General features: G+C 61.5%; 51 protein-coding genes (2 of these 51 running past the window's edge). 21 read left to right on the top strand and 30 right to left on the bottom strand.

The features are described from left to right. The 4 genes in view from HBR93_RS06105 to HBR93_RS06090 are tightly spaced (each overlapping or abutting the next) and all read left to right on the top strand, a layout consistent with a single transcriptional unit that may run on beyond the window. A protein-coding gene (locus tag HBR93_RS06105; RefSeq protein WP_169959987.1) for an amino acid ABC transporter permease crosses the window boundary here: on the top strand, positions 1 to 525 show its 3' portion. It extends 141 nt beyond the left edge of the window; only the last 525 of its 666 coding nucleotides appear in the window; its start codon lies off the left edge, out of view; it ends in the stop codon at positions 523 to 525. Next, the gene (locus HBR93_RS06100) at positions 506 to 1,165 is read left to right on the top strand and encodes an amino acid ABC transporter permease (protein WP_057437022.1); all 660 of its coding nucleotides are present in this window, start codon (positions 506 to 508) and stop codon (positions 1,163 to 1,165) included. The genes HBR93_RS06105 and HBR93_RS06100 overlap by 20 nt, the downstream gene beginning before the upstream one ends. Further along, positions 1,162 to 1,938, top strand: coding sequence for an amino acid ABC transporter ATP-binding protein (locus tag HBR93_RS06095; protein ID WP_169959986.1), 777 nt, complete (start codon positions 1,162 to 1,164; stop codon positions 1,936 to 1,938). The genes HBR93_RS06100 and HBR93_RS06095 overlap by 4 nt, the downstream gene beginning before the upstream one ends. Continuing rightward, positions 1,935 to 2,801 carry a transporter substrate-binding domain-containing protein gene (locus HBR93_RS06090; RefSeq protein WP_057437024.1) on the top strand — a complete coding sequence of 289 codons (867 nt, stop codon included), beginning with the start codon at positions 1,935 to 1,937 and terminating at the stop codon, positions 2,799 to 2,801. Before HBR93_RS06095 ends, HBR93_RS06090 begins: the two co-directional genes overlap by 4 nt. 123 nt (positions 2,802 to 2,924) lie before the next feature. On the opposite strand, the gene HBR93_RS06085 is transcribed toward HBR93_RS06090, so the two are convergent. Next, complete coding sequence (locus HBR93_RS06085) at positions 2,925 to 4,085, bottom strand: AAA family ATPase (protein ID WP_169959985.1); 1,161 nt, start codon at positions 4,083 to 4,085, stop codon at positions 2,925 to 2,927. Positions 4,086 to 4,237: 152 nt separating this feature from the next. Between HBR93_RS06085 and HBR93_RS06080 the strand changes: the two genes are divergently transcribed. The 4 genes from HBR93_RS06080 to HBR93_RS06065 all read left to right on the top strand — a co-directional run bounded on the left by HBR93_RS06080 (position 4,238) and on the right by HBR93_RS06065 (position 11,952). Next, the gene (locus HBR93_RS06080) at positions 4,238 to 5,341 is read left to right on the top strand and encodes an efflux RND transporter periplasmic adaptor subunit (RefSeq protein WP_169959984.1); all 1,104 of its coding nucleotides are present in this window, start codon (positions 4,238 to 4,240) and stop codon (positions 5,339 to 5,341) included. After that, positions 5,338 to 6,408 carry an efflux RND transporter periplasmic adaptor subunit gene (locus tag HBR93_RS06075; protein WP_169959983.1) on the top strand — a complete coding sequence of 357 codons (1,071 nt, stop codon included), beginning with the start codon at positions 5,338 to 5,340 and terminating at the stop codon, positions 6,406 to 6,408. The genes HBR93_RS06080 and HBR93_RS06075 overlap by 4 nt, the downstream gene beginning before the upstream one ends. Continuing rightward, positions 6,405 to 9,455: an efflux RND transporter permease subunit gene (locus HBR93_RS06070; RefSeq protein WP_120731218.1), complete on the top strand. Its 3,051-nt coding sequence runs from the start codon at positions 6,405 to 6,407 to the stop codon at positions 9,453 to 9,455. The genes HBR93_RS06075 and HBR93_RS06070 overlap by 4 nt, the downstream gene beginning before the upstream one ends. A gap of 259 nt (positions 9,456 to 9,714) precedes the next feature. Further along, positions 9,715 to 11,952, top strand: a complete 2,238-nt coding sequence (locus HBR93_RS06065; RefSeq protein WP_169959982.1) for a glycoside hydrolase — start codon at positions 9,715 to 9,717, stop codon at positions 11,950 to 11,952. A 532-nt stretch (positions 11,953 to 12,484) separates the two neighbouring features. Here HBR93_RS06065 and HBR93_RS06060 read toward each other — a convergent pair. The 12 genes from HBR93_RS06060 to HBR93_RS06005 all read right to left on the bottom strand — a co-directional run bounded on the left by HBR93_RS06060 (position 12,485) and on the right by HBR93_RS06005 (position 24,231). After that, positions 12,485 to 13,120, bottom strand: a complete 636-nt coding sequence (locus tag HBR93_RS06060; RefSeq protein WP_169959981.1) for a class I SAM-dependent methyltransferase — start codon at positions 13,118 to 13,120, stop codon at positions 12,485 to 12,487. 40 nt (positions 13,121 to 13,160) lie between these two features. Continuing rightward, positions 13,161 to 13,805 (bottom strand): methionine ABC transporter permease, encoded by a 645-nt coding sequence (locus HBR93_RS06055; RefSeq protein ID WP_057957985.1) that lies wholly within the window; start codon positions 13,803 to 13,805, stop codon positions 13,161 to 13,163. Next, on the bottom strand, positions 13,795 to 14,910 hold the full coding sequence (locus HBR93_RS06050; protein ID WP_057437032.1) for an ATP-binding cassette domain-containing protein: 1,116 nt from the start codon (positions 14,908 to 14,910) through the stop codon (positions 13,795 to 13,797). Before HBR93_RS06050 ends, HBR93_RS06055 begins: the two co-directional genes overlap by 11 nt. Positions 14,911 to 14,912: 2 nt before the next feature. Then, entirely contained in the window at positions 14,913 to 15,722 is an 810-nt protein-coding gene (locus HBR93_RS06045) for a MetQ/NlpA family ABC transporter substrate-binding protein (RefSeq protein ID WP_169959980.1), read from the bottom strand. Between the two features lie 43 nt (positions 15,723 to 15,765). Further along, positions 15,766 to 17,127 (bottom strand): LLM class flavin-dependent oxidoreductase, encoded by a 1,362-nt coding sequence (locus HBR93_RS06040; RefSeq protein WP_169959979.1) that lies wholly within the window; start codon positions 17,125 to 17,127, stop codon positions 15,766 to 15,768. Next, entirely contained in the window at positions 17,127 to 18,320 is a 1,194-nt protein-coding gene (locus HBR93_RS06035; protein WP_057957989.1) for an SfnB family sulfur acquisition oxidoreductase, read from the bottom strand. The genes HBR93_RS06040 and HBR93_RS06035 overlap by 1 nt, the downstream gene beginning before the upstream one ends. A 23-nt stretch (positions 18,321 to 18,343) precedes the next feature. Then, entirely contained in the window at positions 18,344 to 19,585 is a 1,242-nt protein-coding gene (locus tag HBR93_RS06030) for an SfnB family sulfur acquisition oxidoreductase (RefSeq protein ID WP_169959978.1), read from the bottom strand. A gap of 184 nt (positions 19,586 to 19,769) precedes the next feature. After that, a complete protein-coding gene (locus HBR93_RS06025) occupies positions 19,770 to 20,546 on the bottom strand; it encodes a hypothetical protein (RefSeq protein WP_169959977.1) in 777 nt (258 codons plus the stop codon). Positions 20,547 to 20,851: 305 nt separating this feature from the next. Further along, positions 20,852 to 21,598 (bottom strand): L-cystine ABC transporter ATP-binding protein TcyN, encoded by a 747-nt coding sequence (gene tcyN, locus HBR93_RS06020; protein WP_057437038.1) that lies wholly within the window; start codon positions 21,596 to 21,598, stop codon positions 20,852 to 20,854. A gap of 3 nt (positions 21,599 to 21,601) precedes the next feature. Beyond that, positions 21,602 to 22,267 carry a cystine ABC transporter permease gene (tcyL, locus tag HBR93_RS06015; RefSeq protein ID WP_032884921.1) on the bottom strand — a complete coding sequence of 222 codons (666 nt, stop codon included), beginning with the start codon at positions 22,265 to 22,267 and terminating at the stop codon, positions 21,602 to 21,604. After that, a complete protein-coding gene (gene tcyJ, locus HBR93_RS06010) occupies positions 22,267 to 23,061 on the bottom strand; it encodes a cystine ABC transporter substrate-binding protein (RefSeq protein ID WP_057437040.1) in 795 nt (264 codons plus the stop codon). The genes tcyL and tcyJ overlap by 1 nt, the downstream gene beginning before the upstream one ends. Positions 23,062 to 23,238: 177 nt before the next feature. Beyond that, positions 23,239 to 24,231, bottom strand: a complete 993-nt coding sequence (locus HBR93_RS06005) for a D-cysteine desulfhydrase (RefSeq protein ID WP_057437042.1) — start codon at positions 24,229 to 24,231, stop codon at positions 23,239 to 23,241. Between the two features lie 166 nt (positions 24,232 to 24,397). On the opposite strand from HBR93_RS06005, the gene epsC reads away from it, so the two are divergent. Then, positions 24,398 to 25,324 carry a serine O-acetyltransferase EpsC gene (gene epsC, locus HBR93_RS06000; RefSeq protein WP_057957992.1) on the top strand — a complete coding sequence of 309 codons (927 nt, stop codon included), beginning with the start codon at positions 24,398 to 24,400 and terminating at the stop codon, positions 25,322 to 25,324. A 408-nt stretch (positions 25,325 to 25,732) separates the two neighbouring features. Next, positions 25,733 to 27,697, top strand: coding sequence for a choline transporter BetT (betT, locus tag HBR93_RS05995; protein ID WP_162947780.1), 1,965 nt, complete (start codon positions 25,733 to 25,735; stop codon positions 27,695 to 27,697). Between the two features lie 49 nt (positions 27,698 to 27,746). On the opposite strand, the gene tauD is transcribed toward betT, so the two are convergent. The 7 genes from tauD to HBR93_RS05960 form a co-directional block, all read right to left on the bottom strand. After that, entirely contained in the window at positions 27,747 to 28,583 is an 837-nt protein-coding gene (tauD, locus tag HBR93_RS05990) for a taurine dioxygenase (protein WP_128593826.1), read from the bottom strand. 12 nt (positions 28,584 to 28,595) lie between these two features. Then, positions 28,596 to 29,423, bottom strand: a complete 828-nt coding sequence (gene tauC / locus HBR93_RS05985) for a taurine ABC transporter permease TauC (protein WP_057957994.1) — start codon at positions 29,421 to 29,423, stop codon at positions 28,596 to 28,598. Further along, a complete protein-coding gene (gene tauB, locus HBR93_RS05980) occupies positions 29,420 to 30,199 on the bottom strand; it encodes a taurine ABC transporter ATP-binding subunit (RefSeq protein WP_169959976.1) in 780 nt (259 codons plus the stop codon). The genes tauC and tauB overlap by 4 nt, the downstream gene beginning before the upstream one ends. A gap of 16 nt (positions 30,200 to 30,215) precedes the next feature. After that, positions 30,216 to 31,193, bottom strand: a complete 978-nt coding sequence (tauA, locus tag HBR93_RS05975; RefSeq protein WP_169959975.1) for a taurine ABC transporter substrate-binding protein — start codon at positions 31,191 to 31,193, stop codon at positions 30,216 to 30,218. A gap of 244 nt (positions 31,194 to 31,437) precedes the next feature. After that, positions 31,438 to 33,021: a glutamate--cysteine ligase gene (gshA, locus tag HBR93_RS05970; protein ID WP_057437054.1), complete on the bottom strand. Its 1,584-nt coding sequence runs from the start codon at positions 33,019 to 33,021 to the stop codon at positions 31,438 to 31,440. A 215-nt stretch (positions 33,022 to 33,236) separates the two neighbouring features. Next, positions 33,237 to 33,620, bottom strand: coding sequence for a PaaI family thioesterase (locus tag HBR93_RS05965; RefSeq protein WP_057437056.1), 384 nt, complete (start codon positions 33,618 to 33,620; stop codon positions 33,237 to 33,239). Beyond that, positions 33,620 to 35,956, bottom strand: coding sequence for a Tex family protein (locus HBR93_RS05960; RefSeq protein WP_169959974.1), 2,337 nt, complete (start codon positions 35,954 to 35,956; stop codon positions 33,620 to 33,622). The genes HBR93_RS05965 and HBR93_RS05960 overlap by 1 nt, the downstream gene beginning before the upstream one ends. A gap of 334 nt (positions 35,957 to 36,290) precedes the next feature. Between HBR93_RS05960 and ompR the strand changes: the two genes are divergently transcribed. Beyond that, entirely contained in the window at positions 36,291 to 37,031 is a 741-nt protein-coding gene (gene ompR / locus HBR93_RS05955) for a two-component system response regulator OmpR (RefSeq protein ID WP_032856582.1), read from the top strand. 116 nt (positions 37,032 to 37,147) lie between these two features. Further along, positions 37,148 to 38,461, top strand: coding sequence for an ATP-binding protein (locus tag HBR93_RS05950; RefSeq protein ID WP_057437058.1), 1,314 nt, complete (start codon positions 37,148 to 37,150; stop codon positions 38,459 to 38,461). Positions 38,462 to 38,590: 129 nt separating this feature from the next. Here the strand turns inward: HBR93_RS05950 and rimK are convergent, their stop codons facing one another. Both rimK and HBR93_RS05940 read right to left on the bottom strand, forming a co-directional pair. Continuing rightward, positions 38,591 to 39,496: a 30S ribosomal protein S6--L-glutamate ligase gene (rimK, locus tag HBR93_RS05945; protein ID WP_057957998.1), complete on the bottom strand. Its 906-nt coding sequence runs from the start codon at positions 39,494 to 39,496 to the stop codon at positions 38,591 to 38,593. Continuing rightward, the gene (locus tag HBR93_RS05940; RefSeq protein ID WP_169960036.1) at positions 39,493 to 39,942 is read right to left on the bottom strand and encodes an ATP-dependent zinc protease; all 450 of its coding nucleotides are present in this window, start codon (positions 39,940 to 39,942) and stop codon (positions 39,493 to 39,495) included. The genes rimK and HBR93_RS05940 overlap by 4 nt, the downstream gene beginning before the upstream one ends. A 315-nt stretch (positions 39,943 to 40,257) precedes the next feature. On the opposite strand from HBR93_RS05940, the gene HBR93_RS05935 reads away from it, so the two are divergent. Continuing rightward, positions 40,258 to 40,665 carry a S4 domain-containing protein gene (locus HBR93_RS05935; protein WP_057437060.1) on the top strand — a complete coding sequence of 136 codons (408 nt, stop codon included), beginning with the start codon at positions 40,258 to 40,260 and terminating at the stop codon, positions 40,663 to 40,665. A 41-nt stretch (positions 40,666 to 40,706) separates the two neighbouring features. Here the strand turns inward: HBR93_RS05935 and HBR93_RS05930 are convergent, their stop codons facing one another. Further along, entirely contained in the window at positions 40,707 to 41,507 is an 801-nt protein-coding gene (locus tag HBR93_RS05930) for a phosphatase PAP2 family protein (RefSeq protein WP_169959973.1), read from the bottom strand. 126 nt (positions 41,508 to 41,633) lie between these two features. Between HBR93_RS05930 and hslO the strand changes: the two genes are divergently transcribed. Together hslO and HBR93_RS05920 are read left to right on the top strand one after the other, a co-directional pair. After that, a complete protein-coding gene (gene hslO / locus HBR93_RS05925; RefSeq protein ID WP_057437064.1) occupies positions 41,634 to 42,536 on the top strand; it encodes an Hsp33 family molecular chaperone HslO in 903 nt (300 codons plus the stop codon). Between the two features lie 179 nt (positions 42,537 to 42,715). Continuing rightward, positions 42,716 to 44,257 (top strand): phosphoenolpyruvate carboxykinase, encoded by a 1,542-nt coding sequence (locus HBR93_RS05920; RefSeq protein WP_057437065.1) that lies wholly within the window; start codon positions 42,716 to 42,718, stop codon positions 44,255 to 44,257. Between the two features lie 115 nt (positions 44,258 to 44,372). On the opposite strand, the gene HBR93_RS26885 is transcribed toward HBR93_RS05920, so the two are convergent. Together HBR93_RS26885 and HBR93_RS05910 are read right to left on the bottom strand one after the other, a co-directional pair. Then, a complete protein-coding gene (locus tag HBR93_RS26885; protein ID WP_233092020.1) occupies positions 44,373 to 45,008 on the bottom strand; it encodes a DUF1493 family protein in 636 nt (211 codons plus the stop codon). 4 nt (positions 45,009 to 45,012) lie between these two features. Continuing rightward, entirely contained in the window at positions 45,013 to 45,495 is a 483-nt protein-coding gene (locus tag HBR93_RS05910) for a hypothetical protein (protein ID WP_169959972.1), read from the bottom strand. 292 nt (positions 45,496 to 45,787) lie between these two features. On the opposite strand from HBR93_RS05910, the gene HBR93_RS05905 reads away from it, so the two are divergent. The 3 genes from HBR93_RS05905 (at position 45,788) to HBR93_RS05895 (ending at position 49,629) form a co-directional block, all read left to right on the top strand. Next, the gene (locus HBR93_RS05905) at positions 45,788 to 46,963 is read left to right on the top strand and encodes a tetratricopeptide repeat protein (protein WP_057437068.1); all 1,176 of its coding nucleotides are present in this window, start codon (positions 45,788 to 45,790) and stop codon (positions 46,961 to 46,963) included. Positions 46,964 to 47,236: 273 nt separating this feature from the next. After that, positions 47,237 to 49,174 carry a RecQ family ATP-dependent DNA helicase gene (locus HBR93_RS05900; protein WP_169959971.1) on the top strand — a complete coding sequence of 646 codons (1,938 nt, stop codon included), beginning with the start codon at positions 47,237 to 47,239 and terminating at the stop codon, positions 49,172 to 49,174. Positions 49,175 to 49,197: 23 nt separating this feature from the next. Next, on the top strand, positions 49,198 to 49,629 hold the full coding sequence (locus HBR93_RS05895) for a thioesterase family protein (RefSeq protein WP_057437070.1): 432 nt from the start codon (positions 49,198 to 49,200) through the stop codon (positions 49,627 to 49,629). A 134-nt stretch (positions 49,630 to 49,763) separates the two neighbouring features. Here the strand turns inward: HBR93_RS05895 and HBR93_RS05890 are convergent, their stop codons facing one another. The 4 genes from HBR93_RS05890 to HBR93_RS05875 all read right to left on the bottom strand — a co-directional run bounded on the left by HBR93_RS05890 (position 49,764) and on the right by HBR93_RS05875 (position 54,636). Next, positions 49,764 to 50,243, bottom strand: a complete 480-nt coding sequence (locus tag HBR93_RS05890; protein ID WP_057437072.1) for a glycine zipper domain-containing protein — start codon at positions 50,241 to 50,243, stop codon at positions 49,764 to 49,766. 223 nt (positions 50,244 to 50,466) lie between these two features. Beyond that, positions 50,467 to 52,815 (bottom strand): FdhF/YdeP family oxidoreductase, encoded by a 2,349-nt coding sequence (locus HBR93_RS05885; RefSeq protein ID WP_120731248.1) that lies wholly within the window; start codon positions 52,813 to 52,815, stop codon positions 50,467 to 50,469. Continuing rightward, positions 52,812 to 53,651: a formate dehydrogenase accessory sulfurtransferase FdhD gene (fdhD, locus tag HBR93_RS05880; RefSeq protein ID WP_169959970.1), complete on the bottom strand. Its 840-nt coding sequence runs from the start codon at positions 53,649 to 53,651 to the stop codon at positions 52,812 to 52,814. Before fdhD ends, HBR93_RS05885 begins: the two co-directional genes overlap by 4 nt. 115 nt (positions 53,652 to 53,766) lie before the next feature. Then, complete coding sequence (locus HBR93_RS05875; protein WP_057444600.1) at positions 53,767 to 54,636, bottom strand: LysR family transcriptional regulator; 870 nt, start codon at positions 54,634 to 54,636, stop codon at positions 53,767 to 53,769. A 133-nt stretch (positions 54,637 to 54,769) separates the two neighbouring features. On the opposite strand from HBR93_RS05875, the gene lysM reads away from it, so the two are divergent. Beyond that, the gene (lysM, locus tag HBR93_RS05870; protein ID WP_057958004.1) at positions 54,770 to 55,210 is read left to right on the top strand and encodes a peptidoglycan-binding protein LysM; all 441 of its coding nucleotides are present in this window, start codon (positions 54,770 to 54,772) and stop codon (positions 55,208 to 55,210) included. Positions 55,211 to 55,337: 127 nt separating this feature from the next. On the opposite strand, the gene yrfG is transcribed toward lysM, so the two are convergent. Further along, on the bottom strand, positions 55,338 to 56,000 hold the full coding sequence (gene yrfG / locus HBR93_RS05865) for a GMP/IMP nucleotidase (RefSeq protein ID WP_057958005.1): 663 nt from the start codon (positions 55,998 to 56,000) through the stop codon (positions 55,338 to 55,340). A gap of 91 nt (positions 56,001 to 56,091) precedes the next feature. Here yrfG and nudE point away from each other — a divergent pair, with 91 nt between their 5' ends. Together nudE and cysQ are read left to right on the top strand one after the other, a co-directional pair. Further along, positions 56,092 to 56,658, top strand: coding sequence for an ADP compounds hydrolase NudE (gene nudE / locus HBR93_RS05860; RefSeq protein ID WP_057437078.1), 567 nt, complete (start codon positions 56,092 to 56,094; stop codon positions 56,656 to 56,658). Further along, on the top strand, positions 56,655 to 56,701 hold the beginning of the coding sequence (gene cysQ / locus HBR93_RS05855; RefSeq protein WP_057958007.1) for a 3'(2'),5'-bisphosphate nucleotidase CysQ. 790 nt of this gene lie beyond the right edge of the window; the window shows 47 of its 837 coding nt (coding positions 1-47); the start codon lies at positions 56,655 to 56,657; the stop codon falls past the right edge of the window. The genes nudE and cysQ overlap by 4 nt, the downstream gene beginning before the upstream one ends.

Here is a 56,701-nt window from a genome sequence, read left to right as displayed (position 1 = left end):
ACGCCCTACCTGTCGCGCCTGGTGGCGCTGTATGTGGAACTGGCGCGTAACACGCCGCTGCTGATCCAGCTGTTCTTCGTGTACTTCGCCTTGCCGGCCCTGGGCTTGAATATCTCCGGGTTCTGGGCGGCGATCATCACCATGACCTTTTTGGGCGGCGCCTACCTCACCGAAGTGCTGCGCGCCGGTGTGGAAGCCGTGCCGCCGGCGCAGATCGAGTCGGGCAAGTCCATCGGCCTGTCCGACTGGCAGTTGCTGCGCCATGTGATCCTGCCCCAGGCCGGGATCCTCAGCCTACCGGCGCTGTTCGCCAATTTCATTTTTTTGCTCAAGGAAACCACGGTGGTTTCGGCAGTGGCGGTGCCAGAGATTCTCTACACCACCAAAAGCTACATCGCCCTCTACTACAAGACTTACGAAATGCTCGCCGTGCTCACGCTGATTTGCGTGCTGCTGTTTTTGCCGCTGTCGCTGCTGCTCAGCCGTCTGGAAAGGAGGCTCCAGCATGGCCAGTTCGGGTCTTGAGTTGTTGTGGGTGTCGTTGCCGCAACTGGGCAAGGGCGCTGCGCAAACCCTGTCGATTTCATTTTTGAGCATCGCCTTTAGCACGATTGGCGGGGTGCTGTATGGGGTGCTGCGCACCTTGAATGTGCGCGCGATCAACCTGTTGCTGCGCATCTACCTGGAGTTGTTCCGCGCGATTCCGGTGCTGGTGTGGCTGTATCTGCTGTTTTTTGGCCTGCCGATTTTCACCGGCCTGAGCATCCCCAGTTTCTGGTGCGCGGTGCTGGTGTTGTCGCTGTGGGGCGCCAGTGAAGTGGGCGAAGTGGTGCGCGGGGCCTTGCATTCGCTGCCGCGCGGGCAGCGGGAGGCGGGGCTGTCGATTGGCTTGTCAGCGCCGCAGCTCTACGGCTACGTGCTGCTGCCCCAGGCGCTCAAGCGCATGACGCCGCCGACCATCAACGTCTACACGCGGATCATCAAGACCAGCTCCCTGGCGGTGCTGATCGGCGTAGTGGATGTGATCAAGGTCGGCCAGCAAATCATCGAGCGCACCTATGAGTCGGTATTGATCTATGGCGCGCTGTTCCTGTTTTTCTTCTTTATCTGCTACCCGTTGTCGGCCGCCTCCAAGGTGCTGGAACGGCGCTGGGCCCAAGCATGAGCGCATTGATCGAGTTCCAGGGTTTCAATAAATTCTTCGGCGAACAGCAGGTGCTCAATGGCATCGACCTGAGGGTGCAAAGCGGCGAAGTGCTGGTGATCCTCGGCCCCAGCGGCTGCGGCAAAAGCACCTTGCTGCGCTGCCTCAATGGCCTGGAAGTGGCCCACAGCGGCAGCCTGCGCTTTGCCGGCAAACAGCTGCTGGATAAACACACCGACTGGCGCCAGGTGCGCCAGGACGTGGGCATGGTGTTCCAGAGTTACCACCTGTTCCCCCATATGAGCGTGCTCGACAACATCCTGCTGGGCCCGCTGAAAGTACAAAAGCGCGGGCCCCGCGAAGCCCGCGAGCAGGCGCAAAAACTGCTGGAGCGGGTGGGGCTCGCCGACAAGCGCGATGCCTTCCCGCGCCAGCTCTCGGGCGGCCAGCAGCAACGCATCGCCATCGTCCGTTCGCTGTGCATGAACCCCCAGGTCATGCTGTTTGATGAAGTCACCGCCGCCCTCGACCCGGAAATGGTCAAGGAGGTGCTGGAAGTGATCCAGGGCCTGGCCCGCGATGGCATGACCCTGCTGATCGTCACCCACGAAATGGCCTTCGCCCGCGCCGTCGCCGACCGCGTGGTGTTTATGGAGGCCGGCCGCATCCTCGAACACAACACCCCCGAGGCCTTCTTTACGAACCCGCAGACCGCACGCGCGCAGCAGTTCCTCGAGAAATTCTCGTTTGTTTCAACACTGCCCAAGAAAATCAAGGAACTGGAGCTGTCATGAAAACTGCCAAGTTGTTACTGCCGCTGCTCGGCCTGGCCTTACTGGCCGGCTGCAACAAAACTGAAGAACCGGCCAAACCCGCCGCTGCCGCGCCGGCGGCGGTGAGTTATATCGACAAGATCAAGGCTCGCGACAAGCTGATTGTCGGCGTGTTTACCGACAAGCCGCCGTTTGGCTTTGTCGATGAAGCCGGACGCTACGTCGGCTTCGATACCGATATCGGCCGCCGGTTTGCCAAGGACCTGCTGGGCGACGAGAACAAGGTCGAGTTCGTGGCCGTGGAACCGGCCAGCCGCATCCCGTTCCTGCAGAGCGACAAGGTCGACCTGATCCTCGCCAACATGACCGTGACCCCGGAGCGCAAGGAAGCGGTGGAGTTCACCAACCCCAACCTGAAAGTCGCGGTCCAGGCCCTGGTGCCTAACGACAGCGTGGTCAAAAGCCTCGACGACCTGGCGACCCGCACCACCATCGTCACCACCGGCACCACTGCCGATATCTGGCTGACCAAGAACCACCCGGACTGGAAACTGCTCAAGTTCGAGAAAAACACCGAGTCGCTACAAGCCCTCTCGGCTGGGCGTGGCGATGCCTATGCCCAGGACAACCTGGTGCTGTTCAGCTGGGCCAAACAGAACCCGGGCTACCGCGTGCTCGAACAGAAACTGGGTGATGAAGCACCGATTGCGCCGGCAGTGAAGAAGGGCAATATCGAACTGCGCGACTGGGTGAATGCCGAATTGGCGAAGTTGGGCGAAGAGAAGTTCTTGCTCAAGCTGTATGACCAGTACGTGCGCAAAGAACTGAGCGATGAGACCAAGCCTGAGAGTGTGATTGTTGAAGGGGGTAAGTGGCAGGGTTGATCCCCGGCCTCTGTGTTGTTTGATCTACTGCCATCGCGAGCAAGCCCGCTCCCACATTTGCATGTATTCACTAATCAAATGTGGGAGCGGGTTTGCTCGCGATGGCGGCAGTACAGACGCCGCTTACTGAGGCCAATGCCAGGCCGGCTCATCCAACACCCGCTGCCCCACAATCTGCGTCTGCCCCAGCACCTTCTCCAGCACAATCGAATTGCATCCCTCATCCTGCTGCAACGCCGCAATCAAGCGGCTGGCATGGGACACCACCCACACCTGGCAGTGCTTTGATGCCTGGATAATCAGGCGCGCCAAGGCCGGCAACAGGTCCGGGTGCAGGCTGGTTTCCGGTTCGTTGAGTACCATCATCGTCGGCGGGCGTGGCGTCAGCAGGGCGGCGATCAGCAGCAGGTAACGCAAGGTGCCGTCCGATAACTCTGCCGCCGACAGTGGCCGCAGCAAGCCTTCCTGATAAAACTCAATGGCAAAACGTCCGCCCTGCAACGGCTCGATATGCAGGCGTGCGCCGGGAAACGCATCACTCACCGCCTGCTGTAATGCCTCGGGGTTGCCGATTTCGCGGATGGTCTGCAACGCGGCCGCGAGGTCGCGGCCATCGTGATGCAGCACCGGCGTGCGCGTACCCAGTTGCGGCTGGCGCACAGGTGCATCGGCGTCGCTGCGAAAGTGATCGTAGAAGCGCCAGCCACGAATGCTTTCGCGCAGCATCAGCACTTCCGGCGAGCCGCGCAGGCTGCCGACCTGGTCGAACAGGCTGTGGTAGTTCGGCGTGTGCTGGGCCAGCACATCCCAGGCCTGCCCGTCTCGGGCGCGCACCATCGCCCCGGAGCGCTGCACCAGCAGGCTGGCCGGGCGATAGACGTGACCGGCCCAGATGCATTCCTTCTTGATCTCGGGGTCGAGGGAAAAATACGACGAGCTGGGTACTGGCAAGCCCAGGGAAATCGCGTAGCTGAAATCCTCCCCGGCAAAGCCCAGGCGCAAGCGCTTGGCGCCTAGGGCCACGCTGCCTTGTACCGGGATTTCGCCATTGAGCATGCGCCGGCTGACGTTTTCGGGGCCGGCCCAGAACGTCGAATCCAGGCCCCCTTCACGGGCCAGCGCATTGATCACGCCGCCCTGGGCGGTTTCTGCCAGCAGGCGCAAGGCGCGGTACAGGTTGGACTTGCCGCTGCCATTGGGGCCGGTGATCAGGTTCAGCCGATCCAGCGGTACCACCAATTTATTGATCGAGCGGTAATTGGCTACCGCTAAGGTCTTGAGCATTGAGGGCGTTCCGCGCCGGCATGGACCAACATCTTATCGCGTAGAACCGCATCATCGCAGGCCTGTAAATCACTCAGATGAAGGTGGAACCCTGAACTAAGCTCACAGTCGCATACACACTGGCACGTCAGTATTACGCGAAAGGAGTCTGCATGGGCGGTCCCACCTCAACAGTTATTTGTGGCCTTGCCCTGCTGGCATTGCTGAGCGGCTGTGGCCAGGAAAAACCTGAACCCAAGGCCCATTCCAGGGTGTTTGTGCAAACGGTGCAGCCGACCGATTTCGCCGCCGCAGTGACCCTTACCGGAGATATCCAGGCGCGGGTGCAGACCGATTTGTCGTTCCGCGTCGGCGGCAAAATTATCCAGCGCATGGTCGATGTCGGCGACCGCGTGACAGCCCGGCAAGTGCTGGCCAAGCTCGATCCCAAGGATTTGCAGACCAATGTCGATTCCGCCCAGGCCCAGGTGGTGGCGGAACAGGCACGGGTCAAACAGACGGCCGCGGCCTTTGTGCGCCAGGAAAAACTCCTGCCCAAGGGCTACACCAGTCGCAGCGAATACGACGCCGCCCAGGCTGCATTGCGCAGCAGCCAAAGTGCCCTGGCGGCCGCGCAGGCGCAGTTGGCTAACGCCCGTGAGCAACTGGGCTATACGGCGTTGATCGCCGAAGCGCCGGGGGTGATTACCGCGCGGCAGGCTGAAGTCGGCCAGGTGGTGCAGGCCACCGTGCCGATTTTCAGCCTGGCCCGTGATGGCGAGCGCGATGCGGTGTTCAACGTCTACGAATCGCTGCTGGCGGAGCCTGTGCCGGATGTACCAATCACTGTCAGCCTGCTGGACAACCCGGGCATCAAGGCCGTGGGCCGAGTGCGTGAAGTGACCCCGGCCGTCGCCGCCAACAGCGGCACGGTGCAAGTAAAGATCGCCCTGGATGCCTTGCCCAAGGGCATGCAACTGGGGTCGGTCGTCAGTGCCACTGCCAACGGGCAAGCCAAACCCAGCGTCGAGCTGCCCTGGGCGGCACTGACCAAAGACCTCAGCGAGCCTGCCGTGTGGCTGGTGGACGGTGACGGCAAGGCGCAATTGCACAAGGTCACTGTCGCGCGCTACCTGACCGGCAAAGTGATCATCAGCGATGGCCTCAAAGGCGGCGAAAAAGTCGTGGTGGCCGGCGGGCAATTGCTGCACCCAGGCATGTTGGTGGAGATCGCCCAGGCGCCGGACCAGGCCCAGGCCAACGGAGTGCAGCCATGAAGCGCCTGACGCTGATCCTCGCCAGCAGCCTGTTGCTGATCGCCTGTTCCAAGGAAGAGCCGGCGCCGGAGCCTATAAGACCAGTGCTCTGGGTCGAGGTGAAAGCTGAAGACCAGGAAAACCTCGGACGCTTCGCCGGCACGATCCAGGCGCGCTACGAAAGCAACCTGGGCTTCCGAGTGCCCGGTCGTATTGCCCGGCGCGCGGTGGATGTGGGCGCCGAAGTGAGCAAGGGCGCCTTGCTGGCGGTGCTTGACCCCACCGACCAGCAGAACCAGTTGCGCGCCGCCCAGGGCGACCTGGCGCGGGTCCAGGCGCAATTTATCAATGCCCAGGCCAATGCACGCCGCCAGCAGGAACTGTTCAACCGTGGCGTCGGCGCCCAGGCGCAACTGGACATTGCCCAGACCGACCTGAAAACCACCCAGGCCTCTCTCGACCAGGCCAAGGCGTCGGTGGCCCAGGCCAGGGATCAGCTCAACTACGCCGAACTACGCACCGACCACGGCGGCATCGTGACCGCCTGGAATGCCGAAGCCGGCCAGGTGGTCAGCGCCGGCCAGCAAGTAGTGACCCTGGCCCGCCCGGATATCAAGGAAGCGGTGATCGACCTGCCGGCTGGCCTGGCCGAGCGCTTGCCGCCTGATGTGGTGTTTCTGGTGGCCAGCCAGTTGGAGCCCGGCATCAACACCACCGCCACCGTGCGCGAGATCGAGCCTCAGGCACAAAGCGCGACTCGCACCCGTCGCGCGCGCCTGACCCTGGCCAAGACGCCCCCGGCGTTCCGGTTGGGCACGGCGATCAGTGTGACCTTGAGCTCGGCCATCGCCCCACGTATCGAACTGCCCGCCAGCGCGGTGCAGGACGTCGAGGGCAAGACCCGCATCTGGGTCATGGATCTGCAGCAGCAGACCGTGCAGCCCCGTGACGTGACCCTGGTTAGCCGTGATGCCAGCAGTGTTGTGCTCAGCGGTGGGGTGCAGCCTGGCGAGCGTGTGGTCAGCGCCGGCGTCAACAGCCTCAAGCCCGGACAAAAAGTCAAAACCGACGAGGACAGCCCACGATGAAAGGGAGCTTCAACTTATCCGACTGGGCGCTCAAGCATCAGTCCTTCGTCTGGTACCTGATGTTCGTTGCGCTGCTGATGGGCGTGTTTTCCTACATGAACCTGGGGCGCGAGGAAGATCCGTCCTTCACCATCAAGACCATGGTGATCCAGACCCGCTGGCCGGGCGCGACCCAGGAAGAAACCCTCAAGCAGGTCACCGACCGCATCGAGAAAAAGCTCGAAGAGCTGGACTCGCTGGATTACGTGAAAAGCTACACCCGGCCCGGCGAGTCCACGGTTTTCGTGTTCCTCAAAGACACCACTAGCGCCAAGGCGATCCCCGAGATCTGGTACCAGGTGCGCAAGAAGGTCGACGACATTCGCGGCACCTTCCCCCAGGGTTTGCAGGGGCCGTCGTTCAACGACGAGTTCGGTGATGTGTTTGGCTCGGTGTATGCCTTTACCGCCGATGGCATGTCGATGCGCCAGCTGCGCGACTACGTCGAACAGGTGCGCGCCGAGATCCGGGCGGTGCCGGGGTTGGGCAAGGTCGAGATGATCGGCCAGCAGGACGAAGTGATTTACCTGAATTTTTCCACGCGCAAACTCGCCGCCCTGGGGATTGACCAACGGCAAGTGGTGCAGAGCCTGCAATCGCAGAACGCGGTGACCCCGGCCGGGGTGATCGAGGCCGGGCCGGAGCGGATTTCGGTGCGTACCTCCGGGCAATTTGCCTCGGAGAAGGATCTGGCCGACGTCAACCTGCGGCTCAATGACCGCTTTTATCGCCTGGCGGATATCGCGGATATCAGCCGTGGTTATGTGGATCCGGCGCGGCCGATGTTTCGTTTCAATGGCCAGCAAGCCATCGGCCTGGCCATCGCCATGCAGAAGGGCGGCAATATCCAGGAATTCGGCAAGGCGCTCCACCAGCGTATGGATGAGCTGACTGCCGACCTGCCGGTGGGCATCGGCGTGCATAAGGTGTCGGACCAGGCCGAGGTGGTGGAAGAGGCCGTCGGTGGCTTCACCAGTGCGCTGTTCGAAGCGGTGATCATCGTGTTGGTGGTGAGCTTTATCAGCCTCGGCCTGCGCGCCGGGCTGGTGGTGGCGTGCTCGATCCCGCTGGTGCTGGCGCTGGTATTTGTCTTTATGGAGTACAGCGGCATCACCATGCAGCGGGTGTCGCTGGGTGCGTTGATCATCGCCCTCGGTTTGCTGGTGGATGACGCGATGATCACCGTGGAAATGATGATCACGCGCCTGGAAAAGGGCGAGACCCTGGAGCAGGCGGCGACCTTCGCCTACACCTCCACCGCGTTCCCGATGCTCACTGGCACCCTGGTGACCGTGGCCGGCTTTGTACCGATTGGCCTTAACGCCAGCTCGGCGGGTGAGTACACCTTTACCCTGTTTGCGGTGATTGCCGTGGCGATGCTGGTGTCGTGGGTGGTGGCCGTGTTGTTTGCGCCGGTGATCGGCGTGCATATCCTCAGCACCAAGGTCAAACCCCACAGTGACGAGCCGGGGCGGGTCGGGCGGGTGTTCAACGCCGGCATGCTGTGGGCCATGCGCAATCGCTGGTGGGCGATTGGCCTGACGGTGCTGCTGTTTGCGGCGTCGGTGTTTTCCATGCAGTTTGTGCAGAACCAGTTTTTCCCGTCGTCGGATCGCCCGGAGATCCTCGTCGACCTCAACCTGCCGCAAAACGCCTCGATCAATGAAACGCGCAAGGCCGTGGACCGGCTGGAAGCGATCATCAAGGACGACCCGGATATCGCGCGCTGGAGCACCTACATCGGCCAGGGCGCGATCCGTTTCTACCTGCCCCTGGACCAGCAACTGGAGAACCCGTACTACGCGCAGCTGGTGATCGTCAGCAAGGGTCTGGAGGAGCGCGGCGCGTTGATCGAGCGCCTGCAACAGCGCTTGCGCGATGATTTCGTGGGCGTCGGCAGCTTTGTCCAACCCCTGGAAATGGGCCCGCCGGTCGGGCGGCCGATCCAGTATCGGGTGTCGGGCAAGGACATCGACCAGGTGCGTAAACACGCCATCGAGCTGGCGACGTTGCTGGATAAAAACAGCCACCTGGGCGAGATCATCTATGACTGGAACGAGCCGGGCAAAGTGCTGCGGATCGATATTGCCCAGGACAAGGCGCGCCAGCTCGGGCTGTCGTCCGAAGACGTGGCGCAGTTGATGAACAGCGTGGTCAGCGGCTCGGCGGTGACCCAGGTGCACGACGATATCTACCTGATCAACGTGGTGGGTCGTGCCGAAGACGCCGAGCGCGGCACTCCGGAAACCTTGCAGAACCTGCAGATCGTCACGCCCAGCGGCACTTCGATCCCGCTATTGGCCTTTGCCACCGTGCGTTACGAGTTGGAGCAGCCGCTGGTGTGGCGTCGCGATCGCAAGCCGACCATCACCATCAAGGCCGCCGTGCGCGACGAGATGCAGCCGACCGATCTGGTCAAGCAGCTCAAGCCGGAAATCGAGAAATTCAGCGCCGGTTTGCCGGTGGGCTACACGGTCGCTACCGGCGGTACCGTGGAGGAAAGCGGCAAGGCCCAGGGCCCGATTGCCAGCGTGGTGCCGTTGATGCTGTTCTTGATGGCGACCTTCCTGATGATCCAGTTGCACAGCGTGCAGAAGATGTTCCTGGTGGCCAGCGTGGCCCCGCTGGGCCTGATTGGCGTGGTCCTGGCGCTGATTCCCACGGGTACGCCCATGGGCTTTGTGGCGATCCTGGGGATCCTCGCGCTGATCGGCATCATCATCCGCAACTCGGTGATCCTGGTGACCCAGATCGACGCCTATGAACAGGAAGGCTACACGCCATGGGACGCGGTGGTGCAGGCCACCGAGCACCGGCGCCGGCCGATCCTGCTGACGGCGGCGGCGGCCAGCCTGGGCATGATCCCCATCGCCCGGGAAGTGTTCTGGGGGCCGATGGCCTACGCGATGATTGGCGGGATCATCATCGCCACCCTGCTGACGCTGCTGTTTTTGCCGGCGTTGTATGTGGCCTGGTACAAAATCCGCGAGCCTGAGGCCGCGCCATAAGGCAAACACGCTGTTGGACATCACTATTGTGGCGAGGGGGCTTGCCCCCGTTGGGCTGCAAAGCAGCCCCAAAACCGGCCACCTCAGTGTGTCTGATACAACCCGGTGGATCTTACAGGGGCCGCTGCGCAGCCCAACGGGGGCAAGCCCCCTCGCCACAGGGGCAGGCAGTGGGAAAACTCTCTGAATGTGTATTGGATTAGTTCCGGTCAACGAACTGTTTTACCCTCGGGCTTTCGCTCCTCTGAAGGCCCACGTCATGATCCTTAACCTGCGCCGAGCCTTGTGCATCTGCGTGCTGCTGCTGTCGCCACTGGCCGTTGCCGGCACCGTTCTGGAAAACCCCCAATGGCGCATCGAGCTCGACCCGGCGAACCTGGCCGTGCGCGTGACCCCTTCCGGCGGCGAGCCGGTGCAGGCCTCCAGCGGCGTGGCTACCCATAAGGTCAGCCAGTTGCAACAGTCCACTCAACACGCCAACTGGCAATGGGACAACGGTGCCTATCGGCTGAACGCCACCCTGGACCAGCGTGACCTGATCCTGACCATCACCGCCCGCGAGGCCGGCGAGCTGGAGATCGTCCGCCAGCCGGCCAGCGCCATGGGCAAGGGCCTGATCTGGCCGCTTGCCGAGGGGCATTACGTGCCAGCCGGCAACAGCCTCTGGCAGCGCTTTTTGCTGGAGCAGGGGGATGTCAACAGCACCCAGGACCTGAGCCTGCCGTTATGGGGCGTCGATCACGCAAGCTTCACCCTCAACTGGCTGCTGACCAACCCCTACAACAACCGTTTGCAGTGGCAGGCCGAGGGCCCGCGCCTGGGCTTGTCGTTGCATCATGAATTCACCGCCCTGGACCCCACCGCGCCCATGACCCTGCGCCTGAATCTGGGCGAGGCCGATTTGCTGGCCGGTGCCAAGCGCTACCGCCAATGGCTGGTGGAACAGGGGCTCTACGAGCCGTTGGCCGACAAACTGCAACGCCTGCCGGCCGGCGAAAAGCTATTGGGTGCCAGCCACGTCTACCTGTGGGGCAATGACCTGCTGGGCCTGGGCGATGTGCGCGATTGGGAGCAGTTACGCACCGTGCTGCGTGCACCCGATGGCTTGGGCGCACAACTCAATGGCCTGCTGGATTCGGAGGCGGCACAGGTGGTGCAAGCCCCCCAGCCGTTTCTGGATCGCTACCAGCAAGCTGTGTTGCTCAGAGGGCTCAACGCGGCGCTCAACAAAAAGGCGCGCCAGGGCTGGCAAGCCACGACCGAGCCCGACATGCCCGCGCTTGCCCAAGGCTACGGCGCACTGCGCCAGCAACTGGCACTGGCGTTTGCCGGTGCCTTGCGTGCCAACCCCGAAACCTGGGGCAGCACGTTATCCTCGACGACGATCAAGACCCTGCAGGAGAGTGGCCTGCCACGCCTGCTGCTGACCCTGGGCGAAGGCTGGGAGGGCGGGCTCTGGCACCCGGAGGCGGTGCGTGACGGGGTCGCGGCCGGGTACTTGATGGCGCCTTATGATTCCTATGAAACCGCCCTGGCAGCCAGCGAAAACCCCGACTGGACCACCGCGCACCTGGGCAGCCGCGCCTACCGCGACTGCGCGATCATGCTGAAGAACGGCCAGCTCAAGACCGGCTTCCAGAAGTCCGGGCACTACACCGACCCGCGCTGCGTCCGCCCATTGCTGGAGGCGCGGGTGACGGCGGTGCAGGCCAAGGCCGGGTTCAATGCCTGGTTCCTCGACGCCTATGCCACCGGCATGCTGTTTGACAGCTATCGCTCGGTGCTGGGCATGACCCAGGCGCAGAACGCCCAAGGCAATATCGACGCCGCCCGCTGGATCGCCAGCCACCTCCAGTTACCGGTGGGTTCCGAAGATGGCAACGCCACCACCGCTCGCGGCGTGTTGTTCGCCCATGGCATGCAAACCCCGGTCATGGGCTGGGGTGATCGTGAGATGACCCAGGACAAGCAATCACCGTACTACGTGGGGGCCTGGTATCCACCGGAGGAACCGGCGGTGTTCTTCAAACGCGTGCCGCTCAAAGAGCCGCTGCGCAGCGTGTACTTTGCCCCGGCGATGCGCCTGCCGCTGTATCAGGCGGTGTTCCATGGCTCGGTCATTACCAGCCATCACTGGTTGTTCGACAGCCTGAAGCTGAGCAATGTGCAGGCGGAAAACGAGCTGGCCCAACTGCTGTACAACGTGCCGCCGCTCTATCACTTGAGCGCCGCTACCTTGAAGCAGCGCTTGCCGATGATCCAGCGTCAGGATGGGTTCTTCCGGCCGTTGCATGAGCGTCTGGCGACCCAGGCAATGACGGATTTTCGCTGGCTGAGCAACGACCGGCTGGTGCAGCAGACCACGTTTGCCGATGGCACGCGGTTGGTGGCCAACTTTGCGCAGGAGGAACGGGACGGGTATGCGGGGCAGAGTGTGACGGCGTGGGTGGTGGGTGAAAGTCCGGTGGTGTATCAGGTGGCTCAGCAGCGCCCTTGAGGCCATCGCGGGCAAGCCCGCTCCCACAGGGGGGGGCTCGACCAGGCAGGGAATTCTGGACACACCACAAACCAATGTGGGAGCTGGCTTGCCTGCGATGACGGTATGTCAGCCACCAAAAATAGTGCCTGTACTACCGCCATCGCGGGCAAGCCCGCTCCCACAGGGAGGGCTCGACCAGGCAGGGAATTCTGGACACACCACAAACCAATGTGGGAGCTGGCTTGTCTGCGATGACGGTATGTCAGCCACCAAAGATAGTGCCTGTACTACCGCCATCGCGGGCAAGCCCGCTCCCACAGGGGGGGCTCGACCCGGCAGGGAATTCTGGACACACCACAAACCAATGTGGGAGCTGGCTTGCCTGCGATGACGGTATGCCAGCCACCAAAAATAGTGCCTGTACTACTGCCATCGCGGGCAAGCCCGCTCCCACAGGGGGGGGCTCGACCCGGCAGGGAATTCTGGACACACCACAAAACAATGTGGGAGCTGGCTTGTCGGGTCGCCGCATCGCTGCGATAGCGTCCGCTCAGACACCCCCTACCTTACGCCACACACTGGCCAACCAAGGCTGCTGCTCGCGCGGCAGTCCTGCCGGGCGACAGTAGTGTTCCAACTCCACAAACCCTGCGGTGGTCAGCAGCGCCTGCCAGGCCGCAAGGTCGTGATACGAGCCATAACGCGGGCCGTTCCAGCCCTCCTGGTTTTCCCCTCTGGGGTTGGAGCTGAACAACACCCCGCCCGGTTTCAGCGCAGCCTGCAGTTGCTGGAGAATGCGCGGCAGTTCCTGCTTGGGGATATGAAACAGCACCGCATTGGCAAAAATCCCGTCGAAGCGCGCGGCCGGCAGATCCAGTTTGAGGAAGTCCTGGTGCAGTACTTCACAGCCGCTGTCCTGGCGCGCCATCTGCGCGAAACGCTCGGCGCCATCCAGGCCTACGGCGATATGCCCAAGCCGGGTGAAGGTCTGCAAATCCCGCCCCGGTCCGCAGCCGAAGTCCAGCACGGTAAACGGCGCCTGCGCCTGGATATGCCGCAGCAACGCGTCGATGTTCTGGCTCACATCATGGTCGCGGGTACCTTCGCGAAAATCCTCGGCCACCTGGTTGTAGTGACCCAGGGTGGTAGAGGTGATCTGGTCGAGGTCGTCGGGGGCGAGTTTCATGGCAGTCGGCACCAGGGCAAAGAGAGGTGCCGACTATACCTCAGCGCTTGTTCAGCCCGCGCGCCAGGCGATCGCCACCCAGTTGGATCGCGGCCACCAGCAGGACCAGCAACACAATCACCGTGAGCATGATCTGGCTGTCGAAACGCTGGTAGCCGTAGCGGTAGGCAATATCCCCTAGGCCACCGGCGCCAATCGCTCCGGCCATGGCCGACGAGTTGATCATGGTCACCAGAGTAATGGTGAACCCGCCGACAATCCCCGGCAGCGCTTCCGGCAACAGCACATGCCTGACGATATGCCAGCGCCGGCAGCCCATGGCCTGGGCGGCTTCGATCAGGCCATGGTCGACTTCCCGCAGGCTGACCTCGGCGATTCGCGCAAAGAACGGCGTGGCGGCGATGGTCAGTGGTACCACGGCGGCCCATACACCGTAGGTGGTGCCCACAATCAGCCGGGTGAAGGGGATCAGCGCCACCATCAGAATCAGGAACGGGATGGAGCGGAACAGATTGACGAACGCCCCCAGCACCCTATTCAACGCGGGGGCCTGGTAGATGCCGCCCTTGTCGCTGGTGACCAGGAACACCGCCAGCGGGATACCCACCAGCAGCGCGATCAACGACGACACGCCGACCATCAACAAGGTGTCGATGGCGCCCTGCAATAAACGATCAAACCACATAGCCCAGCACCTCCACCTGTTGTGCCCAGCGCGTGGCGCGGGTGCGTAATGTGTCGGCGTCCAGAGCGGAGCCGGTCACTGCCAGCAGCAATTGCCCCAGGGCGTGGCCCTGGATGCGCTCGACCCCGCCTTGCAGCAGGCGCACGCGCCCACCCAGGGCGCTGAACAGTGCGGCGAGGTCCGGTTCATCCGCGCTGGCGCCGGTAAATTGCAGGCGCAGCACCACGGCCGCATCCGCCGACGCTGGCGTGGCCCGCAGGCGCTTTTGCAGTTCCTCGGGCAAGCCATGTTGCAGGGGCGCGAGCAGGGTTTTACTGACCTGATGCTTGGGGTTGCCAAACACTTCCCACACCGGGCCTTGCTCGACGATCCGCCCGTGTTCCAGCACCACCACGCGGTCGCAGATTTCGCGGATCACCGCCATCTCGTGGGTGATCAGCACGATGGTCAGGCCCAGGCGCTGATTGATCTCGCGCAACAGGCCGAGGATCGACTGGGTGGTCTCCGGGTCCAGGGCCGAGGTGGCTTCGTCACACAGCAGGATCTGCGGGTCGTGCACCAGCGAGCGGGCGATGCCCACCCGTTGCTTCTGCCCGCCGGACAACTGCGCCGGGTACGCCTGGTGCTTGTCCTGCAAACCCACCAGCTCCAGCAGCTCGCGGACCTTGTGCTCGCGTTGCGGCTTGGGCACACCGGCGACTTTCAGTGGCAGCTCGACGTTCTGCCACACGGTCTTGGCCGACATCAGGTTGAAGTGCTGGAAGATCATGCCGATGCGTCGCCGCAGGGCCACCAGACGGTCTTCGTCGAAATCGCCGATATCCACCTGGTCGATCAGCACTCGGCCGCTGCTGGGTTGTTCCAGGCGGTTGATGGTGCGGATCAGCGACGACTTGCCGGCGCCGCTGCGGCCGATGATGCCGAACACTTCGCCACGCTGGATCGCCAGGTCGATGCCTTGCAGCGCATGCACCGTGCCGTCATAGGTTTTGCCCAGGTTGATAAAACGCACATGGGCGTGGTTCAAGTCAGGGTGTAGCTCTGTCTGTTGCGCGTCCCTGGGCAGTGCGCCCAGGTCGCGCAGTTGGGCATTGGCGGCGCTCATATTCAGCCTTCCCAGCCGACTTGGTACAGCGTGCCCAGGGATTTATCCAGGGCCGCGCGGACCACCGGCGAATGCTGGTAGATCTCGACGAACTTGATCACCCGTGGGTCGGTTGTGCCTTTGGGCTGGGTCACGAACTGGATCACGTATTCCGGGTGGTCAAGGCCATCGAACAGCAGCGCCGACTCGGCATTGAAGGTCTTGGACAGGCGAATATAGGCCGGGTAGCCCTGCACCAGGTCGGCGTCGTCATAGGCGCGCACCAGCTGCACCGCTTCGACCTGCAGGATCTTGAGCTTTTTCGGGTTGGCGACGATGTCGTCTTCGGTGGCCTTGTAGCCCACGCCCGGCTTGAGGGTGATCAGGCCGGCCTTGGCCAGCAGTTGCAGGCCGCGCCCGCTGTTGATCGGGTCGTTGGCGATGGCCACGCTGGCGCCCTGGGGCAGCTCATCGAAACTTTTGAATTTTTTCGAGTACAGACCGACGTTGTTGATGATCCCCGGCTTGAACGGCACCAGGTCAAAACCGGCGGCGGCCTTGGCGTTTTCCAGGAACGGAATGTGCTGGAAGTAATTCACGTCGATATCGCCGGCGGCGAGGCTGACGTTGGGCGCAATCCAGTCGGTGAACTCCACCAGCTCGACTTTCAGGCCCTGCTTGCCGGCCTCTTCGACGGCGGCTTCGAGGGGAATGGCGAAGGCCGCCGTGGTGCCGACTTTCAGCGGCGCATCGGCGGCAAACACCGCCGAGCTGAACAGGCCGAGGGCCAGGGCCAGTGCTTTGACTGGGTGGGACAGCAGTGTTGTTTTCATGGTCGATTTCCAGTCATAAGGTGTTGGTATGAGCAATAAAGGTCTAAATGTGGGAGTGGCGGTAGGTGGAACCGGTGTGTTGTTCGGGTAAGTGCGCTTCGCGGTGGAAGACCTTTTCTCGCAAGGTTCCGCTCTCATAAGCAGTCTTGTATGACCCACGCCTTTGCAACTCGGGAATCACCAGCTCGATAAAATCCACATAGCTCTCCGGCGTAACAATGCGCGTCAGGTTGAAGCCATCCAGCCCGGTCTCGCTGATCCAGGATTCCAGCTCATCAGCCACCTGCGCAGGCGAACCCACCAGGGTGATATAGCGCCCACCCAACGCGTGTTGTTCCAACAACTTGCGCCGGGTCCAGTCGTTGTTCTGCAAGGCTTTAGTGGCTGATTGGATCGCGTTGCTCTTCACGTACTGGATCGGTTCGTCCAGCTCGTATTGCGAGAAGTCGATGGCGGTGGAGGCGCTGAAATGTGCCACGCCGGCCTCGGCGCTGGCGTAGCTCAGGTACTCGGCATGCTTGGCCCAGGCCAGCGCCTCGGTGGCGCCGACAATCACGTTGAGCCCCATGAACACCTTGATGTCATCTGGGTTGCGCCCGGCTGCGACCGCGCTGGCGCGTACCTTGTCCACTTGCACCTTGGTCGCAGCCTTGTTCTGCCCGCTGATAAACACGCACTCGGCATGGCGCCCGGCAAACACCAGGCCGCGTTCCGAACTGCCGGCCTGGAACAGCACTGGCGTGCGCTGCGGCGAGGGCTCGCACAGGTGATAGCCCTGCACCTGATAGAACTCGCCATGGTGCTCGACCTTGTGCACCTTGCCCGGTTGGGCATAGATCCGTTGTTGCGCGTCGTTGAGTACCGCGCCGTCTTCCCAACTGCCTTCCCACAGCTTGTACAGCACCTCCAGGTACTCGTCGGCCTGGTCGTAGCGCCGGTCATGTTCGACCTGCTCGGTGAGGCCCATGGCCTTGGCGGCGCTGTCCAGGTAGCCGGTGACAATGTTCCAGCCCACCCGGCCACGGCTCAGGTGATCGAGGGTGGACATGCGCCGGGCGAACAGATACGGCGGCTCGTAAGTCAGGTTGGCGGTCAGGCCGAAGCCGAGGTTTTTCGTTACGGCGGCCATGGCTGAGACCAGTAGCAGTGGGTCGTTGACTGGCAGTTGAATCGACTCCTTGAGCGGTACCTCGACCGAGCCTTGATAGACGTCGTACACGCCAACGATGTCGGCGATAAACAAGCCGTCGAACAGCCCACGCTCCAGTAGTTGCGCTAGTTCGGTCCAGTATTCGACGGTCTTGTACTGGGTCGAGGTGTCCCGTGGATGCGTCCACAGGCCATGGTTGATATGCCCGATGCAGTTCATGTTGAAGGCATTGAGCAGGATCTTTTTCTTCAACATCAGATGGTCCCCCGCAGCGGCGGGTTTTCATCGTTGAGGTAGTAATTGCCGACGGCGTGGTACTTCCAGCGCACCGGGTCGTGCAGGGTGTGCACCCGGGCGTTGCGCCAGTGGCGGTCCAGGCCATGTTCGGCGAGGGTTGCCTGGCTGCCGGCGAGTTCGAACAGGGTGCTGCCGGCGGCCAGGGAAATCTCGGTGCTCAGGGCGCGTACTTCAGCCACGGCAATCGACGCCGCCGCGACGGTTTGCGCATTGCTGTCGGCCTGGGCGCGGTCGAGGAATTCGCCGGAGCGCTCCAGCAGGGCTTCGGTGGCGTGCAGGCGGATGCTCAGGTGGCCGAAGCTTTTCAGGGTCAGCGGGTCTTCGCTGGCCGTGTCATTGCCCGAGTCGATCCACGGCCGGGTCTTGGTGCGCACAAAATGCAGGGCATCTTCAAAGGCGGCGCGGGCGATGCCGGTGTCGATGGCCGCGTGAAGGATCTGCGCCAGCGGGCCCACGGTGGTCGGGCGCTCGAAGGCGCTCTGGAACGGAATCACGTCTTCGGCTGCGACCCACACATTGTCGAACACCACCGAACCGCTGCCGGTGGTGCGCTGGCCGAAGCCGCTCCAGTCGTCGATCACCGTCAGGCCCTGGCTGTCGTGTGGCACAAAGGCCAGTTGCTGCACGCCGTGCTCATCCACCACCGAGGTGGGAATGCGCTGAGCGTAGATCGCGCCGGTGGCGTAGAACTTGCGGCCGCTGATGCGAAAACCGTCGCCGTCGCGCACAAGTTTCGTCACCCGGTCATGGGCGGTCTTGGTGCCCAGTTCTGCCAGGGCATTGCCAAAGCGCTGGCCGGCCAGCACCTCGGCATACAGGCGTTGTTGCTGCGCCGGGCTGCCATTGATGCGCAGCACTTCCAGGGCATAAAAATGGTTCTGCGGGATCTGCCCCAACGAGGCATCGGCCTGGGCGATCAGGGCAATGACCTTGGCCAGGGTGACGTTGGACACGCCAGCGCCGCCGTATGCCTTGGGCACGCTGATGCCCCACAGGCCGGAGCGGGAAAAGGCTTCCAGTTCGGCGAGCGGCAGGCGGCGTTCACGGTCGCGCAGGGCGCTGTCGCGGCGAAAGTCTTCGGCCAGGTCGCTGGCGACAATCAGGGCTTGTTCATCGCTGGTGATGACCGCGACGGAATGGGAAAGCGTCATGTTTTTCTCCAGAGGTCTGGTCGTCAGATCCAGGAATGCCGGGCCGGCAAGGTTCCGTTGAGGTGCCAGGCGCCCACCGCGTGATACTTCCAGCGCACCGGGTCGTGCAGGGTGTGCACCCGTGCATTGCGCCAGTGGCGGTCGAGGTTGAACTCGGCGAGGGTGGCGCGGCTGCCGGCCAGTTCGAAGAGTTTCTCGCTGACCAGCAGCGAGACTTCGGTGGTCAGCACCTTGGCTTGTGCCACGGCAATCGAGGCCCGGGCGGCGGAGTGTGCGGTGATGGGCGCGGCGCTGACCTGGTCCAGCACCTGGCCGGCCTTGCGCAGCAGGGCTTCGGCGGCGTGCAGTTCGATTTTCAGCTTGCCGATATCGGCGATCACATAGAGGTCGTCGCTGGCCCGTTCGACCTTGGCGTCGATCCACGGCCGCGAGCGTTCACGGACAAAACTGATGGTGTCGTCGAGGGCGCCACGGGCGATGCCGGCGTCGATGGCCGCCTGGATCAATTGCGAGACCGCGCCCTGGATGCCCGGGGTTTGCCCCAGGCGCCAGATCGGTACCACCAGATCGGCGTCCACTGGCACAGTGTTCAGCAACACGGTGCCGCTGGCGGTGGTGCGTTGGCCAAAGCCCGACCAGTCATCGACGATGCGCAATCCCGGGGTGCCACGGCGCACAAACGCCATGACCTGGCGGCCTTCGTCGTCCAGGGCCTTGACCGCGACCCAATGGGCAAACAGCGCGCCGGTGGAGTAGAACTTCTGGCCGTTGATGACAAAACCGTCACCCTCGGCGCTGATCCGGGCCTTCACATCCAGGGTGTTTTTGGTACCGCGTTCCGGCCCGCCATTGCCGATGCGCCAGCCGTCGAGCACGCTTTGGAACAGCTGTTTTTTCTGTGATTCGCTGGCGGCGCCTTGCAGCACGTGCAAGATGCCAAAGTGGTTCTGCGGGATCTGCCCCAGGGCCGGGTCGACGGCGCTGATAATCGCGAACACTTCAGCCAGGGTCACAAACGACACTTGCGGGCCGCCGTATTCGCGGGGGATGGAAATGCTCCCCAGGCCACTGCGGGTGAACTGTTCGATTTCGGCCCAGGGCAGTTTGCGCTGGCGGTCGCGCAGCCCGGCTTGCAGGCGGGCGGCCTGGGCAAGCGCGTGGGCAGCGGCGAGGGCTTCACTGTCGTTGCGCAGCATCTGGGTGGGCAACAGCAGCGGGGCGATATCCAGATCGCTCTGGAGGGGCGATTGCGCCAAGTTAGACATCGGTGCGCCCCTGCGTGGCGACACGTGATGCCCTGGCGTTGTGCTCCGGGGTAATGTTGACCATACCTACCTCACATCCGTGGAAGAGCTAAAAATCAGGAATGTCCGGTGGTCCGGTGCATATACCCTAAGCGTGTTTATTTTTTAAATAAACTAACTTTTAGGAATATGCATAGAAGGTCTGTCACCCCGGTTCGCACGGCGAGCCAGGGCGCCGGGGCTGGTACACCGACAAAGCATCGGCTGCGCCTGTGGCGTTGGCCTGGGCGATGCTCACGATGCGCCCGGGCGCCCAGCGCGAGTTGTTGCCCACGCGGTCGATCACGCAGTAGGTGACCTCCTGGCGGGCATCGTCCCCGGCCTCCAGGATCAGCGCCGAAGGTACCCAGACCTGCACGGGGTGCCCCACCTCGGCGGCCTGGATCGGGGGCAGGTCCAGGCGCGCGTCGCCCCAGCGCAGAGTGATTGCATCACCGGCGGCCATGTTCAGGTAGGGCTCGATGGTCAACGGCACGCCCCGGCGGATCTGGCTGGGGTTGACGCCATGGCGGCGGATGGTTTCGGGCAGGGCGACGGGGGCCAGGTTCTGGTTTTCTTCGGCACACAGCACTGAAGGCTGCCCACCCGGGCAAGCGGTCTTGACCTGCACCCGGGTAATCATGGAGCGCGCCGGGCCGCGCCCCACTTGCATGACCCGGTAATGAATGCGTGCAGCACCGTTTTGCACAAAGCTTTCGGGCACCCGCAGATGGCTGGTCAAGCCGATATCGGCGGCGCCTACACGCTTGGAGGCGGCAAAGCAGTTGTTCCAGAACAACTCGATCAAGTCGCCCTTGCCCATGTCCGGGTAGGGGGCGATATCGACCTGCAAATGAGTGGCGGCCTGCGCGTTGATACCTTGTTTATGAGCTTGGGGTACTGTCGGCGCGGCGAGCATGGTCAGGGGGGTAATGTGCGTCATAAATAATCTCCTTGATGCAGCCAGCAGCGATCGTTCCGAACCTCAGGCGTGGGGTTCGAAAGGAACGATTTTTTTGAAAAGCCAGGATGGGATCCAATCCTTTGAGCCCTAGATAAGAGGGTTGGCCAGGGGGCGTCAATGGCGGCAAAAGGCTAAACGGCGGGTTTGGGATTATTCAGAAGGGTCTTACTGGAGGGTGTTATTAAAGGGGGTTTTGACAGGCACTTTGCCGAATGAATACGGGGATTTTTCCGAAAGTCACAAACCTTGTAGGCGCCGGCAAGCCGGCTCCTACAGGGGGTGGGTCAGTGGGTGAGGAATTTGCTGAGGAACTGCCGGGTGCGTTCTTCCCTGGGGTTGGCAAACAGCGCCTTGGCTTCGCCTTGCTCGACGATCACACCCTTGTCGAAGAAGATCACCCGGTTGGCCACGTCACGGGCAAAGCTCATTTCGTGGGTGACGATGACCATGGTGCGTTTCTCTTCGGCGAGGCTGCGGATGGTCGCCAGGACTTCGCCTACCAACTCCGGGTCGAGGGCCGAGGTCGGTTCATCGAACAGGATCACTTCCGGCTCCATCGCCAAGGCTCGGGCAATGGCCACCCGCTGCTGCTGGCCACCGGACAGGCGCCGGGGGTAGGCGTCTTCCTTGCCCGCCAGGCCAACCTTGGCCAGCAGTGCGCGACCGAGGCGGTCAGCGGCTTCGCGTGGCATCTTCTTGACCACCAGCGGGCCTTCGATGACGTTCTCCAGGGCGGTGCGATGGGGGAACAAGTTAAAGCCCTGGAACACAAAACCCACATGCTGGCGCAGGCGCCGCACCAGGCCCTGTTGCTGGTTGAGCGGGCGGCTGCCGTCGATCTCGATGTCGCCGACCTTGATCCGGCCACTGGTGGGTTCTTCGAGGAAATTCAGGCAGCGCAGGAAGGTGGTCTTGCCGGAGCCGCTGGGGCCAATGATGGCGACAACTTCGCCTTCCTGGACCTCCAGGTCGATCCCGTTGAGCACCACCTGGCCCTTGAATTGTTTGGTCAGTTTTTCAACCACGATCATGCTTCAAGACTCCAGGTCATGCCGGTTGACCCGGTCTTCCAGGCGATTCTGAAAATGCGCCAGGATGCTGGCCAGAACCCAGTAGATCAGGGCTGCGGACAGGTACATGGTGAAAATTTCAAAGGTGCGTGCCGATACCAGTTGGGCCTGGCGGAACAGCTCGGGCACCTGGATGGTGGCGGCCAGCGCCGTGTCTTTTACCAGCGAAATAAAGCTGTTGCCCAGGGGTGGCAGGGCCGTGCGCATTGCCTGCGGCAGGATGGCCCGGCGCAAGGTCTGTGCGCGAGTCATGCCGATACTGGCGGCAGCTTCCCACTGGCCACGCTCGATGGAGGCAATGGCGGCGCGCAGGATTTCACAGGCATAGGCCGCCATGTTCAGCGAGAAGCCGATCATCGCTGCCGGGATCGGATCCAGCTCGATGCCCACCTGCGGCAAGCCGTAGTAGATCAAGAACAGCTGCACCAGCAACGGCGTGCCGCGAAAGAACGAGACGTAGACCCTGGCCGTCCAGCTCAAGAGCTTGAAGCGCGACAGGCGCATCAAGGCCAGGCCGAAGCCCAGCAGCAAGCCGAAAAACATCCCGCCGAGGCTGAGAATCACCGTGTAGTACGCGCCCTTGAGCAGAAAGGGCGCGGAATCGAGCGCGAGTTGGAAACCTGCTTCCATTATTGGGTGACGTCAGCGTTGAAGTATTTCTCGGACAGCTTCTTCAAAGTGCCGTCGGCGCGCAGTTTGTCGAGGGCCTGGTTGACCGCTTCAAGCAGTTCAGGCTCGCCTTTGCGCAGGGCAATCCCGGCTTCCTGGCGGGAGAAGGCTTCACCGGCAGCGGCGGTGTCCTTGGCTTTTTTCGCATATTCGAGGGCTGCCAGGCGGTCGATCAGAATCGCGTCGATACGGCCGATGCGCAGGTCCTGGAATTTGGTGGGGTCGTCGTTATAGGTCTTGATGATGGCTTTGGGCTGGTTGTCCTTGAGCCATTGTTCGTAGTTGGTGCCAAGGCCCACCCCGACTTTCTTGCCGGCCAGGTCGTCGGCGGTCTTGATGGTGTCGACGTTTTTCGCCAGGGTCAGCGCCTGGATCCCGGAGACGGTGTAGGGCTTGGAGAAATCGTATTTTTTCTTGCGCTCTTCGGAGATCGTCACCTGGTTGACCACTGCGTCGAGGCGCTTGGATTCCAGGGCGGCGAGGATGCCGTCCCACGGGGTAGCCTGCAGCTTGACCTTGACCCCCAGCTCCTTGGCCAGGGCTTCGGACAGCTCGGCTTCAAAGCCACTGAGCTTGCCGTTTTCATCGACGAAACTGAACGGTGGGTAGGTGCCTTCCAGGCCGATTTTGATCTCGCCGGCTTTCTTGATGTTGCCCAGTTGCTCGCCGGCAACTGCCTGGCCCAGCAAGCCGGCGCCAAGCGCCAGGCCCAATGTGCCAACCAGCAACGTGCGACGCAGTACAGAAATAGTCATGACAAGCCCCTGTGTTTTTTATGGTGAGCGAAGCAGGTGACGCAGTGGTCGTATCCTGCCCTAAAAACGCGGTGTGTGGGAGCGCGACTATAGGGCGAGTTTGAAAGCGTTAAAAATAATATAAATTAAACTTTATATTCCATTTTTGCATATGAAGTGGAGATTCAATGTGTCCAGTCAGAACACTGAGTCATAGGCAAACAACGCCGGCGCGCCGCCGGTGTGCAGGAAGATGATCGGCCCTTCAGCGAAGGCCTGGCGACCGATACCGTCGAGCAACCCGGCCATGGCCTTGCCGGTGTAGACCGGGTCCAGCAACAGGCCTTCCTGGCTTGCCAGCAGCTTGATTGCCGCCAGGGTGCCGGCGTTGGGTTCGCCGTAGCGCGGGGCGAAGTATTCGTCCCATAAAATCACGTTGAAGGCGTCGGGTACCGCCACCCCCAGCAACTGCGCCGTGCGCTCGGCCAGGCCTTGGACCTTGGGCCGTTGCGCTTCGTCGGTGCGCGACACGGTGACGCCAATCACCGGCAAGTCCGGCAGCACTTCACTCAACGCCAGGGCCAGGCCGCTGTGGGTTCCGGCGCTGCCGGAGGCCAGGACCACTGCCGCGAACTGCAGGCCGCTGTCTTCGATCTGCCCGGCCAGTTCCAGCCCGGCCCGCACATAACCCAGGGCGCCCAGGGCGTTGGAGCCGCCAATGGGCACTATGTAGGGGTTTTTACCATTGCTGCGCAGGCGTTCGGCCAGGGCGTTGAGTTGCTCGTCGGCGTTGTCCAGGTTTTCGACCAATTCGACCTTGGCGTCGAACAACTCGACCAACAGGCGGTTGCCGTTGCCCAGGTAGTTGGGGTCGTCGGTGCCCGTGGGATTTTCCAGCAGGGCGACACAGCCCAGGCCCAGCTTGGCGGCGAGGGCTGCGGTCTGGCGCACATGGTTGGACTGGATCGCGCCGGCGGTGATCAACGTGTCGGCGCCTTGGGCCAGGGCATCGGCGGCGAGGTATTCGAGCTTGCGCAGCTTGTTGCCGCCCATGGCCAGCGGCGTGGTGTCATCGCGCTTGATGTAGATATCACGGCCCAGCCAGGTCGACAGTCGTTCGAGTTTTTCCAGGGCGGTGGCGCCGCCCAGCAGGTTCAGACGATTAAAACGGTCGAGCTGTTGTTTGATCATGGTTACGCACGGGTAATAGAAGATGGGGGGGACTATAGGCAGGGCTTTTTGCCGGGGCAACCGCCAGATGCTTATGCCAAAGTGTTATTAGCATCGCACCATTGGTTCTTAAGGGCCGCCCGGTTGCATACCGTAAAGTGTGGCCATTACCTCAGGAGGGAATACCGTGAGTGAGCGTTCCAGTCATTGGCAGTTACAGACCATCGTCAGCCAGTTGCGCGGCGCCCGGGATCAGTGGCGTACCCGCAATGGGCGGGTCAGCGGCGAACAGGGCGGTCGCGAGTTACCGTCGCGCGAGGCCGTGGCGCAAATTCTTGAAGCGCTGTGCGGTGCGCTGTTCCCGATGCGCCTGGGCCCGGTGGATCTGCGTGAGGAAAGTGAGGACTTCTACGTCGGCCATACCCTGGATGTGGCGCTCAACGCCTTGCTCGCCCAGGCCCGCCTGGAGTTGCGCTATGCCGCGCGCCAGGGCGGCAATGCCGATAAGGAAGTCGATGCACTGGCCATCCGCTTGATCCAGGACTTTGCCCTGGCTTTGCCGGCGCTGCGCAGTTTGTTGGACACCGATGTGCTGGCGGCCTATCACGGGGATCCGGCTGCACGCACGGTGGATGAGGTGCTGCTGTGCTATCCGGGCATCCTCGCGGTGATCCACCATCGCCTGGCCCACCATTTGTATCGCGCCGGGCTGCCTCTGCTCGCGCGGATCAGCGCGGAAATCGCGCATTCGGCCACTGGCATCGACATTCACCCAGGCGCGCAGATCGGCCCGAGCTTCTTTATCGACCACGGCACGGGTGTGGTGATTGGCGAAACGGCGATCATTGGCGAGCGGGTGCGTATCTATCAGGCGGTGACCCTGGGCGCCAAGCGTTTCCCGGCGGATGAAGATGGGCAGTTGCAGAAGGGCCATCCACGCCACCCGATTGTCGAGGACGATGTGGTGATCTACGCCGGGGCGACGATCCTGGGGCGAATCACCATCGGCAAGGGTTCGACCATTGGCGGCAACGTGTGGCTGACCCGCAGCGTGCCGGCGGGGGCGAATATCACGCAGGCGAACTTGCAGCATGATGACGGGACGCAGAAGTAGCGACGACCTGATGGGGGAGCGGGCTTGTGTGGGAGCGGGCTTGCCCGCGATGGCGGTAGGCCAGTCAAATACCTCTAACCTGACACTCAGTTGTCGCGGGCAAGTCCGCTCCCACAGGGGATGGCATTTCAATTTAGGCAAGCAATCGCTGAACGTTTTACCTTTCCCACACGTCATACCCTTCCTTGAGCTAGTGTAGGAATTACCTACCACTCAGCCCTGCGATTAGTCCCAGACCGCCTATCCATGTTTAACTTGAACGTTCGTTCAAGTTAAACCGGTGGTTCGCTGCCCGCTCACAACAGGAGGCTTACCTTTGCTGAGTCCGTTTTATACAGCCACATCCAATACCCTCGAGGTGCACCGTTCATGAGTGCATCGTCTGTTCCTTCAAGCGGCCAGGTGCGTATGAATGCACCGGTGTTTTACTTCGCCGCCAGCTTCATCCTGCTGTTTGGTGTCACCGTAATCGCGATCCCCGAGCAGGCCGGCGCCTGGTTGCTGGCCGCGCAAAACTGGGCGGCCAATACGGTCGGCTGGTACTACATGCTGGCGATGACCCTGTATCTGGTCTTCGTGGTGGTCACCGCGTTGTCTGGCTACGGCAAGATCAAACTCGGTGCCGACCACGACGAGCCCGAATTCAGTTACCTGTCCTGGGCCGGCATGCTGTTTGCCGCCGGGATCAGCATCACGCTGTTTTTCTTCTGCGTCTCGGAACCCTTGACCCACCTGGTGCAACCGCCTCAGGGCGAGGCCTTGAACGCCGACGCGGCGCGCCAGGCCATGCAGGTGCTGTTTCTGCATTGGGGCCTGCATGGCTGGGGCGTCTTTGCGTTCGTCGGCATGGCCCTGGCGTACTTCGCCTACCGGCATAACCTGCCGCTGGCCTTGCGTTCGGCGCTGTACCCGCTGATCGGCAAGCGCATCAATGGCCCCATCGGCTATGCGGTGGATGGCTTCGGCATCATCGCCACGGTGTTCGGCCTGGGCGCGGACATGGGTTTTGGGGTGTTGCACCTCAACTCGGGCCTGGACTACCTGTTCGGCATCGCCCACACCCAATGGATCCAGGTCGGCCTGATCACCCTGATGATGGGCGCGGCGATCCTGGTCGCAGTGGCCGGTGTCGACAAGGGTGTGCGGGTCATGTCCGACATCAACATGCTGCTGGCCTGTGCGCTGCTGCTGTTTGTGTTGTTCGCCGGGCCCACCCAGCATTTGCTCAACACCCTGATCCAGAACATCGGTGACTACCTTGGCGCACTGCCGACCAAGAGTTTTGACGTCTACGCCTACAACGAGCCCAGCGATTGGCTCGGCGGCTGGACCGTGTTTTATTGGGCCTGGTGGATCGCATGGTCGCCGTTCGTGGGCCTGTTTATCGCACGCATTTCCCGTGGCCGGACCATCCGCGAATTTGTCTTCGGCGTGCTCCTGATCCCCCTGGGTTTCACCCTGGCCTGGATGTCGATCTTCGGCAACAGTGCGATTGACCAGGTGCTCAACCACGGCATGGCGGCGCTGGGGCAGTCGGCCATCGACAACCCGTCGATGAGCCTGTACCTGCTGCTGGAAACCTATCCATGGAGCAAGACTGTCATCGCGGTCACGGTGTTTATCAGTTTTGTGTTCTTTGTCACCTCGGCCGACTCCGGCACCGTGGTGCTGTCGACCCTGTCGTCCAAGGGCGGCAATGCCGATGAAGACGGGCCGAAGTGGCTGCGGGTGTTCTGGGGCGCCATGACCGCGCTGGTGACCAGCGCCTTGCTGTTCGCCGGTAGCATTGACTCGCTCAAGTCGGCGGTGGTGCTGACGTCGTTACCGTTCTCGTTGATCCTGCTGTTGATGATGTGGGGGCTGCACAAGGCGTTCTACCTCGAATCGCAGAAGCAGATCGCCCGGATGCATTCCCTGGCACCCGTCTCGGCGGCCTCCCGCAGGGGCCGTGGCGGCTGGCGCCAGCGCCTGAGCCAGGCGGTGCATTTCCCGTCGCGCGATGAGGTGTACCGCTTCCTCGAAACCACGGTACGCCCGGCGATTGAAGAAGTGACGGCAGTGTTTGTCGAGAAGGGCCTGAATGTCGTCACCCAGCCTGACCCGTCCAACGACAGTGTCAGCCTGGAAATCGGCCACGGCGAAGAGCGCCCGTTTGTCTATCAGGTGCAGATGCGCGGCTACTTCACGCCGTCCTTTGCCCTCGGTGGCCTGGGCTCCAAGGCAATCAACAACCGTCGCTACTACCGCGCGGAAGTGCACTTGAGCGAAGGCAGCCAGGATTACGACCTGGTGGGCTACACCAAGGAGCAGATCATCAACGACATCCTTGACCAGTACGAACGGCACTTGCAGTTCCTGCATCTGGTCCGCTGATGCAACCTTTGTAGGCGCCGGCTTGCCGGCGCCTACAGGGCGTGTCGGATCAGAACGGCACATCACCCAGAATCGTCGCCCGATGCATCACACGCCGCTGTGGCCGATAGTCGTCCACGGCGTAGTGCTGCGTCACGCGGTTGTCCCAGAAGGCCACGTCGTTGGCTTGCCAGCGCCAGCGCAGGGTGAATTCCGGGCGAGTGGCGTGGGCGAACAACAGCTTGAGGATGACTTCGCTTTCGGCCGGCTCCAGTTCGTTGATCTTGCTGGTGAAACCCTCACTGACAAACAGCGATTTACGCCCGCTGACCGGGTGGGTGCGGATCACCGGGTGGGACAGGGGCGGGTTCTTTTTGCGCGCTTCTTCCCAGCGGGCCAGGTCTTGGGCGGTGTTGCCGTAACGTTCCTGAGGGAACGAGCGGGTGAAGTCATGGGTTGCCGTCAGGCCGGTCAAAAAAACCTTCATCGGTTCCGACAGTGCCTCGTAGGCCGCAATACCGCTGGCCCACAAAGTGTCACCGCCAAAGGCCGGCAGCAGCTTGGCGCTGAGCACCGCGCCCAGGGCCGGGGTGGGCAGGAAGGTCACGTCGGTGTGCCAGATGGCATTGTCGCGCACGTCGGTGACGGCGGTGTCGAGCACCAGCACTTCGGGCTGCTCGGGCACGTTGGGGTAGATCGGATGAATGTGCAGGTCACCGAAATTCGCCGCGAAGCGCGCTTGCTGCTGCGGGGTGATCGGCTGGTCGCGAAAGAACAGCACCGAATGCTGGAGCAGCGCGCGCTCGATGGCGTCGCGCTGTTCGAGGTTCAGCGCCTGGGTGATATCGACGCCACTGATCTGGGCGCCCAGGGCGGTGCTTAAGGGGGTAACGGTCAGGTGGCTCATGTTGTTCTCTTCCTAGTGGGCCTGGCCATGCCAAGGCACCCATTTACGCTGCAGGGCGCGTAGGCCCATTTCCATGGCAAAGGCGATCAGCGCGATCACCAGGATGCCCAGTACCACCACGTCGGTGACCAAAAATTGCGCGGCCGACTGCACCATGAACCCCAGGCCGCTGGTGGCGGCGATCAACTCGGCAGCCACCAGGGTCGACCAACCGACACCCAGGCCGATGCGCACGCCGGTAAGGATATCGGGCAGGGCGCTGGGCAAGATCACATGGCGGATCAACTGCGCCCGCGTGGCGCCCAGGGACTGCGCTGCGCGCAATTTGGCCGGGTCGACCGTGCGCACGCCGGTGGCGGTGGCGATGGCAATCGGGGCGAAGATCGCCAGGTAGATCAGCAACACCTTGGACAGCTCACCGATGCCGCACCAGATCACGATCAAGGGCAGGTAGGCCAGCGGCGGGATCGGCCTGTAAAACTCGATCAGCGGGTCGAGAATGCCGCGGGCGATGCGGTTGGCGCCGATGGCAATGCCGATCGGCACGGCGGTCAGCACTGCAAAGCCCAGGCCCAGGCCGATACGGCCAAGGCTGGCACCCAGGTGCTGCCAGAGGGTGGAGTCCATATAGCCGCTTGTCGCCAGCAGCCAGCCCTTTTGCAGCACGGCAGACGGAGGCGGCAGGAACAGCGGCTCGATCAGCCCGCTGGCGGTCACGGCCCACCACAGCGCCAGCAGCGCACCCAGGGTCAGCCCGCTGATCCAGCGTGTGCTCAGGTTGCGGCGCAGCGCCGGGGTGGCTGGGCTGACGGCGGTGGCCGGGATTTCATAACTGCTCATGCGGACTCCTGCCGTTGCAAGAACACTTTGCCCAGCACGTGTTCGCGGGTTTCGATAAACCGTGGGTCGGACTTGATCGCACGGGCCGACTCGCCGGCCGCGTAACGCTGGCCAAAGTCCAGGCTCAGGCGCTCGACGATTTGCCCGGGGTTGGGCGCCAGCAGAATCAGGTCGGTGGCGAGGAACACCGCTTCTTCGATGTCATGGGTGATCAGGAATACCGGCTTGGCCGTGCGCCGCCAGACTTGCAGCAGCAGCTCCTGCATCTGTTCACGGGTGAAGGCATCGAGGGCGCCGAAAGGTTCGTCCATCAGCAGCACCCGTGGGTCGGCAGCCAGGGCGCGGGCCAGGCCGACGCGTTGTTTCTGCCCGCCAGACAGCTGCCAGATGCGCCGGCTGTCAAAGCCGGCCAGGTCCACCAGGGCAAGCATTTCCCGGGCGCGGACCTGCCGCTGGGCCTTGGGCACACCGGCCAGCTCCAGGCCGAAGCCGACATTGGCCAGCACGTCTTGCCAGGGCAGCAGGGCGTCGTCCTGGAATACCACGCCACGCTCGGCACTCGGGCCTTGCACGGGCACGCCATCGAGGGTGATGCGTCCGGCGCTGGGTTCGACGAAGCCGGCAATCAGGTTCAACAGCGAAGTCTTGCCACTGCCGGAAGGGCCGAGGGCCACCAGCAATTGCTGGGGGCCGAGGGTCAGGGAAATATCCGCCAGCACGGGCGTGGTTGCGCCTGGGTACTGTGCGCTGATGCGCTCCAGCTGTAGCAAGGCCATCGCGATGAACTCCTGATCAGTTAGTGATGAACTTGGCGCTGGCGTAAGGGGCGTAGTCCGGCAGCACGGCCTCGACCTTGCCTTGTTCCTTGAGGAACGCGGCGGTATCGGTCACGGCCTTGGTGGTCGGGGCGCCAAGTAGCGTCACTTGGTCGGCGGCCAGTGGGTAGACGTTGCCTTGCAGCAGCAGCGGGATATCACTGGCCTTGGCGCCGGAGAGCTTCACCAGTTTGTCGACGTTGCCCTTATCGGCCAGCCAGGCTTGTGGGTCTTTACGGTATTGGGCGTAGGCATCAAGGGTGACTTTGGCAAAGGCGCTGACAATTTCCGGGTGCTTCTCGGCAAAGTCCTTACGCACGATCCAGGCATCGAAGGTCGGAGCGCCGAACTTGGCCAGTTCGCCCGAGGTGATCAACACCTTGCCGTTTTCCTTGGCCACACCCAGGGCCGGATCCCAGACATAAGTGGCGTCGATATCGCCACGCTTCCAGGCGGCGATGATGGCCGGCGGGGCGAGGTTGAGTACGGTGACTTTCGACGGGTCGATGTTCCAGTGCTTGAGCGCGGCCAACAGGCTGTAGTGGCCGGTGGAAACAAACGGCACGGCGATTTTCTTGCCGATCAGGTCCTGCGGGCTGTTGATCCCGGAACCGTTGCGCGCCACCAGGGCTTCGGCGCCACCGATCTGGGTGGCGACGAGGAAGGTCTGCACCGGCACTTTGCGGGTGATGGCTGCGGTCAGCGGGCTGGAGCCGAGGTAGCCGATCTGCACATCGCCGGACGCGATGGCGGCGATGATATCGGCGCCATTGTCGAATTTGCGCCAGTCGATAGTGGCGTTCGTGGCTTTTTCATAAGCGCCGTCGGCCTGGGCGACTTTGGCCGGGTCAACGGTGGTCTGGTAGGCGATGGTCACGTCGGCCGCCTGGGCAAACAGGCTGGCGCCGGCCAGGGACAGGGCCGCCAGGAGGCGTAAAGGGGAAGGTCGTAGCATGGAGAAGCTCCTCATCAGGCGGCCAGACGTTGGCGTGTGAGGAGACTAAATGATCTAAGAATCCGAAAATAAATAACCTTTTCGAATTAGCTTATGAGGAGAAAAGTGCAAACAGAGCTTCAGGGCCATGAAATTAATGGGGGAGCTGGCTTGCCTGCGATAGCGGTGTAACAGCCGACATCTTATTTGGATGTGACGGCCTCATCGCAGGTAAGCCAGCTCCCACTGGGGGCATCGGATGGCGTCAGTTACTGATCGCCAGGATGCTCGCCTGGTACGCCCCGACAAACACGTCGAAATCGCCCACTTCGTTCTGCTCCAGCTCCGCCTGTTGCGCCAGCGATGTACGCGCCAGCTCTTCAAAACGCGCCTGCTCGTCTGCCGGCAACGGCTCGCTACGGAAGTACTCGGCATGCACTTCGCTCTGACGCAGGGAGAACTGCGCAAAGCTTTCCTTGTGCTCCTGCATCGCGGCCAACACTTGGGCCGACGGGGTCAGGGACGAATCCTGGATCTTCGCCAACTGGGCATCCAGTGCCTGGCTGTGTTCGCTGATGCCCTGGCTCTGGTCCAGCAGGGCAGCCAGCGGGGCGATTTTCTCCAGCAGTTCGGCGGCCCATTCCTTCATTTCCACCGCCTGGCCGCGACGCTGCAATTGCAGCCCCGGCCGCCGGCCTTCCTTGACCACACTGAGGAAGTTCGACGTGGCATTGCCGCACTCGTTGTTTTCGAACAGCGGGCTGTCGTCCAACGCGCAGTACAGCAGGAACGCGTCGAGGAAGCGCGACTCCGGCAGGTCGATGCCCATCGGCAGGAACGGGTTGATGTCCAGGCAGCGCACTTCGATGTACTGGATGCCACGGGCCATCAGCGCCTGGATCGGCCGTTCGCCGGTGTAGGTCACGCGTTTGGGGCGGATGTTGGAGTAGTACTCGTTTTCGATCTGCAGGATGTTGGTGTTGAGCTGTACCCACTCACCATCCTTATGGGTGCCGACTTCGACGTAGGGCGCGTAGGGCGTTGCCACCGCTTCGCGCAGGCTGTCGGTGTAGCTGGCCAGATCGTTATAGCAAGGGGTCAGGCCGGCCTGGGCGTTGCTCTGGTAACCCAGATCGCTCATGCGCAGGCTGGTGGCATAGGGCAGGTACAGGGTGTCGGCATCGAACTGTTCCAGCTGGTGGGAACGCCCGCGCAGGAAACCCGCATCCAGGGCTGGCGAGGCACCGAACAGGTACATCAGCAGCCAGCTGTAGCGGCGGAAGTTACGGATCAGCGCGATATAGGCCGTGGACTGGTAGTCACGGTCGGTGCCCACGAAGCCTTCGGCTTCCTTGAGCAGCGGCCACAGCTCTTCCGGCAGGGAGAAGTTGTAGTGGATACCGGCGATGCACTGCATGGTCTTGCCGTAGCGCAGGGCCAGGCCCTTGCGATACACGTATTTGAGCTGTCCGATATTGGAGGTGCCGTAGTAGGCAATCGGAATATCTTCCTCGGCCGGCAACGGGCACGGCATCGATGGACTCCACAGGTACTCGTTGCCGAGCTTGCTGTAGGCAAAACGATGAATTTTGTCGAGGCTGCGCAGGGTATCTGCCGGGTTGGGCAGTGCCGGCGTGATGAACTCCAGCAGCGACTCGGAATAGTCGGTGGTAATCGACTCATGGGTCAATGCGGCGCCCAGGGCCTCTGGATGCGGCGTTTGAGCCAGGCGGCCTTCGCCGGTGACACGCAGGCATTCTCGCTCGATGCCGTGCAGGCAGTGCTCAAGCAAAGAGAGGTGTTCGCGCTTGCCGAGCAGAGCTAGGCGGCGGTTGAGAAGTTCGCTCAAGTTGGATTCCTTCACGCGTCAGTCGCCCCAATATGGGGGTGGGCAAGACGGTCTACAAGGGTGAAGTTAAAACTGGCGTTATCGCCTGGTTTTCGAGCCGGAACAACCTGCTCTGAAAGTGCCGACTTCATTCCCTGAATTTGGCTATCGCGCAGGAAGAAAATTCCGACGCTGTTTTCGCAGCGCCGAAATTAACCCAAATTGATGACAGGGAGCTATAGGACAGCGAAGGTGCCTTGTGCTTTTGCGACGAGTCTTTCGTCCTGATACACCTCGGCCTCGACCACCAGCGTGCGCCGGCCGGGGTGGATGACCCGGGCGGTGCACAGCACGTCACCGTCGGACACGGCACGGATGTAGTTGATTTTGCACTCGATGGTCGCGCTCTGCTGGTCAAAACCGTGGGAGCTGGAACAGGCCAGCCCCATGGCAATGTCCACCAGGCTGAAAATCGCCCCGCCATGGAGCTTGCCCGCGCGGTTGCGCAATTGTGGCTCCAGGCTCAGGGCAACCTCGGCAACGCCTTGGTCCAGGCGTTGCAGACGGCAGCCGAGCAGCTCGCTGAAGGCGCTGTGGGTCAAGCCGGCTGGCAGCTCCATCAGCGCTTTTTCAACTGCTTGGCGTTGGCGAACAGCGAAGCCATGGCGTTATTGGCCGGGGCTGCGGTGGTGGCTTCCTTACGCGGTGCAGTGTTTTCCGAACGGTTTTGCGACTGGCGCGGTGCTGAACCCGGGCGTGCGCCACGGGCACCGTCGATTTTCTCGCCGGGGGTATCGCTCATGCGCATCGACAGGCCCACGCGTTTGCGCGGGATATCCACTTCCATGACCTTGACCTTGACCACATCCCCGGCCTTCACCGCTTCACGCGGATCCTTGATGAACTTCTCTGAAAGCGCGGAGATATGCACCAAACCGTCCTGATGCACACCGATATCCACAAATGCGCCGAAGTTGGTCACGTTGGTCACCACGCCTTCGAGGATCATCCCCAGTTGCAAGTCCTTGAGGTCTTCGACGCCTTCCTGGAACTCGGCGGTCTTGAACTCCGGACGCGGGTCGCGACCCGGTTTTTCCAGTTCTTGCAGGATGTCGGTGATGGTCGGCACACCGAAGGTCTCGTCGGTGTACTTCTTCGGATCCAGGCGCTTGAGGAACGCGGCGTCGCCGATCAGCGAGCGGATATCGCGGTCGGTTTCAGCGGCGATGCGCTGTACCAGCGGATAGGCTTCCGGGTGGACTGCCGAGGCGTCGAGCGGGTTGTCACCGTTCATCACGCGCAGGAAGCCGGCGGCCTGTTCGAAGGTTTTTTCGCCAAGGCGTGCGACTTTTTTCAGCGCCGCTCGGGTCTTGAACGCGCCGTTTTCATCGCGATGGGTGACGATATTCTGCGCCAGGGTGGAGTTGAGGCCGGAAATCCGCGCCAGCAGGGCGACCGAGGCAGTGTTGACGTCGACGCCGACCTTGTTCACACAGTCTTCCACCACTGCATCCAGGCCGCGCGCCAGTTTCAGCTGCGACACGTCGTGCTGGTACTGGCCGACGCCAATGGATTTAGGGTCGATCTTCACCAGCTCGGCCAGTGGATCCTGCAGGCGGCGTGCGATGGACACCGCGCCACGGATCGACACGTCGAGGTCCGGGAATTCCTTGGAGGCCAGTTCCGACGCCGAGTACACCGAAGCGCCCGCCTCGGAGACCATGACCTTGGTCATTTTCATGCCTGGGTATTTTTTGATCAGCTCCAGGGCCAGCTTGTCGGTTTCGCGGCTGGCGGTGCCGTTGCCGATGGCAATCAGGTCTACCGCATGCTTGGCGCACAGGGCGGCGAGGATGGCGATGGTCTGGTCCCACTTGTTGTGCGGCACGTGCGGGTACACGGTGGCGTGGTCCAGCAGCTTGCCGGTGGCGTCGACGACGGCGACCTTGCAACCGGTGCGCAGGCCCGGGTCCAGGCCCAGGGTTGCGCGCGGGCCGGCCGGAGCGGCCAGCAGCAGGTCGTGCAGGTTGTGGGCGAATACGTTGATCGCCTCGGTCTCGGCGCCGTCGCGCAGCTCGCCCAGCAGGTCGGTTTCCAGGTGGGTGTAGAGCTTGACCTTCCAGGTCCAGCGCACGACTTCACTGAGCCATTTATCCGCAGGACGATTCTGATTCTGGATGCCGAATTGTTGGCCGATCATGCCTTCGCACGGGTGCATGGTGCCCGGCAGTTCGTCGCCGACCTTCAGCGCGGAGCTGAGAATGCCTTCGTTGCGGCCGCGGAAAATGGCGAGGGCGCGGTGGGACGGCATGCTTTTCAGTGGTTCGTCGTGCTCGAAGTAATCGCGGAACTTGGCGCCTTCTTCCTCTTTGCCGGCGATCACACGGGCGCTGAGGGTGGCTTCCTGTTTCAGGTAGTTACGCAATTTTTCCAGCAGGTTGGCGTCTTCGGCGAAACGCTCCATGAGGATGTACTTGGCGCCTTCGAGGGCGGCCTTGACGTCGGCCACGCCTTTTTCGCCATCGACAAAGCGCGCGGCTTCGGTTTCCGGGGTCAGGAACGGGTCGTTGAACAGACCGTCGGCCAGCTCGCCGAGGCCGGCTTCCAGGGCAATCTGGCCCTTGGTGCGGCGCTTCTGCTTGTACGGCAGGTACAAGTCTTCGAGGCGGGTCTTGGTGTCGGCGAGCTTGATATCGCGTTCGAGTTGCGGGGTCAGCTTGCCCTGCTCCTGGATGCTGGCGAGAATGCTGACACGCCGTTCGTCGAGTTCTCGCAGGTAGCGCAGGCGTTCTTCCAGATGCCGCAGCTGGATATCATCCAGGCTGCCGGTCACTTCTTTACGGTAACGGGCGATGAAGGGCACGGTGGAGCCTTCATCCAGTAGAGCGACGGCCGCTTCGACCTGTTGGGGGCGTACACCGAGTTCCTCGGCGATGCGGCTGTTGATGCTGTCCATAAAACCACCTGAAATTCTTGAAAGCAGTGCGCAGGCCCGGAAAACAAGGCTCTGCGCGGCTGGTTGAGCGGCCCGACTGGCGCCGCTGCCTGGGTCAAGAGGCAGCCTATTGACCCTCGAAATCGAAAAAGTCACGACAAGCAGATGAAAAAACACCAGGCCGGCCACGGTATTGCCCGGCACTGAGGCGCGGCATTATAACCAGCGATCCGTTCTTGGGGGGATTGCGCCAGGCGCCGGTGCACTGGTGGTTGGAGAAAAATCTGCTAACAATGCGTACCGTGCGTATAACGGCAGCTAAGCCATAATGCGCGCCAGATAAGAGGAGCATCCAATGAGCAGCACTGCACAAACTGCTGAAGGCGAAAAAATTCTCATCGTTGATGACGATCCGGGGCTGAGCAGCCTGCTGGAGCGGTTCTTCACCTCCAAGGGCTACCGTGCCCGCGCGGTGCCGAACACCGAGCAGATGGACCGCCTGCTCGGGCGCGAAGTCTTCAACCTGGTCGTGCTCGACCTGATGTTGCCCGGCGAAGACGGCCTGACCGCCTGCAAGCGCCTGCGCAGCACCAACAACCAGATCCCGATCATCATGCTGACCGCCAAGGGCGATGAGCTGAGCCGTATCAAGGGCCTGGAACTGGGCGCCGACGACTACCTGGCCAAGCCATTCAACCCCGACGAGCTGATGGCGCGGGTCAAGGCCGTATTGCGTCGCCAGGCGGCTCCCGTACCGGGCGCGCCAGGCAGCGAAGATGAAAGCGTGACCTTTGGTGACTACGAACTGTCGCTGGCTACCCGTGAGCTCAAGCGTGGCGAAGAAGTCCACATGCTCACCACGGGCGAATTCGCGGTGCTCAAGGCGCTGGTGATGAACGCTCGCCAACCGCTGACCCGTGACAAGCTGATGAACCTGGCCCGTGGTCGTGAATGGGACGCCCTGGAGCGCTCCATCGATGTGCAGATTTCCCGTCTGCGCCGGATGATCGAGCCGGATCCGTCCAAGCCGCGTTATATCCAGACAGTGTGGGGCGTGGGTTACGTGTTTGTGCCGGATGGCACGGCAACCAAGTAATCGATGATTTGCACATGCGGGTATTCCGGAGTTCGATCCCAAGGGGTCGGCCGGATGCCCGGCGTCTGCAATTCTGCGAGCGTGGCTCGCTCTTGCCAGGTGTCTAGCTGTCTTCTATGAAAACCCCGCTGTGGTTCCCCCAAAGTTTCTTCTCCCGCACCCTTTGGCTGGTGCTGATCGTCGTGCTGTTTTCCAAGGCGCTGACCCTCGTTTATCTGTTGATGAACGAAGACGTGCTGGTGGACCGGCAGTACAGCCATGGTGTTGCGCTGACATTGCGTGGCTACTGGGCTGTGGATCCCGAGAACCGCGAAAAAGTCGCCAAGGCGTCGACGTTGACCCGCGTGGATGGGGCTGGCGTGCCGGAAGGCGAGCAGCATTGGCCTTACAGCGAGATCTACCAGCGCCAGATGCAGGCCGAACTGGGTGAAGACACCGAGGTGCGCTTGCGCATGCATGTATCACCCGCCCTCTGGGTGCGCGCGCCGAGCCTGGGCGATGCATGGATCAAGGTTCCGCTGTATCCGCACCCGCTGCGGGGGCAGAAGATCTGGAACGTACTTGGCTGGTTCCTGGCTATTGGCCTGCTTTCCACCGCGTCGGCCTGGATTTTCGTGCGCCAGCTCAACCAGCCGCTCAAGCGCCTGGTGTTCGCCGCCAGGCAACTGGGGCAGGGGCGCAGCGTGCGCCTGCCGATCAGCGATACGCCCAGCGAAATGACCGAGGTCTATAGCGCGTTCAACCAGATGGCCGAGGATGTCGAACAGGCCGGTCGCGAGCGTGAGCTGATGCTGGCCGGGGTGTCCCACGACCTGCGCACGCCGCTGACACGCTTGCGCCTGTCCCTGGAACTGATGGGCAACCACACCGACCTGACCGATGACATGGTCCGTGATATCGAAGACATGGACGCGATTCTCGACCAGTTCCTGGCGTTTATCCGCGATGGTCGCGATGAGGTGGTGGAAGAAGTGGACCTGACCGACCTGGTCCGCGAGGTCGTGGCGCCCTATAACCAGAATGGTGAGCAGGTACACATGCGCCTGGAGCCGATCCAGCCCTTTGCGTTGCGCCGGGTCTCGATGAAGCGCCTGTTGAACAACCTGATCGGCAACGCCTTGCATCATGCGGGCACCGAGGTGGAAGTCGCCGCCTATGTGTCTGGTGACACCAACGCGCCTTATGTGGTGCTGAGTGTCATGGACCGTGGCGCCGGGATTGATCCGGCGGAGCTGGAGGGCATTTTCAACCCCTTCACCCGTGGCGACCGCGCCCGTGGTGGCAAAGGCACCGGCCTGGGCCTGGCGATTGTGCGGCGGATTGCCTCGATGCATGGCGGCAATGTTGAACTGCGCAACCGTGCCGATGGCGGGCTGGAAGCGCGGGTGCGCTTGCCGTTGGGGCTGATGTTGCCAAGGGATGCGGTCTAAGCCACGACGAAAATCAAATGTGGGAGCTGGTTTGCCTGCGAAAAAAACTAACAGTGATGTTGAATGTTAGTCAGTCATCGCAGGCAAGCCAGCTCCCACACTGGTTTGTGCTGCCCTAAAGGGCGTATTTCAGCCCTTGCCCTTGGTCCGGGTCAGATTCGGCCCGCTGTTCTTCTCCAGATGCTGAATGATGATCCCCGCCACATCCTTGTTGGTGGTGGTCTCAATTCCTTCCAGGCCTGGTGACGAGTTGACTTCCATCACCAGTGGCCCGTGGTTCGAGCGCAGGATATCCACGCCCGCCACACTCAAGCCCATGACCTTGGCTGCGCGCAGGGCGGTCATGCGTTCTTCCGGGGTGATCTTGATCAGGCTGGCGCTGCCACCCCGATGCAGGTTGGAGCGAAACTCCCCCGGCTTGGCCTGGCGCTTCATCGCGGCAATCACCTTGTCCCCCACCACGAAGCAACGGATATCGGCCCCGCCGGCTTCCTTGATGTATTCCTGGACCATGATGTTCTGCTTGAGGCCCATGAACGCTTCGATCACCGACTCTGCCGCCGTGGCGGTTTCACACAGCACCACGCCAATGCCCTGGGTGCCTTCCAGCACCTTGATCACCAATGGCGCACCGTTGACCATCTCGATCAGGTCGGGAATGTCATCGGGGGAATGGGCAAAACCAGTCACGGGCAAGCCGATGCCCCGGCGCGACAGCAATTGCAGGGAGCGCAGCTTGTCCCGGGAGCGGGCAATGGCCACCGATTCGTTGAGCGGAAACACCCCCATCATTTCAAACTGGCGCAGGACCGCGCAGCCGTAGAACGTCACCGAGGCCCCGATACGCGGGATCACCGCGTCGAAGCCTTCCAGTGGTTTGCCCCGGTAGTGGATCTGCGGCTTATGACTGGCAATGTTCATATAGGCGCGCAACGTATCGATCACCACCATCTCATGGCCCCGTTCGGTGCCGGCCTCGACCAGACGGCGGGTGGAATACAGACGCGGGTTACGCGACAGCACAGCGATCTTCATGCAACACCTGTGGCAGCAATAGTGGAGACCGGGAACACCGGCTTGTCTTGAACGTACTTGAGCCCCGGGTTGACCACTAACTGGCCGTCGATCAGGGCTTTGGAACCTAGCAACAGGCGGTAACGCATGGTTTTGCGGCAAGCCAGGGTGAACTCCACCCTCCATACCCGATCACCCAGGGCCAGGGTGGTGCTGATGACGTAGCGCACCTGCGCCTGGCCGTTGGAGCTTTTAATGGTTTTCATGGCCACCAGCGGTGCTTCGCAGCGCCGGTGACGCAGTTGCACCACGCTGCCCAGGTGCGCCGTAAAGCGCAGCCATTTTTCACCGTCACGCTCAAAAGGCTCGATCTCGGTGGCATGCAGGCTGGAGGTACTGGCGCCGGTGTCGATCTTTGCGCGCAGGCCCGCCACACCCAAATCGGGAAGCGCCACCCATTCACGCAGACCGACAACGGTCAAATGGTCAAATGTCTTCAATATGAACAACCGGCAATCAGGGAAGTTTCTACGTCATACGACACTAGCGTCCAATAGCTCACGGATTGTGACAACCCAGGACCGTTGACGAGCGCTTGGCGCCGAATTCGCGGTATTCACGCAGAATATTCACCAAATGGCGACAGATATCTTCACACCATAAAAAACCACGGCTGAAGGGAAACTGCCTGACACCTGGCGTATCTTAGGTGAGCCTTGGCGTTTGTGCGTCGAAGGGATTCGACTGTTAAGTTGCGACATTTTTCAGAGCGAGGAATTCAAGTGGCTCAAAAGCAGGAAGAGGACGAAAAAGTCCGTTTGGACAAGTGGCTGTGGGCCGCACGTTTCTACAAGACCCGGGCCTTGGCCAAGGCCGCCATCGAGAGCGGCAAGGTGCATTGCCGAGGCGAGCGCTGCAAGCCGGGCAAGGAGCCGCGTGTTGGCGACGAGTTGCAGATTCGCATCGGCTTTGATGAGAAAACCGTGTTGGTGGAGGCGCTCTCCATCGTCCGCCGAGGCGCGCCTGAAGCCCAGGCGCTGTACACCGAGACCCCCGCCAGTATTGCCAAGCGCGAGAATGCGGCGGCCATGCGCAAGGCTGGAGCCTTGGGTATGAGTACCGACGGCAAACCGAGCAAGAAACAGCGCCGCGACCTGTTCAAGTTTCGCGGCAGCGGCAATGATGATTGAGGGGTTACGTGCAGGAGCCGATCAGGCTCCTGCACCTGGGCTCAGGCGTTGCGGATCACGCTCAGGCGATTGATCGCGGGTACCCGTTGGAGCAGCCGGAATAGCGGTTCGGTTATGCGTAGCAGCCAAGCCGAGACCTTCGCCGCAAACGGTGTGTAATAACCCCAACCCAGCGCTAACAGCGCCAGCAGTACGCCACCGATGTAGTCGTCCTGCCCCCAGTGAGCACCTGCCACCAGGCGCGGCATCATAAACAGCAGTGCCAGGCCCCAGATCAGCACCACCTGGCCGATCCGCTTGGCAAACACGCTCATGAACATCCCCCAGATCAGCAACACTGAAGCATGATCACCGGGGAAACTCTGGCTGGAACGGTCTTTCAATTCCCAGGTTTTTTCCAGGTTCGGGAAATAGTCGCTCATATGGATCGCTCCACTGATCACCATCGACGGGCTATTGTGCTGCCAGCCCATCTGCGCCGCGAGCTTGGAAAACAGCATGCGGATAAACAGCAGTAACAGCAGAATCGCGAGGAAACCGAAAAACGCCTGGCGCACTTCAATCGCCTTGAACACCCATTCGCCGCGAATCAGCAGCATCAGCAGGATCACCCCGACCACCGCATCAAATGGCCGCAGGCTGGCGATCGCCCATACATGCAGCCAGGTCGGGTTGCTGGCCAGCGGGTCGTTGAGCAGATGAAACAGCCATTCGTCGAATATCACGCAAAGCATCTGGCCTGCGGGCCATAGCCAAAAACACAGCAGCCCCAGAGCGAGTAAATTGCACAGGGCCAATCGCCCGAGGTTCCACTTGGCTTGGAACAAACCCGGATTGTTCATAAACTGTTTCCTCTTCGCTCTAAACTCTCTTCACCTATCAGAAGAAAAGCGCACCAAATTGGTGCTAAAGCGCATAATTTTAGAAACATTGTCATCACTTTGTCATCAATTCAGATACCCAGACCTATGACTGATCTACCGGATACCGACTTCACCCAACGTTTCCTCTTTGACGACAACGACGCTCGTGGCGAGCTGGTTGCCCTGGAGCGCAGCTATGCCGAAGTCCTTGCCAAGCACCCCTATCCGGAGCCGGTCGCGCAGTTGCTTGGCGAACTGATGGCCGCCGCGTCGCTGCTGGTGGGCACCATGAAGTTCGATGGCTTGCTGATCCTCCAGGCGCGCTCCGAAGGCCCGGTGCCGATGCTGATGATCGAGTGCTCCAGTGAGCGGGAAATCCGTGGCCTGGCACGTTATGACGCAGACCAGATCCCGGCGGACGCGACCCTGGCCGACCTGATGCCCAACGGCGTGCTGGCGTTGACCATCGACCCGACCGTTGGCCAGCGTTACCAGGGCATTGTCGATCTGGACGGGGAAACCCTGTCCGACTGCTTCACCAACTATTTCGTCATGTCCCAGCAAGTGGGCACCCGTTTCTGGCTCAATGCGGACGGCAAGCGCGCCCGTGGCCTGCTGTTGCAACAGCTGCCGGCGGACCGTATCAAGGACGAGGATGAGCGCGAGGAAAGCTGGCGTGGCCTCACTGCCCTGGCGGGTACCCTGACCGCTGAAGAGCTGCTGGGCCTGGACAACGAAACCATCCTGCACCGCCTATACCATGAAGAGGAAGTGCGCCTGTTCGATGCGCAATCGCTGCGTTTCCATTGCAGCTGCTCCCGCGAGCGCTCGGGCAATGCCCTGGTGAGCCTGGGCCTTGAGGATGCGCAGAATCTGGCGGTGGAGCACGGTGGCAGAATCGAGATCGACTGCCAGTTCTGCAACCAGCGCTACCTGTTCGACGCTGCCGATATCGCCCAATTGTTCGCTGGCGCTGGCGTTGACACCCCTTCTGGTACCCACCACTAAAACGTTTAAGCACAGGTAAATCACCTGACAAACGCCGGATTAGAGGTGTTCTGACGGGAGGGCCCTACTTTTTTTGGGCTTTTCTGGCATAATCCGGCCCACTTTTTTCGCGGTAGTAGTGCGCAACTTTCTACTACAAAACGTTTGGAGCACTCGGCCATAGGCCGACGGGGAACCTCATGACGCAAGCCAATAACGCCGTATACACCGATCTGAGTGTTGACGATCTGGTCAAAGAAGCCCTGCAGCGCGGTGAAGGCGTGCTTGCCGATACTGGCGCGCTGGTCGTAGAAACCGGTCACCGTACCGGTCGTTCGCCGGTCGACCGTTTCATCGTTGAAGAGCCATCCACCCAGGCCGCTATTGCCTGGGGCCCGATCAACCGCAAGTTCCCGGCCGACAAGTTCGATGCCCTGTGGGCTCGCGTCGAGGCTTTCAACAACGCGCAAGAGCATTTCGTTTCCCACGTGCATGTAGGTTCTGCCGAAGAACACTACCTGGCCGTGAAAATGACCACTCAGACTGCCTGGCAGAACCTGTTCGGTCGTTGCCTGTTCATCAACCCGGCCCAGTACAACCCGGCCGGGCGTGAAGAGTGGCAAGTGCTCAACGTTGCCAACTTTGAATGTGTGCCTGAGCGTGACGGCACCAATTCCGATGGTTGCGTGATCCTCAACTTCGCCCAGAAAAAAGTCCTGATTGCTGGCATGCGTTACGCCGGCGAGATGAAAAAAGCCATGTTCTCGGTGCAGAACTTCCTGCTGCCGGCCGCTGACGTGCTGCCAATGCACTGCGCTGCCAACATCGGTGAAGAAGGCGACGTGACCTTGTTCTTCGGCCTTTCCGGCACTGGCAAGACCACCCTGTCCGCCGACGAAAGCCGCTACCTGATCGGTGACGACGAACACGGTTGGGGCGAAGGCGTGGTGTTCAACATCGAAGGCGGTTGCTATGCCAAGTGCATCGACCTGTCGGAGAAGAACGAGCCGGTCATCTGGAAAGCCATCAAGCACGGCGCCGTCCTGGAAAACGTGGTGATCGACGATGCCAAGCACGCCGACTACACCAACGTCAGCCTGACCCAGAACAGCCGCGCGGCGTACCCGCTGGAGCACGTTGCCAAGCGTTCCGAGAAGAACCTGGGCGGCGAGCCAAACGCGGTGATCTTCCTGACCTGCGACCTGACTGGCGTACTGCCACCGGTGTCGATCCTCAATGAAGAACAAGCGGCCTACCACTTCCTGTCTGGTTACACCGCACTGGTGGGCTCGACTGAAATGGGGTCGGGCAGCGGCATCAAATCGACCTTCTCCACCTGCTTCGGCGCACCGTTCTTCCCGCGTCCGGCTGGCGAATACGCAGAGCTGCTGATCAAGCGCATCCGTGGCTTCGGCTCCAAGGTCTACCTGGTCAACACCGGTTGGACCGGCGGTGGCTACGGCGTCGGCAAACGCTTCAACATCCCGACCACCCGTGCGGTGATCGCAGCGATCCAGAGCGGCGCGTTGATCGGTGCGCAAACCGAGCACCTGGACACCATCAACCTCGACGTGCCATTGGCCGTACCGGGCGTTGAGACCGGCCTGTTGAACCCACGCAACACCTGGGCTGACAAGGCTGCCTACGACGAAGCAGCGAAGGCCCTGGCCGGCCTGTTCGTCGAGAACTTCAAGAAATTTGAAGTGAGCGACGCGATCAAGGCAGCGGGTCCGAAGTTGTAAGATTCGCTAGCTGTTGAAAAGCCGCCCCTAGTGGGCGGCTTTTTTGTGCGCGTGGAAATCTCGATGAGCGTAGAGCAGGGCGGCAAAAAGGCCCACATTAACCACTCAGTGTTCTTTAGCTCAGATTTTCTAGCGTCTGTGTATCCCAGCTATGAGTCTTGATCGCCAGGTAGAGCATGCCGATGGTGAGCGGCATTTTCTCGCCCCGGCCCTTGGCGCGGTGTTTGAGGAATACATCGAAGACCGGCGGGTTGAAGTAACGATAAGCATCATAGTCACCCAGGTCGAGATCGAATGTCTGCTCCAGCGCCTCCATAAATTGCCTGGCTTCGGCGCCGTCGCAGCCGAGGTCGAAGTTAAGCGAGGTTTTAAGGCGGAGGGTCTTGTGCTTGGGCAGGCCGATTTCTTCATGCAGCAATTGCAGGAGCTGCTGCATGACAGGGTCTTCGGGGAAGTGGGGGGCCAGGTTCATGGTGGGAGCACGCAGGAGTGGGTGAGGGGGGAGGTGTTGCTGATGGTATTTGTTTCGAGTGAGCAGCAAACCGATGCCTATAAGAAAAGACAGAATCGGAAGGCTGTCTAATTGTAACTCTCTAATCCATCGGGTTGCGCCGAACAAAAGCGTTGGTCCGATAGCGACGAGAGCGAACCCAATCCATGTTCTGAGTATGGAGCACTTGATTCTCTTGTCGAGCAGAGCGGTAAGGGCGACGAGAATGGAGAGAGTGATCCAGGGGGCGTATTCGGTCATCGTATTACCCGCCCTGAAACTGTCGAACCAAGGCCGACAATGAGCGCTGAGGGCCGATCCCGCCATTGACCTGAGCGTCTAGGCCGATAACAACATCGCCGGCGTGGTAACTGCGAATAGCGCCCTTAATTATCAGGCCAAGAGTGCCTCCCACCGCGCCTCCAACCAGAGGCGATACCAGGCTTATGGGGGCGGAAAAGGCGCTACTAATTAGTCCTGCAACAATAGTCCCGCGCTCATTGAGTAAGTCGGCCTGTCGCCGAGTGAGTGGCTTGCAAATCGCGACGGCCATTTTGCAGGGTAAATCACGTGCGAGCATTTTTTCGTAGAGATCCATCAGTTGATAGCGCAGCTGGTTTGCGCAGATGCCTGCTTCTAGCAGATACAGGCTGGATAGCCCCTGCCGATCGCCAGGGAAAACAGTGAAACGAATCACGCTGAACGTGACGCCGTAATGGCCGATGTACTGAGTCCTTTCAAGGTTCACGGATTTCTTGCCGAGAAGGTTGCGAGGGCGCTAGTTTCGGTCAGGCTCGGCCGATTCTGTAGAGGGTTGAGTGGGCACCTGAGGCAGTTTGGGAAGCGTATGGTGCCCGACCAAGCAATTTCCTACAGAGTCTTCTGATGTTGGCAATTTGGCTGTCGGGCATCCTGGCGCAGGCGGGATAAAAACCACGTCACATTTTGTATAAAATCCCGGCAAAACCCCTGAATTCAGCGTATGTTTCACCGCAAAATCTTGTAGGGCAATTCCGCCCACTACTTAAAGGGAGTTAAGCATGGGTTTGCTTCGTATCGCCTCGGCGATGTCATTGTGTGCGGTGGCGTTTTCTGTCCAGGCCGAGCAGTTGCCAATTGAAGTGCTCAGTGCGGTGGTCAAGGACCAGAAAATCGCCGACGCTGAAGTCTTGCTGCAACGCAACGGCGCACAGAACGTGGTGGGGCGCACCAACGCCCAGGGCCAGGTCACCCTCACCAGCGAAGTTGCCGATGGCGCCGACAATCTGCTGATCATCAAGAAGCCCGGCTACTCCAACCTGGTGGTGAAGTGCCCGTGCAAAGGCATGACATACGCCATCAGCCCGGTGATGGAAAACCTCGACGGCCTGCGTGTAGTGCTGACCTGGGGGCAATCGCCTTCGGACCTCGACTCCCACATGATCTTCCCCGGCAACAACATCTACTTCAACAGCAAGACCGGCACCGATGCCGAGCTGGATGTGGATGACACCGACAGCTACGGCCCGGAAACCATCACCCTGCAGAAAAAACACTACGGCGAAAGCTACGTCTACGCCGTGCATGACTTCTCCAACCGCACCAATACAGGCTCCACTGCACTGTCCGAGAGCCAGGCCAAGGTGTTTGTGTACATGGGCCAGTCCCTGGTCCGCACCTACTACGTGCCGACCAACCGTACCGGTAACCTGTGGACCGTGTTCCGCATGACCGGCAGCGGCGACTTCCAGGACATCAATACCTTCACCGGCGTGCTGGTCGAAGCCAAGGATGTGCTCAACGAAGTCAAACCCCTGCTCAACGACAGCGTTGCCGTGGATGCGGTGGTGGTCAGTTCTGCGGTACAGGGCGATGCGAAGAAGCTGAACCTCAAAGGCGAAGCGGCCTACCAGGCCGGTAACCTGGACCAGGCAATCGACTACTTCCGTCAGGCTATCGAACTGGACAATTCCTTCGGTAAAGCCTACGGCAACCTCGGCCTGGCCTATCAGAAAGCCGGTAACACCGCCGAGTCGATCTGGGCCAACCGCAAGGCGATCGCCCTGGCCAGTGGCCCGACAGCGGCCACCGTGCGCGCCGGTTCCTACTACAACATTGCGCGGATCTACGAAGCGGCCGGGCAGTTTGCCGATGCGCTGCGTCACTATCAGTTGGCCAAGGAACAGAAGGCCAACCCGGTGTATGACAAAGCCATTGAGCGTGTGCAAAACCGCTGATTGAGCTGTAGCAAAGATCTGAAAATGTGGGAGCGGGCTTGCCCGCGATAGCGGTGTAACAGTCAACAGCAGTATCGACTGGGGCACCACCATCGCGGGCAGGCCCGCTCCCACTTTTGTTTTGGGGTGTTTTATAGATTGCCGTTTGCTACCGGCTTCACCCTCGCCGCCTGTGTATCATCCTGTCTCTCTTTTCCACGCGACCTTTCTCGATTCGCTGAAAATCCCGGGCTATGTTTTAGGCCTGTTCAGCGGTCAATGGAGTGACAGCTTATGCACGACACCCTCCAGCAGGTCTTTGGTTATCCACAGTTTCGCCAAGGCCAGGAGGCGGCTGTCAGCGCCGTGCTGGCCGGCCGCTCGGCGGCGGCGATCTTTCCCACCGGCTCCGGCAAATCCCTCTGTTATCAGCTCTCAGCCGTGTTGCTGCCGCACCTGACACTGGTAGTGTCGCCGTTGTTGGCGTTGATGCAGGACCAACTGGACTTTTTGCAGCGCCATGGCATTTCGGCCGGCAGCATTGATTCGACACAAAGCCGTGAGCAGGCCAATGACGTAATGGCCCGCGCTCGCTCCGGCGAATTGAAGATCCTGATGATTTCCGTAGAGCGCCTGAAGAACGAGCGCTTTCGCAACTTTTTGCACAGCGTTTCGATTTCGCTACTGGTGGTGGACGAGGCGCACTGTATTTCCGAGTGGGGCCACAACTTCCGCCCGGACTACCTGAAACTCCCCGACTACCAACACCAGTTCAACATTCCCCAGGCGCTGCTGTTGACGGCCACCGCCACGCCCAAGGTCATTGCGGACATGCAGGCCAAGTTCGCCATCGCCCCCGCCGACGTGATCACCACGGGGTTCTACCGGCCCAACCTCAACCTGTGGGTGGAGCCGGTCAGCGGCGCCGACAAGCGCCGGCGCCTGGCGGAGTGGATGGGCGAGCGGGCCAACCAGCCGAGCATCGTCTATGTCACCTTGCAGAAGACTGCCGAGCAGATCGCCGAGCACCTGAATCGCCATGGCATCCAGGCCGAGGCCTATCACGCAGGTTTACCCCATGATAAGCGCGAAGGCATCCAGCGCCGGTTCATGGGCGGCCAGTCCAATTGCATCGTCGCTACCATTGCCTTCGGCATGGGCATCGACAAGAGCGACATCCGCAATGTGGTGCATTTCGATCTGCCCAAATCCATCGAGAACTACAGCCAGGAAATCGGGCGTGCCGGTCGCGATGGCCAGCCTTCCGAGTGCCTGGTGCTGGCCAACCGCGACAGCCTCAATGTGCTGGAGAACTTTGTGTACGGCGATACGCCGGAGCAGGAAGGCATCCGCCTGGTGCTGGAGGAACTGCTGGCGGCCGGTGATGACGGGCAATGGGAGTTTCTGCTGCGCTCGTTAGCGGAACTGAGCAATATCCGCGAGCTACCGCTCAAGACTTTGCTGGTGCAGTTGGAGCTCAAGGGGGTGATTGCACCGCGCTATGCGTTTTATGCCGAGTATCGCTTCAAGTACCTGGTAGAGCCGGAGGTATTGCTGGCGCGTTTTTCCGGTGAGCGGCAGCAGTTTGTCGCCGCGATTATCCAAGCGTGCAAACGGGCCAGGAGCTGGGCCACCGTGGACTTTGATGCGCTTTATCAACAGCACCAGGCCGAACGCGGCCGGGTGGTCAAGGCGCTGGATTATTTCCAGGAGCAGGGCCTGATCGAGCTGGAGAGCAAGCAGATGACCGAGGTCTATAGCCTGCTCGATACCGGGTTTGATCCCCAGGCCTTGAGCGCCGAGTTATACACAGGCTTCAAGCAGCACGAAGCCACGGAAGTGGCGCGGATCCATGGGATGTTGGCGTTGTTCGCCAGTGAGCGTTGCCTGGGCTTTCGGTTGGCCGAGTATTTTGGCGATGCAGCCGCCCCCCGCCAGTGTGGGCATTGCTCGGTTTGTTCTGGACAGGTCGCCCATCTGCCCGCACCACCGGGCCTGGCACCGCTTGTGGATAAAAACTTCCAGGGGCTGTGCGGGGATTTTATCCACAGGCATCATCAACACACCGGCAGCTTGCCAGGGGCCGAGCGCTTGACGCGGTTTTTATGCGGGATCAGCGTGCCACTGTTTACCAAGCTCAAGGCCCGGGGGATTCCAGGGTTTGCGGTGCTGGAAGAGTATCCGTATGCCGAGGTGCGGGATTGGGCCGAGGCCCACCTGAACGACCTGTAAATTCACTTCAACGAGACTTGTCCATGCCTGACTCAATGCCGCAGCGTGCCGATTACCGTCACTTCCAGCCGATCATTACGCGCTGGCACGACAATGATGTGTACGGCCATGTGAATAACGTCACCTACTACAGCTTCTTCGACACGGCAGTGAACACATACCTGATTGAACAGGGCGGGCTGGATATCCATGACGGCGAAGTGGTGGGGTTTGTGGTGAGTTCGGCGTGCGACTACTTCGCCTCGATTGCTTTCCCCGACCGTATCGAGATTGGCCTGCGGGTGGGCAAATTGGGCAACAGTTCAGTGCAGTACGAATTGGCGGTGTTCAAGGCCGGCGAAGATGAGGCCTGTGCGGCGGGGCGGTTTGTGCATGTGTTTGTGGATCGGGCGACTAACCAGCCGGTGACGATTCCACAGGTACTGCGCGAAGCACTGCAACACCTGGCGGTCTGACGGCGGCCTGCGAAACAATGAAGAGCTAATGTGGGAGCCGGGCTTGCCCGCGCTAGCGCAGTGTCAGGCCACCTATTGGTTGCTGGCATTGCGCTAGCGCAGGCAAGCCAGCTCCCACATTGAGTTTGCTGTGTTTACCGGTGACGGTAGTGATGCTTGTTCTTGCGATGGCCATAAGCATGCCCACGGCCACGATGATCATCACGGTCATAGCGGCGGTTATCACGCCCGCGATAGCGACGGTCGTCGTCATCGCTCTTATTGCCCATATAGTTACCCAGCGCGCCGCCCGCGCCACCGCCGGCTGCCGCGCCGATCAGGCTGCCGGTGCTACCGCCGACACTGCGCCCGACCACGTTGCCGCCTGCTGCGCCCAGTGCGCCGCCAATGGCTGCTTCGCCACGGCTGCGTTTGTCTGCGCCCACTGCGCTACCGCCGGCGCCGCCCAGGGCCGCACCAATGGCCGAACCGGTATTGCCGCCGATCTGCTGGCCGACGACCGAACCTAAAACCCCGCCCAATGCGCCGCCTACACCGGCTTCGGTGGTGCCACCGGCCATGGCTGCGCCACTGACCAGGCCAAGGGACAACAAGAGAATCGAGGAGAACTTCATAGGTGAACCTCAAGGGGATGACGGCGCGATCCTGAGGTTGTCGGAATATTCTTACAATCGAATTCCGACCAGTGGTGCAGGTTGTATACAATTAGCTAAGTTGCTGTTTTATCTAGGGAACTTAAGTCGTTTTTGCCGGTCTTTAGCTACTTCGGGAAGGCCGCTTTTATACAAAAGCGGCCTTTTTTGTGCCCGTAAAAATCGTTCCCAGACATGGAGACGATCAGGCGGTCCGGGCCATGATCAGACCATTGTCGCTGGCCGCTTCCAGGCGAATCGCCACGAACTTGGAAGTAGGCGTATGGCTACCATCCCCAGTGCTTTCCAACGGCACCAGCGGGTTGACCTCCGGGTAATAGGCCGCCGCCTGCCCCGCCGGAATATCGAACGCCAGCAAGGTAAAGCCCTTGACCCGGCGTTCACGGCCATCGTCCCAGATCGACACGATATCGGCCTTCTGCCCCGGCTTGAAGCCCAGGCGGATGATGTCGGCTTCGTTGACAAACAACACGTCGCGCTGGCCCTTGACCCCACGATAGCGGTCATCCAGGCCGTAGATAGTGGTGTTGTACTGATCATGGGAGCGCATGGATTGCATGATCAGGTCGGGTAACTGGCCAGTGGCGCGGGTGCGTTCATGCACCAGGTCCTTGGGCAGGATGTTGGCGCGGAAGTTGGCGCGACCTGACGGCGTGTTCCAGCGGCGGGCGCCTGCGCTGTTGCCCAGGTAGAAACCGCCTGGGTGCTGCACGCGCTCATTGAAGTCCTTGAAGCCGGGAATGGTGTCGGCGATCAAGTCGCGGATGCGGCGGTAGTCGGCCACCAGCCAGTTCCAGTCCACCGGTTTGCTGCCCAGGGTGGCGGCGGCGATGCCGGCGACAATGGCCGGTTCCGACTTCATCAGCTTCGACAGCGGCTGCAATTGGCCGTTGGAGGCGTGCACCATGCTGAACGAGTCTTCCACCGTCACCGCTTGCGGGCCATCGGCCTGGATATCAATGTCGGTACGACCCAGGCACGGCAGGATCAAAGCCTGTTTACCGTGGGCCAAGTGGCTGCGATTGAGCTTGGTGCTGATCTGCACGGTCAGGTCGCAGTTGCTCAAGGCCTGGAAGGTGCGGGGGCTGTCAGGCGTGGCTTGGGCGAAGTTGCCGCCCAGGCCGATAAACACCTTGGCGCGGCCCTCGAGCATGGCGTGAATGGCTTCGACCACGTTATGCCCGTTGTCACGGGGCACCTTGAACTGGAAACGACGCTCCAGGGCATCCAGGAAGGCCACGGGCGGCCGTTCGTTGATGCCCATGGTGCGATCGCCCTGCACGTTGCTATGGCCACGCACCGGGCACAGGCCGGCACCTGGGCGGCCGATGTTGCCGCGCAGCAGCATCAGGTTGGCGATTTCCTGGATGGTCGGCACCGAATGCCGATGCTGGGTGATGCCCATCGCCCAGCACATGATCACGTTCTTGCCTTTGGCGTACATGCGCGCCGCTTGCTCGATCTCCACCAGGCTCAGGCCGGACTGTTCGACGATTTCATCCCAGGAGGTGTCGTCGATCTTGGCCAGGTAATCCAGCACATTGACCGTGTGTTCATTGAGGAAGTCGTGGTCGAACACTGCCTCTTTGCCTTCGGCCTGGGCCTGGCGCTCCCACAGCAGCAGGAACTTGGCCATGCCGCGCAGGATGGCCATGTCGCCCCCCAGCGCCGGACGGAAATACGCGGTGTTGGTCGGTTTATCACCGTTGGTGAGCATTTCCAGTGGGTGTTGCGGGTGCTGGAAGCGTTCCAGGCCACGCTCTTTGAGCGGGTTGATACACACCACCTGGGCGCCGCGTTTCACTGCTTCGCGCAGCGGTTCAAGCATGCGTGGGTGGTTGGTGCCGGGGTTCTGGCCCCAGACAAAAATCGCGTCAGCGTGTTCGAAGTCGTCAAACGTCACGGTGCCTTTGCCGACCCCCACACTTTGCGCCAGGGCTACGCCGCTGGCTTCGTGGCACATGTTCGAGCAGTCCGGGAAGTTGTTGGTGCCATAGGTGCGCACGAACAGCTGATACAAGTATGCCGCTTCATTGCTGGCGCGGCCCGAGGTGTAGAACTCGGCCATGTCCGGGCTTGGCAGGGCTTGCAGGTGCTTGCCGATCAGGTCGAAGGCCGACTCCCAGCTGATTGGCTTGTAGCGGTCGGTCTCGGCGTCATAGCTCATCGGCTCGGTCAGGCGGCCCTGGTATTCGAGCCAGTAATCGCTTTGCTCCAGCAGGGAGCTGACGCTGTGCTTGGCGAAGAACGCCGCATCCACCCGGCGCTTGGTGGCTTCCCAGTTGACCGCCTTGGCGCCGTTCTCGCAGAACTTGACCATGCCGCTTTCCGGCGAGTCACCCCAGGCGCAACCCGGGCAGTCGAAGCCGCCGTTCTGGTTGGTCTTGAGCATCATGCGCAGGTTTTTCAGCGCGTTATCGCTGGTCAGCCACGCCTGTGCCACGCTGATCAGCGCGCCCCAGCCGCCCGCCGGGCCTTTGTAGGGCTTGTAGCGCGGGGTCGGGGTTTGGTCGGCTTGGTGATGATTGCTCATGGCTGGTACTCCATCGCAGGGCTGTAGACCCGCGGCGCGCTTTTTTGCGGCAGGTGGATAAGATTGAGGTTGTGCCGGCGCGCCCATTGCAGGGCCAGGCCGGTGGGTGACGACAGGCTGACCAGGGTCTGGATGCCCGCGCGCAGGACTTTCTGGATCAATTCGAGGCTGCAACGGCTGGTGACAATCGCCACGCCGCCTTCGGTCGGGATGCGCTGGCGCACCAGGGCGCCGATCAGTTTGTCGAGGGCGTTATGCCGGCCGATATCTTCGCGGCCCAGCAGCAGTTCGCCCTGGTTATTCATGAACACCGCCGCATGCACCGCGCCACTGTATTGGCCCAACGGCTGGAAGGCGCTGATGCGCTGGCGCAAGCCCTCGAGCCAGGCGGCAGGCGGCAGCGGTGCGCCCGGCAAAACCTGCAGGTCCGGCAACGCCTGCTCCACGGCTTCCACGCCACACAGGCCGCAGCCGCTGGTGCCGGCCAGTTGCCGGCGCTGTTGCTTGAGGTTCCAGAAGGCGCGGCTGCAGATCTGCACCTGGGCGTACTGGGCCGAGCCTGCGCCGCTCAGTTGCAGGTCATAGATATCGCTGATGTCGCTGATGATGCCGCTGCCCAGGCTGAAGCCGACGATAAAGTCTTCAAGATCGGTGGGCGTCACCAGCATCACGGCCTGGCTGATGTCGTTGTAGGCAATCGCCAACGCAACTTCCTCGGCCAGCGCGGTGCTGGCCGGTTCCGTGTGGTCGAGGCTGCAATATTGATAACTCTGGCTGGCGGCAGGCGCGGGCGTTGTCAGGGCAGGCGCCGCGCACGCTGGGCGCTGGGCGTTCATCAAGTCTAGTCACCGGCGAAGTGTTCAGAGTGAAGACTAGGCGCGACAAAGGGTCGCGTCTAATCGCCAATACTGATCTACCGATAGATGACGTCGATCAACGCTCCGGTAGCGATTACTGATAAAGCGCGAAACACGCCTCGGCCAACGCCGAACGTGGCGCGCTGCGCCGCATGATCAGCCCCAGCTTGGCCAGGGTTTGCGCGTTTTCGATAGGTTGCAGGCGCAGGTGTTCGGTCAGGGCGTCGAGGCCGCCGTCCAGGGGCATCACCGCACAACACAGGCCGCCATGCACGGCCTGCAGCAACTGATGGACGGCATCGGTTTGCAGCAAGGGGTGTGGCGTCAGGCCGCGGCTGTGGAAGTTATGGTCGATGGACTGGCGAAAATGCATGCCGCTGGTGAGCATGCCCAGGGGCAGCTCGATCAGCGCCTCCCAGCTCAGGGGCTTTTCGCCAAAGCTGAAAAAGCGTTGGTCGTACAACAGGCCCATGCGGGTTTCGTCCAGGGCCAGGGAGTCAAAGCGCTCGCTGTCGAGGCGTTCAAGGTAGGACACCCCCAGGTCCAGGCGATTGCTCGCCAGTTGTTCGAGGATCTGCTCGGAGCTCAACGCCGACAGCTCAAAGCGCAGGCTGGGGTGCTGCCTGTGCAACTGTTGCATCAAGGCCAGCGGATCAAAGCTCGACAGCGGCACCACGCCCAGGCGCAATGTCCCCACCAGGTTGCCCCGGCAGGCGGCCGCTTCGGCCTGCAGGCCGTCATAGGCGGCCAGCACCGTACGCGCCCACGCCAGCACCCGCTCGCCAGGGGCGGTAAAACCCTCGAAACGCTGGCCGCGATTGACCAGCGGCAGCTCCAGCTCTTCTTCCAGGCTGCGCAGGCGCATCGACAGGGTTGGCTGGGTGATGTGACAGCGCGCGGCCGCCTGGCCGAAGTGACGGGTTTCGTCGAGGGCGATGAGGAATTTCAGTTGTTTGATGTCCATCTTCGCTCCGGGGGCTTATTCCAATGGCGCAGGGATTCTAGCGCGTTTGCGTCATTGGTCGGGCTGGAACCAAGGTCTGTAAGACTGGTCTAGTCTTTGGCATCTGGAAACCCAATCCCAAGGAGAGCGCACTATGAGTCTTTTTAGCTTTATCAAAGAAGCCGGCGAGAAAATCGTTGATCTGTTGACGCCGGGTAATGCAAACGCGAGTGAGCAGTTGAAGGATCACGTTGCCAAGGTCGGCCTGGGTAACCCGAATGTGCAGACCACCGTGGAGGGCGACAAGGTGACGGTGACCGGTGAAGTCGCCACCCAGGAGGAGAAAGAGAAGATTCTGCTGGCGCTGGGCAACATTGCCGGCGTGGCGACCGTGGATGACCAGATCACTGTGTCGGGCCCTGTTGTTGCGGCTGCCCGTTTTGTCGTGGTGAAAAAGGGCGACACCCTCAGCGCGATTTCCCTGTCGGTCTACGGCAATGCCAACCTGTACAACAAAATCTTCGAGGCCAACAAGCCGCTGTTGTCGCACCCGGACAAAATCTACCCAGGGCAGACGCTGCGTATTCCTGAGTAATACCCGGAGCAACTGAATAATGTGGGAGCGGGCTTGCCCGCGATTGCGGTGTGTCAGTCAGCAGATCTAGCTCTGACCCGCCGCTATCGCGGGCAAGCCCGCTCCCACAGGGGCCTCACATCTAGTTTTAGAGCCCGCTGATCAATTCCCGGTAATCCCCGACTGCATCAAACTCCGCCGTATCCTTCGGCCCTTTGCGGCTGTCCGGCTCTTTCACCGCCAGCAAATGCCCCACGCCAAAATCCCGCGCACTGCGCAGAATCGGCAAGGTGTCGTCGATAAACAGGCTGCGCGCCGGGTCGAAGTCGATGTCCGCTTGCAGGGCGTCCCAGAACTGCGGGTTTTCCTTGGCAAAACCATAGTCGTGAGAGCTGATCAGCCGCTCGAAATACGGCGCCAACTCAATGCGTTCCAACTTCAACGACAGTGAATCGCGGTGGGCGTTGGTGATCAGGATCACGCGCTTGCCGGCCTGCTTGATGGCCGCCAGAAAGGTATCGGCGTCCGGCCGCAGGGCGATCAAATGGGCGGTTTCCAGCTTGAGTTCGCGCACCGGGATCTTCAGTTCGGTGCTCCAGAAATCCAGGCAATACCATTGCAACTGGCCGGCGTTACGCTCGAACAGCGGCTGCAACTCCATCTCCGCCAGGGCAAGGCTCACACCGTGCAGTTCGGCATAGCGCCGGGGCAGGTGTTCCATCCAGAAGTGGTTGTCGAAATGCAGGTCGAGCAGGGTGCCGTCCATGTCCAGCAGGACGGTGTCGATATCGGACCAGGGCAGTGGCGGCATGGTGGGTTCTCAAGCAGGTAAGTAAATATATCCGACACAGACAATCGGAAAAGCCACGGTATAGTAACCCGATCACGCCAAGGAGCCCTCTATGCGCCAGAAACCCACCGTCCTCGCCCGCGAAATTGTCGCCAGTAGCCGTTTGTTCCGCGTGGAGGAAGTGCAACTGCGCTTTTCCAATGGCGTTGAACGGACCTACGAGCGCCTGGTGGGCCGGGGTGTAGGGTATGGCGCGGTGATGATCGTGGCGATGATCGACGCTGACCACGCGCTGCTGGTGGAAGAATACTGCGGTGGTACGGATGAGTATGAACTGTCATTGCCCAAGGGCCTGATCGAGCCGGGCGAAGACGTGCTGGCGGCGGCAGACCGCGAGCTCAAGGAAGAGGCGGGCTATGGCGCCCGGCAGTTGGAGCACCTGACCGAACTGTCCCTGTCCCCTGGCTACATGAGCCAGAAAATCCAGGTGGTGCTGGCCACCGAGCTGTACGAAGAGCGCCTGGAAGGCGACGAGCCCGAGCCGATGCGCGTGGACCGGGTCAACCTGCGCGAGCTGGCACAACTGGCGCAGAACCCGCAGTTCAGCGAAGGCCGGGCCCTGGCCGCGTTGTACCTGGTGCGGGACTTGTTGACCCAGCGTGGAGCCTTCCAGCCATGAGCGAATTGTTCCTCGGCCACCCGTACATTGCCCCGGTGATTGA

It is taken from the genome of Pseudomonas sp. WS 5411, from assembly GCF_012985595.1.
GTDB classification, from domain to species: domain Bacteria; phylum Pseudomonadota; class Gammaproteobacteria; order Pseudomonadales; family Pseudomonadaceae; genus Aquipseudomonas; species Aquipseudomonas shahriarae.
The sequence above is the reverse complement of the archived record's forward strand: the minus strand, read 5'-3'. Positions and strand labels throughout refer to the sequence as shown.

Bases quoted from the DNA above. Each gene is read 5' to 3' on its own strand.
- HBR93_RS06100 (WP_057437022.1), top strand. From the start codon at position 506: ATGGCCAGTTCGGGTCTTGAGTTGTTGTGGGTGTCGTTGCCGCAACTG.
- HBR93_RS06095 (WP_169959986.1), top strand. From the start codon at position 1,162: ATGAGCGCATTGATCGAGTTCCAGGGTTTCAATAAATTCTTCGGCGAA.
- HBR93_RS06090 (WP_057437024.1), top strand. From the start codon at position 1,935: ATGAAAACTGCCAAGTTGTTACTGCCGCTGCTCGGCCTGGCCTTACTG.
- HBR93_RS06085 (WP_169959985.1), bottom strand. From the start codon at position 4,085: ATGCTCAAGACCTTAGCGGTAGCCAATTACCGCTCGATCAATAAATTG.
- HBR93_RS06080 (WP_169959984.1), top strand. From the start codon at position 4,238: ATGGGCGGTCCCACCTCAACAGTTATTTGTGGCCTTGCCCTGCTGGCA.
- HBR93_RS06075 (WP_169959983.1), top strand. From the start codon at position 5,338: ATGAAGCGCCTGACGCTGATCCTCGCCAGCAGCCTGTTGCTGATCGCC.
- HBR93_RS06070 (WP_120731218.1), top strand. From the start codon at position 6,405: ATGAAAGGGAGCTTCAACTTATCCGACTGGGCGCTCAAGCATCAGTCC.
- HBR93_RS06065 (WP_169959982.1), top strand. From the start codon at position 9,715: ATGATCCTTAACCTGCGCCGAGCCTTGTGCATCTGCGTGCTGCTGCTG.
- HBR93_RS06060 (WP_169959981.1), bottom strand. From the start codon at position 13,120: ATGAAACTCGCCCCCGACGACCTCGACCAGATCACCTCTACCACCCTG.
- HBR93_RS06055 (WP_057957985.1), bottom strand. From the start codon at position 13,805: ATGTGGTTTGATCGTTTATTGCAGGGCGCCATCGACACCTTGTTGATG.
- HBR93_RS06050 (WP_057437032.1), bottom strand. From the start codon at position 14,910: ATGAGCGCCGCCAATGCCCAACTGCGCGACCTGGGCGCACTGCCCAGG.
- HBR93_RS06045 (WP_169959980.1), bottom strand. From the start codon at position 15,722: ATGAAAACAACACTGCTGTCCCACCCAGTCAAAGCACTGGCCCTGGCC.
- HBR93_RS06040 (WP_169959979.1), bottom strand. From the start codon at position 17,127: ATGTTGAAGAAAAAGATCCTGCTCAATGCCTTCAACATGAACTGCATC.
- HBR93_RS06035 (WP_057957989.1), bottom strand. From the start codon at position 18,320: ATGACGCTTTCCCATTCCGTCGCGGTCATCACCAGCGATGAACAAGCC.
- HBR93_RS06030 (WP_169959978.1), bottom strand. From the start codon at position 19,585: ATGTCTAACTTGGCGCAATCGCCCCTCCAGAGCGATCTGGATATCGCC.
- HBR93_RS06025 (WP_169959977.1), bottom strand. From the start codon at position 20,546: ATGACGCACATTACCCCCCTGACCATGCTCGCCGCGCCGACAGTACCC.
- tcyN (WP_057437038.1), bottom strand. From the start codon at position 21,598: ATGATCGTGGTTGAAAAACTGACCAAACAATTCAAGGGCCAGGTGGTG.
- tcyL (WP_032884921.1), bottom strand. From the start codon at position 22,267: ATGGAAGCAGGTTTCCAACTCGCGCTCGATTCCGCGCCCTTTCTGCTC.
- tcyJ (WP_057437040.1), bottom strand. From the start codon at position 23,061: ATGACTATTTCTGTACTGCGTCGCACGTTGCTGGTTGGCACATTGGGC.
- HBR93_RS06005 (WP_057437042.1), bottom strand. From the start codon at position 24,231: ATGATCAAACAACAGCTCGACCGTTTTAATCGTCTGAACCTGCTGGGC.
- betT (WP_162947780.1), top strand. From the start codon at position 25,733: ATGAATGCACCGGTGTTTTACTTCGCCGCCAGCTTCATCCTGCTGTTT.
- tauD (WP_128593826.1), bottom strand. From the start codon at position 28,583: ATGAGCCACCTGACCGTTACCCCCTTAAGCACCGCCCTGGGCGCCCAG.
- tauC (WP_057957994.1), bottom strand. From the start codon at position 29,423: ATGAGCAGTTATGAAATCCCGGCCACCGCCGTCAGCCCAGCCACCCCG.
- tauB (WP_169959976.1), bottom strand. From the start codon at position 30,199: ATGGCCTTGCTACAGCTGGAGCGCATCAGCGCACAGTACCCAGGCGCA.
- tauA (WP_169959975.1), bottom strand. From the start codon at position 31,193: ATGCTACGACCTTCCCCTTTACGCCTCCTGGCGGCCCTGTCCCTGGCC.
- HBR93_RS05965 (WP_057437056.1), bottom strand. From the start codon at position 33,620: ATGGAGCTGCCAGCCGGCTTGACCCACAGCGCCTTCAGCGAGCTGCTC.
- HBR93_RS05960 (WP_169959974.1), bottom strand. From the start codon at position 35,956: ATGGACAGCATCAACAGCCGCATCGCCGAGGAACTCGGTGTACGCCCC.
- ompR (WP_032856582.1), top strand. From the start codon at position 36,291: ATGAGCAGCACTGCACAAACTGCTGAAGGCGAAAAAATTCTCATCGTT.
- HBR93_RS05950 (WP_057437058.1), top strand. From the start codon at position 37,148: ATGAAAACCCCGCTGTGGTTCCCCCAAAGTTTCTTCTCCCGCACCCTT.
- rimK (WP_057957998.1), bottom strand. From the start codon at position 39,496: ATGAAGATCGCTGTGCTGTCGCGTAACCCGCGTCTGTATTCCACCCGC.
- HBR93_RS05930 (WP_169959973.1), bottom strand. From the start codon at position 41,507: ATGAACAATCCGGGTTTGTTCCAAGCCAAGTGGAACCTCGGGCGATTG.
- hslO (WP_057437064.1), top strand. From the start codon at position 41,634: ATGACTGATCTACCGGATACCGACTTCACCCAACGTTTCCTCTTTGAC.
- HBR93_RS05920 (WP_057437065.1), top strand. From the start codon at position 42,716: ATGACGCAAGCCAATAACGCCGTATACACCGATCTGAGTGTTGACGAT.
- HBR93_RS26885 (WP_233092020.1), bottom strand. From the start codon at position 45,008: ATGACCGAATACGCCCCCTGGATCACTCTCTCCATTCTCGTCGCCCTT.
- HBR93_RS05905 (WP_057437068.1), top strand. From the start codon at position 45,788: ATGGGTTTGCTTCGTATCGCCTCGGCGATGTCATTGTGTGCGGTGGCG.
- HBR93_RS05900 (WP_169959971.1), top strand. From the start codon at position 47,237: ATGCACGACACCCTCCAGCAGGTCTTTGGTTATCCACAGTTTCGCCAA.
- HBR93_RS05895 (WP_057437070.1), top strand. From the start codon at position 49,198: ATGCCTGACTCAATGCCGCAGCGTGCCGATTACCGTCACTTCCAGCCG.
- HBR93_RS05890 (WP_057437072.1), bottom strand. From the start codon at position 50,243: ATGAAGTTCTCCTCGATTCTCTTGTTGTCCCTTGGCCTGGTCAGTGGC.
- HBR93_RS05885 (WP_120731248.1), bottom strand. From the start codon at position 52,815: ATGAGCAATCATCACCAAGCCGACCAAACCCCGACCCCGCGCTACAAG.
- fdhD (WP_169959970.1), bottom strand. From the start codon at position 53,651: ATGAACGCCCAGCGCCCAGCGTGCGCGGCGCCTGCCCTGACAACGCCC.
- HBR93_RS05875 (WP_057444600.1), bottom strand. From the start codon at position 54,636: ATGGACATCAAACAACTGAAATTCCTCATCGCCCTCGACGAAACCCGT.
- lysM (WP_057958004.1), top strand. From the start codon at position 54,770: ATGAGTCTTTTTAGCTTTATCAAAGAAGCCGGCGAGAAAATCGTTGAT.
- yrfG (WP_057958005.1), bottom strand. From the start codon at position 56,000: ATGCCGCCACTGCCCTGGTCCGATATCGACACCGTCCTGCTGGACATG.
- nudE (WP_057437078.1), top strand. From the start codon at position 56,092: ATGCGCCAGAAACCCACCGTCCTCGCCCGCGAAATTGTCGCCAGTAGC.